This is a genomic window from Priestia sp. YIM B13486, assembly GCF_042787865.1.
Taxonomy (GTDB): Bacteria; Bacillota; Bacilli; order Bacillales; family Bacillaceae_H; genus Priestia; species Priestia megaterium.
Window position 1 is genome coordinate 403,701 of record NZ_JBHZOZ010000001.1, and the last position, 56,378, is coordinate 460,078.

Here is a 56,378-nt window from a genome sequence, read left to right on the forward strand (position 1 = left end):
TTTTACACAAAACCCTAGCAGCTTCCCCGTTTTGTGAAGGTGAATATATTCAAGCTCATCTAGCATGAGCTGCTTTTTTTCGCCTTCCATATCCGCAACCTGTCCGCTGATCATACCTTCTGTTCCGCTTGCTTTTACCAGTTCTGTAATGAGCTGAAGCTTCATATGTGATGTAATCTCAGGATGTGCCGCTTCAGAAATGAGCTGAAAGCTATTTGTTAAAAGAGCATCTCCAGCTAATATAGCGGTTGCTTCGCCGTACACCTTGTGATTCGTTGGTTTACCTCTTCTTAAGTCGTCATCATCCATGCTAGGTAAATCATCGTGAATGAGAGAATATGTATGAATCATTTCCACTGCACATGCTGTTTCTAATCCCATGCTCTCGTCTTTTCCAAACGCATGTAGCGTGGCAAACAACAGCACTGGGCGAAGTCGCTTTCCTCCTGCCGTAAGCGAGTAAAGCATGGATTCCTTTAAGTTAACCGGAGCATGTAATGCTTTTACCACTTCAGGCAAGCGTGTTTCTACTCGATCTTTTGTAAAAGAAATATACTCTTTTAAATTCATTTCATTCACCATTACTCTTCCTCCTGCACCGAGAATGGCTCAAGCGTTCCGTCTTCACGTAAAATAGTTTCCATTTGCTTTTCAATATGCTGAAGACGATCGTGACAGAATTTTGAAAGAGTCATTCCTTCTTGGAATTGTTGAATTGCTTCTTCTAAAGGCACGTCGCCTTCTTCTAGCTTGTTTACGATGGTTTCTAACTGCTCCATCGCCTCTTCAAACGTATACTCTTTATTTGTCGCCATTTTTCATCGCTCCTCTATTTTCGAAACTTCACACTGCAACTGTCCATCGGTCAAACGAACGTTTACCATATCGCCTTTGGATACTTGTTTGGTTGATTTAATTAACTCTTTTTCTTTATCGTATACTAAGCTGTAGCCTCTTTCCATTGTTTTTAATGGACTAAGCGTATGTAATTTTGACGTTGCCGTTGCAAATAAAAGCTGTTTTTGCTTTAGCAGCTGCTGCATCTCTTTTGTCAGCATTTTCGTCAGCTGCTGTTGACGCTCCGCTGCTTTCATTAACTGATGCTCGGGGTGATTGCGCAACAAAGCGGCTGTTAGCTGCTCGTAGTTCGTCCGTTTATCTTCAATGTACCTTCTGCCTTCACGATAAAAACGCTCCATCAACTGATCTAACTGCTGCTCTTTTTGCTCGACCAACTTTTGAGGATAACGAAAAGCATATGATTTCTGGGATCGTTCAAGCCTGCGGCTACTAGACTGAAGCATTTCTTTCATCGAACGAAGAAGACGGATATTTCGCTGAGTCAATCTTTCTGTAATTTCACTGATATGAGGCACAGCCAATTCCGCAGCACCCGTTGGAGTAGGAGCGCGAAGATCTGCTACAAAATCTGCAATTGTAAAATCGGTTTCATGTCCAACCGCTGAAATAACAGGAATAGTAGAAGTGAAAATTGCACGAGCAACGCTTTCTTCGTTAAAAGCCCAAAGCTCTTCAATTGACCCACCACCGCGGCCAACAATCAATACGTCTGCTTCTTTACGACGGTTTGCTTCTTCAATTGCCTTAATGATAGACGGTGCCGCATTCACTCCTTGAACAAGAGCGGGCATAACAATAATGTTCGCGTTATATCTGCGCTTTAATGTCGTAATAATATCACGTACGGCTGCTCCAGTTGGAGATGTAATAACACCTATTGTTGTTGGATACTTCGGCAGTTTTCGTTTCCTAGCAGGATCAAATAAGCCTTCTTTTTCCAGCTTTTTTTTCAGCTGTTCGTAGGCCAAGTATAAGTTTCCAACGCCATCAGGCTGCATTTCTTTTACGTACATTTGATAATTTCCGCTTGGTTCATAAACCGAAATTTCAGCTCGAATGAGTACATTCATTCCTTCTTCAGGCTGAAAATTAAGCTGCCGGTTATGCCCAGCAAACATAACGGCTGCGATACGAGCATTTTGATCTTTCAAGGTGAAATACATATGTCCCCGACTATGACGTTTAAAGTTAGAAATTTCTCCTTTAATCCATACATCTTGCATGTGAGGGTCTACATCAAACTTGCGCTTAATGTATCGTGTAAGAGCCGTAACGGTTAGATAACGCACTTCACTCATCGTTTTGCCTCCTTTGCAGTCACCCTCTCCCCCTTTGTATAAAGGAGAGAAGCATTTTGGTCACTTGATTTGGCAAGATGAACCTTTATTTAGATAAAGTTGTTAACACTTTAGACAATACGCCATTGATAAACTTGCTTGATTGATCATCGCCAAACGTTTTCGCTAATTCAATCGCTTCATTTAACGTAACGCTCGTAGGAATTTCTTCTTCATACTTCATTTCGTATACGGCAATACGTAGGATAACGCGGTCTACAGTAGCTACACGATCTAACGTCCATTTTTCTAAATGATTGCGTAAAAGTTCATCAATTTCTTGCTGATGTTCAACCACACCTAGCACGAGACTTTCTAAAAATTGATCAGACTTTTCATTTTGTACAACATTTCCGATTGCCTCCATTGGCTCGGTCTGCCCTAAATCATGCTGAAATAGTGCTTGTAATGCTTTTTGGCGTGCTGTATGTCTTTTCATTATTTTTGCTCCTTTATTTATCTTCTTCAACTAGTATACCTAGATAATAGCATAGTTTATGATACGATACTTCATTGTTCTTAGACGAAGTTTGTAGAACACGAAAAAGACCGTCTTTATGACGAGACAGTCTTTTTCACTTTACCATAGCTTGTGTTGAAAAGGAACAAGTAATCATACGTTATTCCATTTTAGCAACAGCCGTTAGGTCAACGTTTGTTTTATTCAACTTCTTCAATATCAGTTTTTTGCGTATCAAACTGAATCCCTACGATATGAATGTTTACTTCATCGAGATCAATAGCTGTCATATTTTTAAGGGCTTGACGAATGTTATCTTGTACTTGTTGCGCTACGTTTGGAATAGACACTCCAAACTTCATCATACAAAATACGTCTACTTTTATCCCGTTTTCTGTTAAGTCCACTTTTACACCTTTACCGTGGTTTTTCTTTCCTAGTTTCTCCACAACGCCAGCTGCAAAATTTCCTCTCATTGCAGAAACGCCTTCTACTTCAGAAGCAGCAATACCCGCAATGACTTCAATAACCTCAGGAGCAATTTCTACTTTGCCAAGAGAATTTGGGTGTTCTTCCATTTCTAATACATGATTTTCATTCATGTACAGCACCTCCTATAGTTTATATTATACTAAGAATTCATTACGTCATATAGCTCAAGAAACTTCGTGTTGAATTCACCGCTAACAAATTTTTCATGATTTAATAGTTTTTGGTGAAAAGGAATAGTGGTTGCAACGCCGTCGATAACAAATTCATCTAACGCCCGCTTCATTCGTTCAATAGCTTCCTCACGAGTTGGCGCATGAACAATCAATTTAGCCACCATTGAATCATAGTAAGGCGGGATTGCATAGCCCGGGTATGCAGCAGAGTCTACGCGCACTCCGTAGCCACCTGGCGGCAAGTACATTTGAATCGTACCTGGTGATGGCATAAAGTTTTTCTCTGGGTTTTCCGCGTTGATTCGGCACTCAATTGCCCATCCGTTAAATGTCACTTCTTCTTGCGTAAACGGTAAAGTTTCACCATTTGCCACTTTGATTTGTTCTTTAATTAAGTCAACTCCTGTCACCATCTCTGTAACAGGGTGTTCTACTTGGATACGCGTATTCATTTCCATGAAGTAAAATTTGTTTTCACGGTAATCATAAATGAATTCCACTGTTCCGGCTCCTGTGTAATTAACGGCTTGAGCAGCTTTAACAGCAGCGTCGCCCATTAATTCACGCGTTTTTTCGTCTAACGCTGGAGAAGGCGTTTCTTCAATTAATTTTTGAAGACGGCGTTGAATCGAGCAATCACGCTCTCCTAAATGTACAGTATTCCCATGAGAATCAGCCAACACTTGGATCTCAACGTGACGGAAATCCTCAATGAACTTTTCAATGTACACACCAGGGTTACCGAAAGCTGTAGCAGCTTCTTGCTGTGTAATTGTAATACCTTTAATAAGCTCTTGTTCATTTTTCGCAACGCGGATTCCTTTTCCTCCGCCTCCTGCCGTTGCTTTAATAATAACAGGATAGCCAATATCATTAGCGATTGACATACCGTCTTCCACTGACTCTACAATTCCAGTTGAACCAGGAACAATTGGAACACCCGCTTCACGCATCGTTTCTCTCGCTACGTCTTTTGTTCCCATTTTGTTAATGGCTTCAGGACTTGGTCCTACAAACGTAACGTTACACTCTCTGCATAGCTCTGCAAAATCAGCGTTTTCAGCTAAAAAGCCGTATCCAGGGTGAATAGCGTCACAGCCCGTTAGCATCGCAACACTCATAATGTTTGTAAAGTTTAAATAGCTGTCTTTAGATGACGTTGGTCCAATACAATACGCTTCGTCTGCTAATTGTACATGCAAAGAATCGCGATCAGCTTGAGAATGAACAGCTACTGATTCTACACCTAACTCTTTACACGCTCGAATAATTCGAACCGCAATTTCTCCTCGATTCGCAATTAATAGCTTTTTAATCATATTTACCGCTCCTTATTCAGGCTTTACTAAGAAAAGAGGTTGACCGTATTCTACAAGTTGTCCACTTTCAACTAATACGTCAACGATTTCACCTTTAACTTCTGCTTCGATTTCATTAAATAATTTCATTGCTTCTACGATACATACAACCGAATCTTTTTGTACTTTATCTCCAGGAGTCACGTATACATCTGATTCTGGCGATGATGACGCATAGAAAGTCCCTACCATCGGAGATGTAATTTTATGTAAGCTTTCATCAACCGCTGGGGCCGCTTGTTCTTCTTTTGGTTGAGCAGACTGTGCTGCTGGGGCTGGCGCTGGAGCCGCTGCTGCCTGCGGTGCAGGTACTGCCGCTTGTTCAGGTGCCGAAACCACTACTTGCTGTGCTTGTTTGGAAACAATTGCGTCTTTTTTCTTCATCTTGATTTTGGAGCCTTCGTGCTCATAGGTGAACTCCTCGATTGATGATTGATCAACTAGTTTAATGATCTCACGGATCTCTTGAATTTTTAACATATTGAACACTCCTACCTCATGAAAATAGAATTCTCTACAATGTTAATAATACGACAGATGGCTACAGCCATTCAATTCGTTTGGCAAACATTAAAAAGAAGTTCCACTTACTCTATAATAACTTTTTAGCGTTATCGTTTTATAAATGGAAACATAGCTTTACAGATGACAACACTTATGAAAACGTTTGTCACCTAGTACTAATATAAGATTATGAAACCTATTATAACCGAAGTAAAAAAAGAAAGCCATGTTAAAATTTTTACCGTCTCGCTTAGATTTTAGTCATTTCATAAAAAAAGAAGTGTAAACAACCCCAATTTACGGCTGTTTCACACTTCTTTTATTCCCTTTATTTAGTTGGTTGAAACTCTACCGCTACTTCTTTTGGACCCATTTCTTTTTTGACAAGCTGAATGATTTGATTTGCTTTTGTTTTTGAGTGTTTTTCTGTCTTAACCGTAATTTGTACTTGCTTTCCGTCTGCTCTTACTAGCGCGTCACTGTATCCTTTTGCTTTAATTAATGTTTCCAGCGTGGCTTCTTTTTCCCCAAGCTTTGATAATTCATCAATTTTATCCATCGCCTTGCTTACTTCCGCAGGCGTCACATTTTTTGATGCAGCTACTTCTTGATACTCTTCTTTTAATTGACTTCTTTCATCATTTAATTCCAAACGAAGAGCCGTAAATAGCTCGTCGCTATCTGTGCTTGATACAACCGCTGATTCTTTTGCATTTTTAGCCGTTTCCTTCTTTACATTTCCTGCTGAACCTTCAGTTTTTGAATCTTCTTTTGTTCCTGATTTCTCATCTGTCTGTTGTTTTGTATCTTCTGCAGGAGCCTTGTCATCAGCCTGCTTTTCGCTCTGTTTTTCATTGTCTACTAGCGCAACATTACTCTGAGGATTTTCTGGCGTTGTCATATAATACACCGATAACACAACAACTAAACTTAACATTGTTAATAACCAAACCGTTTGCTTTTTTAATAACATATTCATTTCCCCCTCATCCTTTTTTCGCTAATACTGCTACTCTATGACTTGGTATATCGAGCGCTCTTGTCACGGCTTCAATAATAGATTTCTTTACCTCGATATTATCAGCTCCTTTAGCGACAACTAACACGCCTCTTACTTTTGGCTTTTCGGTTTTAACTACAACAGGCTTTTCTTGTTCTCCACTTCTTACAATGACCAGCTGTTCGTCTGTTGAGGAATCTTCAACTTTACGAGTCCCTCCTTCACGGTCTGTTTCGTTGGTCGTTTGCGATTTTGTGACGCTGTTTTTTTCATATATTTTGGATTCTGTTGCATCTAGGTTCACAATTACTTTTACCTTACTTACGCCTCTAACTTGATCCAAAATATCTTTCAATTCTTCCTCATACCGCTCTTCATAGCCTGTCATTGTTGTTGTCTTTTTAGAGCTAAAAGCGGGAACATCCTGTGATACCGGTGGTGCGCTGGTTTCTTTGCTTGCACTCTTTAGTAATCCGCCTGAATTCATAGATGTTGTGAGTAAGTTGCTAAATACCATAAAGATAACGCCTGCAGCTAGTAAAATGCCTATATACATTAACTTTGAAGGTTTCTTCGTAGTTGATGACTGTTTAAGTGAAAAGAACCGCTGAAAAAATGATGGGTCACCTTTTTCTGGCTTTTGACTCATTTCGTGTCTCCCTCCTCCATATTCACAACAACTTGGCCTTGTTTTACATCCCATTTTGCTGCTAAATAGTTGGATAATTTCTTGGATTCTGTTGGTTTGTTTGTTTCGATCGGTGTGGAGGTATCAATAGAAATAACTTTCACAGCTGAAACAACCTCGGAATCATCCGATGCTTTTTTACTTACGGCAACTGAAATGGATTTAATATTATCAGCGGTAGGTTCGTCGTTCGGCTTTTTTGTTTCAATGTGAATTCGATCAATTGCTACACCATACTGATCCATCAACTCCTCTTTTACATCTGCCTCCATTTGGACAGCCATTTGTTCTAAAATATATGCACGTTGTGAAGCTTGTATTTCTTTTTTCTGATTTTCTATTGAATTTTCTACCTGCTGATCGGATCGAATAGATGATAAGCTAAGTGATTTCAGCATTTGATTAACATCCACTTTGAAAATTTGAAAAACGGGTGTAATAATAATCAGCATTAAAAGAAGTCCAACCACCAGCTTTGTATATTTTTGAAAACTAGAATTGGGCAATAGTAAATTAATAATGGTAGCTAATAAGATAAAAAGAACGATATTAGTAATCCACGTCGTTAAGGCCTGCAATTTCTTCACCTCACCATCATTGTGACGTTGCTCGCTGTAATGATGACCGTTATACATAAGAAAAACATAAGCGAGACAACCGCAAGCGCCGCAAAAATATAGATGACGCTTTTACTGATAATGCTCAAGCAGGAAATAACCGGTCCTCCTCCAATGGGTTGAAGAAGAGCTGCTGCTAGCTTATAGATAAAAGCAAGCGTTAACACTTTAATAGCCGGAAACGCGACGATTAACAGTAAGACTGCTACTCCAGCAATCCCTACTGAATTCTTTAATAGAAGCGAGGCACTGATGACTGTATCAGCCGCATCTGTGAACACACGCCCTACAACAGGTATAAAGTTCCCTGTGACAAACTTTGCCGTTCGAATTGTAATACCGTCGGCAACAGCTGAGGTAGCCCCTTGAACGGACAGCACTCCTAAAAAAACAGTTAGGAATATTCCGAGCACGCCAATGCTTATATTTCTCAACAGCTGAGCAAGCTGTGTAACCTTATGTTCATCTGAAATCGTACTCACAATGCTAAGCAGTGCTGAAAGAAAAAGCAGCGGCATCACTACGTATTGAATAAGCAAACCGCTTGTGTTCATTAAAAACAAAATCATCGGATGAAAAAAGGCTGCCGATACAACTCCTCCTGATGATGCCATTAAGGCAAGCAGCAGCGGCACCAGAGCTAAAATGAATTTGGTCATGGTCTCAATCGCTCCCGTTGCATAAGAGATAGCAATTTGAAAACTATTAAGAGCAATGATAATCAAAACCATATATACAAGCGCATACGCTACTTTACTTACGGTTTGCTGATTAAACGCACTTTGGAGTGTTTGTAAAAACACGCTAAAAACCGTTAGCATAATGAGTGTACCGAGGAGTTTTCCATTCGCTAATACTTCATGAAATAAAAACTTTACAAGACCTCCTAGCCATTCTTTAAGAGAGAACTCTTTTTCTCCTTTTAAAAAATCGACTAAACTTCCCTTCTGACTCTCCGGTAAAAAGCCGCCGTATTGGGTAATAATATCGTCCCAAAACTGTTTGACTTCATCGATACCGAGCTTATCAATTTGTTCATTGACAAGTTCTTGCTGCTTCGGGGGTTCGGAAGCTTGTACATTTTCTGGAAAGAAAAAAAAGAGGAACAAAAGAAGAGCGAGTATATTCACTTTAAACGTCCACCGCTTCATTTCGTCACCTCATATTAAGTAAAATTAATTGGGCAGCATTGAAATAATCGTTTCAATAATGACCGTTAAAATAGGAATTGCCATGGAGAGAATCAGCACTTTTCCACCTAATTCAATTTTAGAAGCAATGGCACCTTGCCCTGCATCTTTCGTAATTTGAGCACCAAATTCGGCGATATAGGCGATACCAATAATTTTCAAAATGGTTTCCACATAAATCATGTTAACGTGGGCATTAATCGACAGCCGCTCGACCATCTTAATAATTTCGTAGATTTGATCAATTAAAAAAAGAAAGATCACGGATCCCACGAATACAACAAGTAAAAAAGCAATAGGTGATTTATGTTCTTTTAAAATAAGAGCCAAAAACGTAGCTACTAACCCTAAGCCCACAATTTGAAGCATTTCAATGGCAACTCACCCCTCTACCCTTGAAATAAAAAAACCGATTTGATTTTTTGAAATAAGTCCTCTACAATCGAAGCAACCATAAATAAAATATAAATAAAACCGATGAGGGTAACCCAGTTCGCGTAATCTTTTTTTCCCATCTGTTCGAGTACGGTGACTAAAAAAGCTACGACGATACCAATCCCAGCAATCTGAAAAATGGTGTTCATATCAATTCCCAAATTCAATCCTCCTCTATCGCTACATCAATAGAATGACCAGTAGCAATCCAGATAGAAAGCCTAAACTTTTAACCATTTTTTCATAGCGATTCTGCTTATCAACTGCATCTTGTTCTTCGCGTTCAAGATGATTCAGCGTCAGTAAGATATGCTTTTGCTGCGAATAACGATCATGTTGACCAAGCGTTTCACCAAATTGTTTTAAGATTTCTAGTTCTCCCGTTTTAAGTGCGGTTTGTTTCCAAAATTGGTCCAACGTCTTTTCCCAAGCTTCCTTGACACTTTCAGTACCTTCTTTTAATTTCATTGAAAACTCATTAAATAAAGAAGCCAAAGGATTAGGAAGCTGTAGAGATAACAAATGAGCAACTTCTTGAAGAGGCCGATTGCTGTACATAATTTCTGCTTCTAACGACCTCAGAGCCGTTTTTAATTGCCTGAGCTGCCTAGGTCTTGCACTAAGCTGCTTTGCAAACTCAAATCCTGTGTAAGTGGAAGCAAATAAGATAAAGATGGCACCAAACAGTTTCATACACCATCACCCTTTACTATTTTCAATAAGCGACTTTTCAGCGGACGTTTTCATGAAATTATAGTGCTCATCGTAGATAGCCTGAAGTGTTCCAGGACCTCGGCTGTTCGATAGCACAACATACCTTTTGAATACATGAAGTTTCATTAAAGCTTGCAAAGTGGGACGCTTCATTAAATCGTCAATGTCATAGCCATGAACAGTCATAATGACACGAACGCCAGCATTAACCGCTTCAAGTACGGCCTTACAATCTTCTTCACTTCCCACTTCATCCACGATCAGCACATCGGGGCTCATGGAGCGAATCATCATCATCATGCCTTCAGCTTTCGGACAGCTATCTAATAAATCCATTCTAAATCCGAATGTATGCTGAGGAACCCCTTTAACAGCCCCAGCAATTTCTGATCGTTCATCTACAATTCCCACTTTAAACGGAGGAATCTTAGAGCGCTCTATGCCAGTACTTATTACTCTGGCTAAATCGCGAATCATGGTTGTTTTTCCTGTTTGAGGAGGTCCTATAATGACCGTACTTTGCCAATAGCGATTGTATAAAAAAGGAATAAGCTGATTCGAAATACCAATCTTTTGTTTAGCAATCCGGATATTAAAGGATGATACATCTCGAATCACACGAACCTGTCCATTTTCTGTTACAACTTTTCCCGCTAGCCCAACCCGGTGCCCGCCTTCAATGGTGACATATCCTTTTTTCAATTCTTCTTCAATCATATAAATCGAAAACTGGCTTAATTTATTTAAGATAAATAAAGCATCTTCTGCACTTGGAAGATACGATTCGAAATATGGCTGATTGTTGATTGTAAATTCGACAGGTCTTCCTATGCGCACTCGAATTTCTTCTAGTACATGAGAATGGTTTGTGACATAAAATTCCACAGTCTTTTTTAAATTAGGCGGAAAGATTGCAAGTATTTCGTTTAACATATTCATCCCCTCATATTTGAACTCACTTCAATGTATTATAAGCTTGACCATTTTATGCCTACCTTTTATTTAAAAACACCGATTAAAATGAAGAGCACTCCTACTACAATCATGATTAATTTCCCAAAAGATAATTGATCGGCTACGGACACTAAACCTATGGTAAAAGAACTCACCATTACAATCGGACCAACAAGCGCTAACATTCCATTAATCATTAACGCCTTTTTCACATCATTGTTTGTGACAATTAAAATAGCGGCAATAAACTCAATAAATGAAGAAATAAATCGAAGGCACGCCATCGTTAATACCGTACCGTTTAAATGATCCAACCACTGCTTCATAAGCCCCTCCTATACCTCTGCGTTGTTTAGTACAACCTATGCAAAATAAGGAAGAGTTAGCACAAAAAAAACATACAAAAAAGGCAGAGAATGATTCTCTGCCTTTTTTGTATGTTTGCAGCTTGCTTACACGATCCAATTACGCGCGTGATACGTAGCTGCTGTCTGTTGTGTTGATAATTAATACGTCGCCTTCGTTTACGAAGAACGGAACGTTTACTGTTAAGCCAGTTTCTACAGTTGCCGGTTTTGTACCGCCAGAAGCTGTGTCACCTTTAATACCAGGTTCAGTTTCTGTTACTTTAAGCTCAACTGTGTTTGGAAGTTCAACACCTAATGTCTCACCTTGGTACATCATAATTGCTACTTCCATATTCTCTTTTAAGAATTTTAGCTCATATTCAATTGCACTTGCCGGAAGCTCTAATTGCTCATAAGACTGGTTGTCCATGAATACGTGCTGATCGCCGCTTGCATATAGATATTGCATTTTACGGTTATCAATTTGGGCTTTCCCTACTTTTTCACCTGCACGGAACGTTTTTTCTTGCACAGCTCCTGTACGAAGGTTACGTAGTTTTGAGCGAACGAATGCAGCGCCTTTACCAGGCTTTACGTGTTGGAAATCCATTACACGCCAAATACCTCCGTCTACTTCTACTGTCAAACCTGTACGAAAATCATTTACTGAAATCATGAAGAAATCCTCCTACATTTTATAAAATAATGAACTCTTTTGATGAGTGCGATAATGCCTCATTACCTTCTGCTGTGACGATCGTATCATCTTCAATACGAACGCCCCCTAAGTCTGGTATGTAAATACCTGGTTCAACGGTTACAATCATACCTGGCTGCAGTACATCTGTAGATTTCACAGAAAGTGATGGGCCTTCATGTACTTCTAACCCTACGCCGTGACCGGTCGAATGTCCAAAATACTGGCCGTATCCGTGTTCTGTAATATAATCACGCGTTAGCGCATCTGCTTCTTTACCCGTCATACCTGCTTTGATGCCGCTCATTCCGTTAAGCTGCGCTTGCAGTACGACATTATAAATTTCTTTTAGCTTATCACTTACTTCACCGACGGCAAATGTTCGTGTGATATCTGAACAGTAACCATTATAGTATGCGCCAAAATCAAGCGTTACAAGTTCGCCTTTTTCAATGACTTTGTCAGAAGCAACACCATGGGGTAAAGCCCCGCGATGCCCTGAAGCAACAATTGTATCAAAAGATGAAGATGTTGCGCCTTGTTTTCTCATAAAGAACTCCAGTTCATTAGATACTTGAAGCTCTGTTAAACCAGGACGAACAAAGGTTAAAATATGTTCATATGCTGCATCTGCTATTTTTGCAGCTTCCTTTAATATCTTAATCTCTGAGTCACTCTTTATCAAGCGTAAGTTTTCGATTGCGTGCGAGATTGGAACAAGTTCCGCGCCGATATGCTTATCAAATAATTGATGCTGTCCATATGTAACATAATTCTGTTCAAAACCAAGCTTTTTAATTCCAAATTGTTTCACTACATTCGCTACTTCTTCTACAATAGGACCCTTGTGCTGAACGATATCAAAACCTTCTGTTTGACTAGTTGCTTGTTCAACATAACGAAAATCTGTTACAAATGCCGCTTTGTCTTCAGAAATAATAACGACACCAGCAGATCCTGTGAAATTGGTCATATAGCGCCTGTTATATTCACTTGTAATTACAACACCGTCCACATTCAACTTTGAAAACTGTTCGCGTAGTTTTTCGATTTTCATTTTATTTCCCCCTTAATTGTAAAAGTGCCTGCAGGGCAAGCTCATATCCATATAAACCTAACCCGACAATTTGACCATGTGTAACAGGTGCCGTCACCGAATGGTGGCGAAACTCTTCACGCTTATGTACGTTCGAAATATGCACTTCAATAACAGGAACAGATATACTAGCAATCGCATCTCGAATGGCATAACTGTAGTGAGTAAAAGCACCAGGATTAATCATAATCCCATCAAATTTCTCATCCGCTTCATGAATCCAGTCGATAATTACACCTTCGTGATTAGACTGTACGCACTCAACTTCTATCCCATGGTCTCTGCCTGCTCGCTGAAGTTTCTCTTCAAGATTTTGAAGATTATCTGTCCCATATACCGCTGGTTCGCGTACGCCTAAACGATTTAAATTAGGACCGTTTATTACTAAAATCTTATTCATCTTAATTCAACACTCTCCCCTACTACGAACCCTTTATGCAGCTCACTCATGTGAATTTGCACTTTATTTTTCTTTTTAAATCATTATATAGAATATATTAGCATACGTTGGAACATTCACACTACTTATTCGCCGTTTGAAAATCTGTAGATTCATCTTTTGTTTGAAGCTCTGCAGCTTCAAAAGAAATGGAATATCCGATGAATACACCATATAAAATATAAATACAGAGGGATGAAATAATCGTGTTAGCTGGAAGCTCTCCAATTGTTTTTAAGTTGGGAAAGAGCGGATTCAAAACAACGAATACAATTGCCCACCATAATAAGCCGTAAGCAAAACCTATCCAAATTGTTTTAAACTTCTTTAATAGGACGTAGTATAACAACCCGACAACAATAGATAATACCCCTATAAGAAAAATACTGACGATAACACCTATTCCTTTATCCTTCCAATCACCTAATGCCCATGGATCTAAAAGCATATTTGGATTGATAACACTAAAGCTGAACAGATAATTTAAATAGCCAATAAAGCTCCAGAAAATTCCTCCAAAAAAGGAAATAAAGATGGCTTTAAATAAAAAAGACATTTCCTGTTTATGCGTAGGGTGGTTATCCTGTTTTTTTTCATGCTGTTCTTTAGGTTCTGACATATTAATCACCTCTTGATGTAGTATGAACTTTTTTCTCATTTCCTACTGACTCATTTCTAAGTTTTTACGTTTATTACTCTTCCTATACGCAAGAAGGGAGCCTGATATCAAAGAGACATTTTTAAACTACTTCGCACAGAGTTTCATAAACAAATTTTATAAGTGAAAGGAAAAAAATTCATAACAAGGGTGTGGAGATGAAAAATATTGGCTAAACTAGATAACATGCATCCGCCTAGAGGTTTATTTGATTTTGCTGTAGAATATAAAATACTAAGAAGTCTAGTCTAGTTAAGTTAGGTTGGTGCCTGAAATGTCTAAATTGCAAAAACCTGCGTATGGTGGTCAAGCCGTTATAGAAGGCGTCATGTTCGGTGGCAAACGTATGATGGTGACGGCTATTCGTCGCAAAGATCAATCTATTGATTATTTTCATTCAAAAAGAAAATCAAATTCCGTACTCACTGCTTTAAAAAAAATTCCTTTTTTACGAGGAATTGCTGCTATTGTTGAAGCCAGTGCAAACGGTACGCAGCACTTGAACTTTTCCTCTGAACGCTATGACGTGAACCCAGAAGATGATGCTCAAGTAGCAGAAGAACAACAAAAAGAGAAAAAAGAATCAAAACTATCTTTAATATTTGGCGTTGCAACTATTGGTGTAATATCCTTTCTTTTCGGGAAAGTACTATTTACATTGATTCCTGTGTTTTTAGCACAATTGACACGTCCTGTTTTCACTTCAAGTGTAGCTCAGGTTTTTATTGAAGGAGTATTTAAACTATTATTGCTCCTTGGCTATATTTATGTGATTTCACAAACGCCACTTATTAAACGGGTGTTTCAATATCATGGAGCAGAACACAAGGTCATTAATGCATATGAAAACAATGCTGAACTTACGGTAGAAGCCGTGCAAGCACAATCTCGACTTCATTATCGCTGCGGAAGTAGCTTTATCCTCTTTACCGTAGTTGTAGGAATGTTTGTCTACCTACTCGTTCCAACGGATCCTCTTTGGTTACGAATTGTGGATCGCCTTGCATTAATCCCAGTTGTCCTTGGTTTATCATTTGAAGTGTTACAGTTAACCAATAAAGTTCGTCATGTCCCTCTTCTTCGCTTTTTAGGTTATCCCGGTTTATGGCTTCAGCTTTTAACAACCAAAGAACCAAAAGATGATCAAGTTGAAGTTGCGATTGCTTCATTTAAAGAACTTTTACGCGTTGAAAATGAACTTTCTTCTACCACTGACGAACAAGTTGTCTAATCCACACCGTTTTGCTTTCTTTTTTTACTATTTTAGGAGGTGAACAAAATGAGACGTCCATTCGTGAAACCACTTGTATATGGTCTAATCGGGTTAGGAGTCATTGGCTTTGCATTTACGTTGATTACAGATCCAGCTGTTTTATTACGTCAAGCAGGTTATATTTTTCTGTTTATCATTTTGTTTTACTTAGTTTATCGGTTTATTCTCCGCCCTTCTCAGACAAAAGGTCAAGATAGAGGCTATGTGCGCGCAGTAAAACAATCAAAACTGCGTCAAAAAGAAAAAGAGCGAGGAAGCAACAAAGTTGATATGCATACGTACCGAAGCTCAAATAAGCGCCCGGTATCCAAATCAACGAAACCGCTAAAGAAAAAGAAAAACAACTCACACTTGACCGTCATCGAAGGTAAAAAAGGAAAAAAGAAAAATAGAGCATTCTTTTAAAAAAACAAGGAGAAAAACCTCCTTGTTTTTTTAATAGCACCATTTTTTCAAAAATGCCCTTGTACGCTTTTTGCCAAACGCAATCAGCTCTTCCTTCCGTTCTTCTGTGAGGGTAAATTCTGTCGCAAAAACTTGATTAACAGGTAAAAAGATAATATTTTTTTCGTGACGTTTTGAAATATGTCTTGCATCGTGCGCATCTTTCATCGTCTCAAAAAGCGCACTGAATAAACCAACGGCATTCTTAATTTTATTCCGTTCCCTTTCTTCGTCCTTCGGGCTCAGCTTCACCCCAATTACCGGTCGTTTCTTAAGACTTTTATCATCATCAAACAGAAAAATTGGAAAGTTGCTTAACACGCCCCCGTCGACTATTAAACTGCTTGGGGTAGATTTTAATTTAACCGGCTCAAAAAAATATGGAATGCTGCAGCTCATTCGAACGGCTCTTGCTACAGAAAAGCGATTCGGGTCGATTTGATATTTAGGCAAATCATCTGGAAGAACAAGCATCGTACTGTTGGTCAAATCTGAAGCAATAATACGCAGCGACTGATCAGGCAAATCAGCAAATGTACGAATTCCTCTGCTCCGCAATTTTTCAGCAATCCACTTTTCAAGCCTTTCTCCTTTATATAATCCCATTTTCCAATATAAAAACAGCCACTTTGTCAAGCTTGATGGTAAAAAAGACATTCTTTGATCTAAAAAAGACGATAACTCAATTTCATTCATCATTTCAACAATTTCTTCACTTGTATAACCGGCTGCTACAAATGCACAAATAATGGAACCCGCACTCGTTCCGGCTAACCGCCGAAAGATCAAGCCTTTTTCTTCTAGAGCTTGTAACGCGCCAATCAGTGCAAGCCCTTTAATACCGCCACCTGAAAACACTCCGTCGACGTACACAGCCTCTCCTCCAAACTACCTACTCTACATTTGTAGTCGACTCAGCAACAAGTTATGATAAAAAGAAAAAAAGCAGTGACGCTATTGGCCGCTGCTTTTTTCTTATAATTTTTGTTCTTCTTCATTTCGTTTTTGTACATTGCGAAGATCTTGAATACGGTTATGATTTTCTTCAAAGTATTGAACCAAATCTCCAATTCGATCAATGGAATTCCAGCTTAAATGATGTTCAATTCCTTCTACGTCATCATAAATATTTTTCTCATCTACGCCAATGATGCGCAGCAGCTGCTCTAAAAGCTCGTGGCGATAAACAAGACGTTTTCCAATCTTCTGCCCCTTAGCTGTTAAAACAAGGCCTCGATATTTTTCATAAATTAAGTACTCATCTTTGTCTAGCTTTTGAACCATCTTCGTTACAGATGAGGGGTGAACCGCCAATGCATCAGCAATATCAGACACTCGAGCGTATCCTTTATCTTCAATTAGCATATATATTTGTTCAATATAATCTTCCATACTCGGTGTAGGCATGAAATCTCCCCCAATTAATATTATGTATTGCTAATAATAAGTCATAAATGTCTGTTTCTTATAGTGATATCGTGTTCATGTTTGATAATCTATGTGAAAAAAACGTGTAAATAAAGCGATGTCATAAGATAAAACTGGATAAAAGACATTCAATTAAAATCATACTACAATGCTTATTCAAATACAAGAACTGTTCGATCTCGCTTCTTATTTATGCCCCATTTTTATACATAATAAAAGCTGACTCGTTTGAGTCAGCTTTTACTAGTCAATCATATTCAAAATTAAAGGCCGCATTTCAGCTGTGCACCACAGTTTGTACATGTGTTGCATCCGCCCATTTCTTCTACCGTTCCTTGACGGCAAACCGGACACGTATTACCTACTTCAGAACCGATTGTTACATCAGTTGAACGAATTTCATTAATTGTATCAACTAACACAACGTGCGGTTTCGTTTCTTCTTTTGGCGCTTCAATTTCTTCATCAAACGTATTTTCTTCTGCTTTTAGCGTTAAGACTTGTGCATCACGGCTGCCGTCTACGTACACCGTACCGCCTTTTGCTCCGCCTTTATACAGACGCTCGTACACTTTTTGAACTTGCTCTACCGTGTAACCGCGAGGAGCGTTTACTGTTTTACTAATTGAACTGTCAATCCAGCGCTGAATCACACATTGCACATCCGCGTGAGCTTGTGGTGCAAGTTCCATAGCTGAAATGAACCATTCAGGAAGGTTGTTTGGATCTGCTTCTGGATGCTGATCTAAATACTCTTGAACGATATCAGCTTTTACTTCAATAAATTTACCTAAACGGCCGCTTCGGAAGTATGAGAATGAGAAATAAGGTTCAAGACCCGTTGATACTCCAACCATTGTTCCAGTACTGCCTGTTGGCGCTACTGTTAATAAATGAGAGTTTCGGATACCGTTCTCTTTAATGTTTTCACGAATATCTTCAGGCATTTTTTTCATGAAGCCTGTATTTGTGAATGCTTCACGTAAAGAAGCCGTTTCAGCATCTGTTTCGCCTACTAAGAACGGGAAGCTTCCTTTTTCTTTTCCAAGCTCTACAGACGCGCGGTAAGCCGTCGTTGCAATTGTTTCAAACACTTTATCTACTAACTCATTGCCTTTGTCAGAGCCGTACTCTGTTTCACAATAAATAAGAAGATCGTGAAGACCCATTACACCAAGGCCAACGCGGCGTTCGCCAAGCGCTTGCTTTTGGTTTTCTTCTAAGAAATAAGGAGTTGCATCAATAACGTTATCTTGCATTCTAACGCCTGTTTCAACCGTTTGACGTAACTTTTGAAAGTTAACAGTTCTCGTTTCTTTATCTGCCATTTGCGCTAGGTTAACAGCAGCTAAGTTGCAGACAGAGAATGGTGCAAGTGGTTGTTCACCACATGGATTTGTTGCAACAACGTGCTGACCATATGCTTGAGCATTTGTCATATCATTAGCATTGTCAAAGAAGAAAATGCCTGGTTCAGCTGAGTACGTTGCACAAATATTAATTAAGTTCCATAGCTCTTTTGCACGGATAGTACGATACGTACGAACTTTGTTTCCTTGTTTTGCCCATTCGCGCACGTCGCCTACTTCGTGCCAGTTTTCATTGTAGTTAGCCATTTCTTCTTTTGAATAGCTTTCTACGTCTGGGAAGCGAAGTTCGTATTCTCCGTCGTTTTCAACAGCATCCATAAAATCTTTTGTTAAGCATACAGAAATGTTTGCTCCTGTTAAAAACTCTGAGTTATGAACGCTGTACGTTCCGCCTGTTTGCAGCTTTTCTTCTGCATCTTTGATGATTTTTTCACTGAACCCACCAAGACCAGGAATTTGTTTATAGTTAATGATTCCTTGGTACATCGCTTCTTCAGACTCTGTTAGCGGCGTGAACTTCAATTTATCTTGCGCATGTTTTTTAATCATTTCGTCATTTGTGTTTTCAATTAAGAAACGTAAAATGCGAGGGTTTTGCATTTTAGAAATAATAAATTCTACAATGTCAGGATGCCAGTCGGCAAGCATGATCATTTGGGCCCCACGACGTGACCCACCTTGCTCAACAAGATGCGTCAGTTTAGCAATATCATCTAACCATGAAACCGAACCAGATGATTTACCGTTTACACCGCGAGCCAGCGTGTTGCGCGGGCGAAGAGTTGAACCATTCGTTCCAACACCGCCTCCACGGCTCATGATTTCCATTACTTGTTTGCGGTGTTCTGAAATACCTTCACGTGAATCTTTTACATAAGGCATTACATAACAGTTGAAGTACGTTACGTCCGTATCAGCACCTGCACCGTAAAGAACGCGGCCAGCTGGTACAAAGTTTAGCTGAACAAGCTCTTGATAGAACTTTTCAAACCACTCTTTACGCTTTTCTTCTGTTTTTTCCACAGAAGCTAAGCCTGTTGCATTACGTTTTGCAATTTGCTCATAGAAGACTTCTAGAGGTTTTTCAATGACATCTAAAGAACGAGTAATTAATCCGTTTTCTGCTTCTTCAGGCGATAAAGCTCCTCTAAACTCATCTTCTACCTTGACAACAGCGGTTTTTTGCTCAAAATTAATGCTTTCCACATAGCCAAGTCCTCGTGCTGGAAATTTTGGATCTTCCTTTACGGTTAGAACAACAAAATCTCCTTCTGATAACGTTAATTTTTCCGTATCTTTAAACGCATAGCGGTCTAACATTACCAATCTTGAAACACCTTTATGAGTCAACTTCATATCCGGTGTAATCGGATGTACTTGCGGAAAGCGTTCAATATCTGAATTGAGCTTTTCAACATTCATATTCACTTTTTGATTTAACAAAACAGTCATTCTCACAACTCCTTACCTATCGAACATCTATAAATTTATTAACTTTATTTCCTTTTAAAGGAAATAAAGTTTTTCAATCAACTATCAATAACTTACCACACGGCTTGGACGAATTCAATATATAGTATTTGACACTTCTCCAAACATCTACATATAGAAGGGTGTCAAGTGAAATATTTTTTTTTTCGTAAAAAAAGTGTTTGACTTTTCTTCCCTATGTATTCTATTAGCCAAGCATTGTTTCTAAAAATCCCACTAAAAAGTGCAACTTATAAGAAGTTGCACTTTTATCTATTTCCCATGGGCATCCGTTTAGCGCTTAAAGTTCCATTCATCCGATCCGTACTTTGTGCGCGCTAGTTCTTCTACATATGCTTCCTCTTCTTCAGACAGTGTATACGGTTCTAAATCGATATCAAGAGCAGAAGCAAATCCTTTATAAAACGCTTCTTTTGCTTCTTCAATAGAGATTTTGCGGCCCGCAATTGCATTAATGGCTACCGCTTTAGAACGAAATGCGCGCTGCATTCTTTCTTTCACGCGATCATTTGGATAATTAAACACGCTGAATAATTTATCTTCATCAATCTCTAACAGAATAGAGCCGTGCTGTAGAATAACTCCTTTTTGTCTAGTTTGGGCACTTCCAGCAATCTTGCGGCCCTCTACAACTAGTTCATACCAAGAAGGAGCATCAAAGCACACGGACGAACGAGGGTTTTTTAAGCTATTTTTTTCTTCTTCTGAACGAGGAATAGCAAAATAAGCCTCGAGCCCTAACGAACGAAACCCTTCCAGTAAACCTTCAGAGATTACGCGATATGCCTCTGTAACTGTCTTGGGCATGTTAGGATACTCTTCAGATACAATTACGCTGTAAGTAAGCTCTTCATCGTGAAGCACGCCCCTGCCGCCCGTTGGACGTCTTACAAAGCCTAGCCCTAATTCTTTTACTTTATCAAAGTTAATTTCTTTTTCAGCTTTTTGAAAATAACCGATTGACAGCGTTGGAGGGTTCCATCCGTAAAAACGAATCGTAGGTGGAATTTCTCCTTTACTATGCCATTCTAATAACGCTTCATCTAACGCCATATTGTAATAAGGCGAACGGTTGTTGGAATCAATAAATCTCCACTTTGCTTTCATCTACCTCATCCTCAGCTATATGTAATATAAAAAATAAATCCGTTTTTTAGTCTACCAAAAGATTGAGCTAAGGAAAAGCAAAGAGCAACATAAAACTGTGAATTCAAATGTGGTAGTTTTTTCATTTTCGGGAAGAAATCCGCTAGATTCAAGGCAAAATCGCTTTACTTCTAATTTCATTCACTTATATAATAAGAGTATGGATTTTGTCGAAGAAAGGAAGAATCAGCATGTCAGCAATTACAGCAGTACTCATTTTACTTGGAGTAATCATCATATACTCTGTCGTTATGTTCTTTGTCCAACGTCGCATTATGAAAACGTTAACTGAAGAAGAATTCCGCAGCGGCTACCGCAAGGCACAGCTAGTTGATATTCGTGAACCGAATGAATTCGAAAACGGACATATTTTAGGCGCACGAAATATTCCTCTTTCACAGTTCCGTATGCGCATTAAAGAATTTCGTCCAGATCAACCTGTCTACATCTATTGTCAAAGCGGAATGCGCACAGGACGCGCAGCACAAATGCTTCGTCGCCACGGTGTTCAAGAAATCTATGATTTAAAAGGCGGCTTCAAAATGTGGAACGGTAAAGTGAAAAAGAAAAAATAATGGTATGTATATAGAAAAACCTCGCCTTTGGGCGAGGTTTTTTGTTAGACGTTTTGAACAGCCTGTTCTTTCTGATAGCGAAGAACTGGCTTTCTCGCTGCCAGCGTTTCATCAAGGCGTTTCACAACCGTTGTATGCGGAGCTTCCTGTACGACTTCAGGCGTTTCTTCTGCTTCTTTTGCAATTTGAATCATCGCATCGATAAACGCATCTAGCGTTTCTTTCGACTCCGTTTCCGTTGGTTCGATCATCATGCACTCTTCTACGATAAGCGGGAAGTAGATAGTCGGCGGATGATAGCCAAAATCAAGCAGTCGTTTCGCAATATCCAATGTGCGCACGCCAAGCTTTTTCTGACGTTTTCCAGATAAAACAAATTCGTGCTTACAGTGACGGTCAAACGGCAGCTCATAGTGTTCTGCTAAACGACGCATCATATAGTTGGCATTTAGCACAGCGTTTTCCGTCACCGCTTTTAAGCCGTCTGGACCCATTGAACGAATATACGTATAAGCGCGAACGTTGATACCGAAGTTGCCGTAAAACGGCTTTACACGTCCAATTGACTGAGGACGGTTATAGTCAAAGTGATAGCCTTCTTCTGTTTTCACAAGCACTGGTTTAGGCAAATACGGAATTAAATCTGCTTTTACCCCTACCGGACCAGAGCCAGGACCGCCTCCTCCATGAGGGCCTGTAAACGTTTTATGAAGGTTTAAATGAACAACGTCAAACCCCATATCTCCAGGACGGGCTTTACTTAATACTGCGTTTAAATTTGCACCATCATAATAAAGCTTTCCACCTGCTGCGTGAACAATTTCAGCCATTTCTAAAATATCTTCTTCAAATAATCCCAGCGTATTTGGGTTTGTTAACATTAAAGCGGCTGTATCTTCTCCTACTACGCGGCGTAAATCCTCTAAGTCCACTAAACCATGTTCGTTTGATTTTACCGTTACCGTTTCAAATCCCGCAACTGTTGCCGAAGCCGGGTTCGTTCCGTGAGCTGAGTCTGGAACAATGACTTTTGTTCGCTGCGTCTCACCATTTGCTTCATGATAGGCACGAATCATCATAAGCCCGGTCCACTCGCCGTGAGCACCTGCTGCTGGCTGAAGTGTTACTTCATCCATTCCTGTAATTTCTGTTAAATGCTCTTGTAAATCATATAAAAGTTCGAGAGCACCTTGAACCGTTTGCTCATCTTGAAGCGGATGAATATGCGCAAACCCAGCAATGCGTGCTGCTTGTTCATTCACTTTTGGATTATATTTCATCGTACATGAACCAAGTGGATAAAACCCTGAGTCTACCCCGTGATTTCGTTTTGAAAGCGCGGTGTAATGACGCATAATATCGAGTTCTGATACTTCAGGAAGCTCAGGAGCTTTGGCACGCACATACGCTTTCCCAAGCAGTTCTTCAGCATTTACTTGCGGCACATCTAACTCTGGCAATGAATAGCCGATTCGCCCTTCTTTACTGCTTTCAAAAATAAGTGATTGATTTTGATTAAGCATGAAGATCCCCCAATTCATTTACAAGTTGGTCAATTTCCTCTTTTGTACGGAGCTCTGTAAAAGCAAGCAGCATGTGATTTTCAAGCGCTTGGTTATCACGGCTAAGATCATAACCGCCAATTATTTTTGATGCTAATAAATGATTGTTTGCTTCTGTTACCGAAACCGGAAGCTTCACGACTAATTCGTTAAAAAACGGTCCTTCAAATGCTACATTTACCCCTTTTGCCTTTAACGCTTCATATGCATAATGCGTTTTTGATAAGTTTTGCAGCGCCATTTCTTTTACACCTTGCTTGCCTAAAGCTGTCATTGCAACTGATGCTGCTAAAGCATTTAACGCTTGATTTGAACAAATGTTAGACGTCGCTTTATCGCGGCGTATATGCTGTTCACGCGCTTGAAGGGTTAAAACAAACCCTCGCTTACCGTTTTCATCGACCGTTTGCCCTACTAATCGTCCTGGGATTTTTCGCATAAGCTTAGACGTAGTTGCAAAGTATCCGCAGTGCGGGCCTCCAAATTGACTTGGAATACCAAATGGCTGTGCATCTCCAATGACAATATCAGCTCCGAATTCTCCAGGAGGCGTAAGTAAACCTAATGATAAAGGATTGCTTGAAACCACAAACATGCATTTTTCTTGATGGGTAATTTCTTCAATTTCTTTTAACGGCTCGATTTGTCCGTAGAAATTTGGATACTGGACAATAACAGCTGCCACGTCACTCCCCATCTCTTTTTCTAATGCAATCATATCTGTTACGCCGTCTGCTGAAGGGATTTCTACCACTTCAATGTATTGACCCTTCGCATACGTTTTTAACACATCTTTTGACTCAGGGTGAACAGCCGCAGAGACAAGTACTTTTTTCTTTTTTGTTTGACCCGCACTGAGCATAGCGGCTTCTGCTAAAGCAGTTCCTCCGTCATACATAGAAGAATTAGCCACGTCCATCCCCGTTAACTCACAAATCATTGTTTGAAATTCAAAGATGGCCTGAAGTTCTCCTTGAGAAATTTCCGGTTGATACGGAGTATAGGCCGTATAAAATTCCGAACGAGAAATAACATGATCAACAATAACCGGCATGTAATGATCGTAAACTCCTGCTCCTAAAAAAGAAGCATAGTCTTTTAAATGAGCATTTTTAGCAGCCATACTATTTAATTCTTTTAACAGCTGAGGCTCTGAAGCCGCTTTTTTAATATTGTATTCTCCTTGAAAACGAACGCGCTGCGGAATATCTGAAAATAAATCATCAACAGATGAAACACCAATTGCTGCTAACATTTGCTGCTGATCTTGTTCTGTCATTGGTAAATAGCGATGTAACATGTTAAATTCCTCCCCAAAGCTTACTTTGAACGTTTATAAAAAGGTGTTGAAACCACTTTTGCTTTTAAGCGCTTTTTCCGAACCTGCACTTCCACTTCTTGACCAAGCTCTGTATACTCTGCTGACAATAGTGCTAGACCGATGTTTTTCTTTAATGTCGGTGACTGTGTACCTGTTGTCACAAATCCAATTTGTTCTTCATCTGCAAGTACTTCGTAACCGTGTCTTGGTATACCTTTATCAATCATTTCAATTCCTACCAGCTTACGAGGTGCCCCGCTTTCACGCTGTTCTTTTAACACTTCTTTTCCAATAAAGCTGTCTTTGTTCGTCTTTACTGCAAATCCAATTCGAGCTTCAATGGGCGTAATATCTTTTGAAAGCTCTTGGCCATATAAAGCCAAAGTAGCTTCAAAACGAAGCGTATCGCGAGCTCCTAATCCGCAAGGCAGCACACCTTCATCACTGCCTGCTTCTAAAATAGCCGTCCACAAGTGAGCTGCGTCAGCTGAAGAACAATAAATTTCAAAGCCATCTTCCCCGGTGTACCCAGTACGTGAAACGAGAGCTTTTACATTCGCTACTTCTACATCATCAGCAAATGTAAATGGCTTTAACAAAGCTAAATTTTCGTTCGTTAACGTTTGTAAAACTTTTTCTGCTACAGGACCTTGCAAAGCTAGCTGCGCAGTTTCATCAGACTGATTAACGAGCGTTACATCTCCTTGTTTGTGAGACACCAGCCACTCATAGTCTTTTTGAATATTAGCAGCGTTTACGACTAGCAAATACTCTTGATCTGCTTTTTTATAAATCAGCAAATCATCTACCGTGCCTCCGTCTTCATAACACATAGCCGTATACTGCGCTTTTCCATCTACGAGGGTAGAAACGTCATTTGTCATCGTGTGCTGAAGAAAAGCTAAGCTATCAGCTCCTGTTACAAGAATTTCTCCCATATGAGAGACATCAAAAAGGCCTGCCTTTGTACGTACAGCTTCATGCTCTTCTTTAATAGAAGAAAATTGAACGGGAAGAGCCCATCCTCCAAAATCAATTGTTTTGGCACCATATTTTTGATAGGTATCATAAAGCGGCGTTTTGTGTAATTCTGTTGTCATATTTATGTCCTCCTCTTTTTCACGTGAAACTTTTCATAACGGGGAGTTTTCAAATAGTGTGGGGATCACTATTTATCCAAACAAAAAAGGACAGAAAACCCCCTACTGTATTTAGTAGGAAGTCTCTGTCCTTTTCACCTGAAAGTTTACCTATAAATGAATAGGTTTGCCTCGTGGGTGGTCTATAAACGCATAGACGCTCTCCAGAGCTGCGTCAAACAAGAGTCTTTTTGCCTGAGAGATTCACAATTTTATTGCTTGCTCCTTCGGCGCTACATTCAAGTAGTCTCTCCCCGTGTCGTCATTCGCTTCTATAAAGTTGGTAAAGTTGGGCATACTACTGAAAGATGTATCTATCTTTATTCACACAATCATTTGTAAAGTGCTAATCTATTTTCTTTTTCAAATTTTCTAAATATATTTTTATCCTACCTGATTCTTATCATTTGTTCAATAAAAATTTTTCACAAAGGAGCATTTTTATCATGAAAGTGAAATTAAACATCGATGAAACATGGGAAGCAGCCTTCTCAACTAAATTGGAGCAAGACGGCCCTTGGTCTGCATGGGATTTGTATAAACTTGCCTATGAAATAGAAGACCAAACGCTTATCTCAGAATTTGAAGGACTACAAAGCCCAAAACATCTAGCCGATTTAACGCCGCTTCCTCATCAGCTCGAAGTAGCCAAACAAGTAGTTGAAACAATGAATGGGAAAGCCATTTTAGCAGATGAAGTAGGACTGGGCAAAACGATTGAAGCAGGGTTAATTTTGAAGGAATATATGATTCGCGGACTTGTTAAAAAAGTTCTCATTTTAGTTCCAGCTTCGCTTGTTTCACAGTGGGCTATGGAATTGAACCAAAAATTTTATATTCCCGCAGTCCCTCAAAGAAAATCATATGTGTGGGATCAGTGTGACATCGTTGTGTCTTCAATTGATACAGCAAAACGTTCTCCTCATCGAGAAATTGTGCTAGAACAAGACTACGACCTCATCATCATTGATGAAGCTCATAAACTTAAAAACAACAAAACAAAAAACTATGAATTTGTGCAAAGTCTAAAAAAGAAATTTTGTCTGTTGCTAACCGCAACACCGATTCAAAATCGAATTGAAGAAATTTTTAACTTAGTCTCTCTTTTAAAGCCTGGTCATCTCGGCAATAAAGACTATTTCGAAGAATTATTTTCCGCTAAAAAACGCTCTTTGCAAAACGATGAACACTTAAAAGAGCTTGTTAACAAAGTTATGATTCGAAATCGCCGCCACGATACGGGTATCGAATGGACGAAGCGAATTGTTCAAACCATTCCTGTTGAATTCTCGCCGAAAGAACGGGAGCTATACGATGCGATTACATCTTTTAAAGGAAACGGACTCCACCCTTCAAGCGCTTTTTCAATTTTAACCCTGCAGCGAGAGGCCTGCAGCAGCCGTGAAGCGGTGTATATGACATTAAAAAACATGATGGAACGTCAGGAAGATCCAAACAGCGCATTAACGGAACATATGATTACTCCGTTAATGGAACTACTTCAGCAAGTTCCGCAAAATGCAAAAGCAGAAAAAGTGCTAGAACTCGTTCAGAAAATTGATGATAAAGTCATTATTTTTACTGAGTACAGAGCAACTCAACTGTATTTACAGTGGTATTTAAAACAGCATGGAATTACCTCTGTACCTTTTAGAGGCGGATTTAAGCGAGGTAAAAAAGACTGGATGAAGCAGCTTTTTGAAAGCCACGCGCAAGTATTTATTGCCACTGAAGCAGGCGGAGAAGGAATCAATCTTCAGTTTTGTCATCATATCATTAACTATGATCTGCCGTGGAATCCAATGCGTCTAGAACAGCGAATTGGAAGGGTCCATCGTTTAGGTCAAAAACATGATGTTCACATTTACAATTTAGCCATTCAACATACGGTCGAAGAACATATTTTAAAATTGTTATACGAAAAAATAAACCTTTTTGAACGAGTTGTTGGAGAGCTAGATGATATTTTAACAAAGCTTGATTTAAAAAATATCGAAGAGCATATTCAGGATATTTTATTTCATTCACGGAGTGAAGGAGAAATAAAAATCAAAATGGAGAACTTGACGTCTATTATTCAATACGAAGACAGCGAGGAGGATCAGCATGCAGCAAACTGATATTCACCAATTTTTAAAGCGTTATTTTCTAGCTAATAATTGTTCTATTGTCACAGAAACATCTTCTTACCTGACGGTTCAATTAACGATTGAACTCGATAAAGAATTGATGAATCGTCCATTTTATTGGCACTATATTGAAAAGACGGGAGGAGAAGCAACTCCTGCTTCGCTCACTTTCATTACAGACCCAGCATTTGAAGACGATTCCGTTCAAGGAGAACGAATTCATTTCGGTTCACCTAGGCTGCACCAAATTTTCGCTTCTACTCAAAAACTAGGCGGGTTTATTCACTTGTATGAACAAGTTGCCTCAGCTCAGCCAACAAATCAGCCTTTACACCCTTGGCTTGCATTAAATATTAAAGTCTCATACAAATGCGATCGTAAAAAAGATGAGCTCTTGTCGCTTGGCATTAATTTAATCAATGGACAGATTATTGAATCATTTCATGAATTAATCATTAATCAAAATTTGTCATCTAAAATCTCAGACTATTGCTTTACTCTCTCACCTTTTATTAAACCTAAAAGTGCCATCGCACGACTCACATCATATGTGACTGACTATGTTAAAGCTCAGCCAACTGAATGGGCTGAAAAAGCTCAGGAGAGATGGTATGAAGACTTAGCGCTTCTAGATCATTTTTACGAAACAGCAGAAGAGCTGCCAGAAATATATATGACCGAAAAAACAGCGCTTCAAGAACTGTACGAGCCGACTATCTTGTTTAAGTTTATAAACGGTGGCTTATTTTACATATCGCCTGAAACGATGTCTCGTCAATTTAACAAAACACAAGCCGGTTAAAAAAAAGATGAGCATATAATATGCTCATCTTTCTTTTTTCTTTCGATACCACAGCATAAACGACAGCGGAATCATTCCAAACCATCTGTTTGCAAAAGGTGCTCGCTCTTCTTTTTTTTGAATTTTTTTCGTTTTCCTCTCTTCTTTTGGCTGATCCATATATTGTACAAATTGCTGAGTCATATATTTTACATAATCATTCGTTTTCATATAATCAACTCCTCAGCACTATTATATCCGGAGAGAAAGAGACTTAATCCGTCCACTTCACAATGTGCTGATCCTTTTTTTGAATATATGCCGTTTCCGTCAATGCTCTTCCTTGCAATGTTTGACATTTTATTTTTAGGATAATCATCTGTTCATCTTCACTTACTACTTCGTATGAAACCGTACCAGTTTCTAATACTAAAGATGCAAATGGAGATTTATTATGTTCTTTTATTTCTTTTTTTAGATGTACAACCGCGTTTTCTAAAAGATGCTGCAGGCGATTTTTCTGCTCTACTTCTTGATAAAATGAACTTTTCGTCACAAAATAAGTGGTTTGCTGAGCTACTAACAGAAGAAAAAGCGCACAAAATGCCAAAACAACGGGGAGAATAAATCCTTGCTCATTATGTTTCATGAGCAAGCATCAAAAACGTCGTAATGGTTTCTTCTCTAACTTTGTTAACACCGTCTGTTGAACGAATTAACAGCCTTTCTTTTTGCTGTTCATACATAATATTCTTAATGTGCTGCAGCACAACTTCATGACCGCTTTCATCCACTCGTCTTCTTATCTTGTCTTCATAGCGTTCATAAGTGATGATCTGATTATTTTCCATTTTCAACGTAAGCGTAGTCGCATGAATTCCTACTTCTTTTGCTTCTCGATATTCCATAGCAAGTTGATTTACAAAGATTTCCCACTCCATTTCATTCATACTAAAGTCCGGATTATATGTTTGCTTCGCTAGCGGAATGATAATGGGGAAAAATGAAACAATGATCAAAAAAAGAGTAAAACTGACTAACATCTCTACAAGCGTAAAACCTTTTTCCCTTTTCACTTCAACACCACATCACACTTCTTTTTCATTTTCTCAGCGGAATCTGTCCATTCTACACAAAGCTTTTGAGCACTTTCTCCGTCCCACTTCAGATAAAACGCAACGTTTTCTTTTACGATTTTTTCTCGCCGTTTATATCCTGCTTCATATTTATATTTCAATAGCTCTTCGTGCAAGATAGCATCGGCTTGATACGAAACATATTGCTTCTTTTCTGCTTCCTTCATCTGAACATACAAAGGAATAATTGTACCGGTTAGGAGTAAAAGCATACTAAATGAAACAAGCATTTCTAACAAAGTGTAGCCCTGCTGACCCTTAGATCTTGTCCACATAAAAACGCCCTCTGCCTATTTGAAAAATAACTTTATATTTAAATTTTTGATTGCTGATAAAAATGGTCTTCGCTTGAGAAATATTGCCGTTTTTGTTGTATTGTATCGTGGAATTTCCGCTTCCAAACGTGATATGAATGGTGGAGTCATAGGCGCGCTTATAAAGAACGGCACGAGAATCAGAAACAATATATTCTGTTCCCTTCGGTGCGAAGTTAATTTTAATTGGAGATTCTCGGTTCATGGCTGTCTGCTGCACATAAAACGTGTCGCTTTGCAGCTGTCGCAAAAATAATGTGATGTTGTAATATTCCACAAGCGGACGAATGGCTACAATAATGGAAAACATCATCACTTGCACAATAAATAAAACCATCAGCATCTCAATGAGGGTAAATCCTTTTTGCTTAAGAAGAACCACTAGCTGTAACCTTTCCGGTACCGTCAATTTGAATGGCTTGACCATTTGGACACACGGTGCCTTCTTTTAAGTAGCCTCCTGCTTCAAGCTCTTCTAGACTTGGTTTTTCGCCATTTTCAAGTTCGTATACTTGTACCTCAGCCTCTACGGTTTTGACAAGAGCTGAGCAGCCTTTGTTGTTAATAACCGTATTATGCTTTAATACATTTGGAATCATAATGAGCAAAAGCACGGTAATAACGAGCATAACAATGAGCATTTCAATAAGGGTAAATCCTTTATCACCTTTTAGAATCATATTCTTTCCCCTTTCTACAAGCTCGACATCACTTCTAACATCGGAAGCATAACGGACATATACATAAGCAGAATGACAATTCCGATGAATAAGAATGTAAGTGGCTGTACATATTTTAAAATACGAAAAATAAACTGTTCCATTCTTTCCATCATAAATAGACTGTAATCATACAGTTCTTGAGAAAGCTCACCGTTCTGCTGGCCATGCACAATAACGTGTGCCAAGTCTTTTTCATAATGAGATTTACCTGAAACGATATGATCTAATCGCATTCCTGAGGAAAGTTGATCTGTAAAAGCAAAAGCTTCCACTTGAAAAAACGGATGATGCTCTTGCTTTTGAAAAAGAGCAAAGCATTCATAAATAGATAAACCACCATTTAGTAAATTGCTCATATGAACAGAAAAAAAGTACGAGTTAAATAGCCGTGTGAACGTTCGGATAACGGGAACTTTCATAAAGAGCTGCATTTGAACTACTGGAGGCAATTTTTTAATGTACATCACATAAAACAAATACAGGATGATTGGCATACTGATGACTGCAGGCAATACAAAAGGAAAGAACGACATCGCCTGCATAAATAAGAGGATAAACGAAGACTGCTTGTTTCCAAAGGATAAGTACAGAGCTTCAAACTGTGGAAGTAAAACCGTACTTAAAACAAATAAAATGGAAAGAATAAACAGCAGTAGCAATACGGGATATTGAACAAGCTTTTGAAATTTTTTACGATGCCTTACTTTTTCTTCAATCATTGAGCTGCTTTCTTTTAAAGCAAATTGAAGGTTTCCATGCTGTTCCGCAAAATATAAATAGCTTAAAATATCACGGTGAAACTGAAGTTTAACAAAAGCATCGTGCAAAGATTCTCCTCGTTTTAACTGCTCAAGACATTTTTCAATATCCGTTTTTTCTTTGTTAGATACTTGAAACGTCAAAAACGAAAGAGCTTGAGAAAGAGTATAGCCTTTTTCCAAGAGCTTAGAGACCTGCTTAAGAATTGTCGCTTGCTGAGCAAGAGACCACCTTTTTTGTCTATTTGTCTTTATCCCCATCCGTCTAGCGAATGCGGATATAAATAGCCTAGCGCGATTCCTTTTAGAATCACATCTCGGAGCGTCTTATAATCATAATCCGCATTTTCTCCTTTCACTTCTCTCATCACTGCGCTAAGCTCCTTTCCATAAAGCAATTCGTATATGCTGGACTGACGATGCTTCCTCATTTTTTTACAAGCGGGGTGGCATTTTCCGGAACACAGCGGACAGCGAATTTCTACAAGGCGCTGTGCAGCTACTGCTACAAGAGTCTGTTCCATTTCTTGAAAGCTAACGCCAAACTCAAGCAGCCTGTACAAAGATCCTTTTGTATCTTTAGTATGCATCGTTGTCAAAACCAAGTGTCCGGTAAGCGCTGCTCTCACAGCAATTTTGGCAGTCTCACTATCTCTTATTTCTCCCACCATGATAATGTCTGGGTCATGGCGCAATATAGCTTTTAAACCAGTCGTGTACGTAATTCCCGCCCGTTCATTTACCTGTACTTGAAGCACAGTTTCACTCGGTTTTTCAATAGGATCTTCTAGTGTAATAACATTTCGATTAAAAAGGTGCTTTACTTCGTGTAAAAGAGTATATAGAGTAGTGGTTTTACCTGATCCTGTAGGACCGGTAAAAATAATTAATCCATGAGAGAATTTCAAGAGAGAAATAAGCTTTTTAGTATGTTCAGGAAAAAGAGATAAATGTTTGAGAGATGTAGATTGTTGATGAGGCAAAAGCCGAATAACAAGACTTTCATCATGAGAAGTAGGAAGAGTTGATAAACGCAAATTTACTTGATAGTGATCAATGGAAGTGGTCAATGCACCATTTTGAGGTTTTCTGCGCTCACCAATATCCATTCCCCCTAAAAATTTAAAATGCGAAATGAGCCGTTCAGACATTTCCTTTGAAATAACCCTCTTTAAAATAAGCTCCTGGTCAATTCGCAGCTGAATCACAGCATCTTTCTTTCGGGGCACAATATGCACATCAGAACTTCGGCACTCATATGCATCTCGTATAACGTAAGTAGCAAACTGTTCAATTTCGGTCAAACGATCATCACTCCTTTATTTGTAATCAAGATGATTGGTAAAACATCTAGAAAAAGTAATTTCGACCTTTTTCGAGATTTTCCTCCTTCTTTTTTCATTTTTTATAATTTTTTAGTATACGCTTCTTTTCTTCCCTTCAGTCCTTGTACACGATGTACAACTTCTGTACACCTCTAAACGACTACATAAAAAAAGACAACGTGATGTAAAACTCTACGCTGTCGTTTTATTCATTATTTACTGAATTGAGCTTCTTCATCATGTACGCTTACACAACTAGAGAAGCAAGACTTGTTTTTTTCTTGACTAAATTTTTAAGAGCAGATTCATTATAGCCTACTACAAGTTTTTTACCATCTGTTAAAATTGGTCGGCGAAGCAAACGAGGATGTTCAATTAATAAATTGACCACTTCTGATAGTGTCATGCTATCCACATCAACATTTAACTTTTTATATTCTTGACTTCTTTTAGCAAGAAGTTCATCCATCCCTTCTGTTGTCATAGAAAGAAGTTCAAGCATTTCTTTATGAGTAGGTGTTTCTCTAAATAAATGACGCTCTTTAAAATTTACATCTTCCTTCACTAGCCACTTTTTCGTTTTACGACAAGATGTACAGCTCGGGTACGTATAAAATTTAATTTCTTCCATATGAAACCCTCCCGTTTTTTTAGTTATAGATTGTTTATATACATTGTACACGTTTTGTATAACCTTTGTATAGTATTTTGCACATGTTTTGTATAACTTTTTTTCTTCTGTCGTATTTCAAGGAAAAGATAGCGTTTTCAGGAAAGAAAGGATGTATTATAATGGAAAAGTATCGATATAGTTTCATAAGTGCTTTCTAGTGCTTACACAGCGATGACATTCATCATGACACTAACTAAGTTTGATAAAGGAGGAAATGGACGTGGAACGAATGTACCGTGTAATGGGGTTCTGGACAGCAATTTTCACTGTAATGTTTTACCTCGGTCACATGCATAAGACTTCTTTACTCTTTTTAGCTCAAACAGGCTTTTTTGTAATTCTTAGTTATTTAAAGCTGTCTGAAAGAATGTACATTTACGTTTTCGGAGCATATTTGACCGTCTTTTTTGTGGGGTTCACGTACTGGTCAACTTTTATGATGACAGCAGGACAGTAAAGAGAAAAGCGATGGGCTTCCATCGCTTTTTGTATTCTTAAAAACCATTTAGGAAAGGATTTTGATCCATTTCGTGCCCCACAGTTGTTTCAGGTCCGTGACCGCTTAGTACAAGCGTATCTTCTGGAAGGGACAGCAATTTCGATTCGATGCTTTCTAACAGCTGAGCTTGATTGCCTCCAGGTAAATCTGTGCGTCCAATGCCGCCTGCAAAAAGCGCGTCACCAGATACTACAAAGTTACCCGGTTTAAAATAATATGAAACGCTGCCAGGAGAATGGCCAGGCGTTTCGTACACCTCAAATTGGAATGAGCCAATTGTTAAAGTGCCTTCGATTGAAATAATATCAGTTGCATCTGGAGCCGTAATTTCTCCTAAATCAAAAAATTTCGAACCGTTTAAATCACTATTATGAAGCCATTCTTTTTCATTTTTATGTACATAAAGCGGGATAGAGTAGTGATTCATCACTTCATCTACTCCTCCAATGTGATCAAAATGAGCGTGTGTCAGCAAAATAGCCAACGGTTTATACGTTTGTTTTTCTAGAAATTCAACGAGCTGTTTCCCCTGAGCTCCCGGGTCAAAAACTAAACACTCTTTTTTTTCGTTAGCAACGACATAACAATTCGTTTGAATAGGTCCTAGCGGTATACGATGATAGTTCATAATGTATCCTCCTTGTAAAATTTATTTCCGTTATATGCATTATCATACACACATCATCTTATAAATGAAAGTAAGGACCTTTCTAAGCTAATAAGGCGAAAGAAAGATTGGTTTTCATCTCGACAAACGGTTAGAAAAGTTTTACAATTAAAGGGATAAGCTAATGATAGCGCTTTAATTTTAAGTTGCCTAAAGGAGGTTTCTTCGAGTGGGTCTTATGATTATTTTTGCACTAACAACATTGCTAGGCGTATTTGCAGCTATTTCATCTTTTAGAAATAAAAACATATTAGGCATTGGTTTTTCGGTACTAACATTCGGTGTGTTCGGATGGTTTACCGTGATGACCATTATACATCACGGTTATCCGGCGGTACATCATTAAAAAAGCCACGCAAAGCATATGCTTTGCGTGGCTTTTCAAATAGATAGATATTCCATTGCCGCAACTAAAATAGCTTTAGTCGGATTATATACGCGCGACATTTGAGATAGAGGCAGCGGATTAATTCCTTTCCCCAGTTCTAAAGTGAACCCTAGCTTTTTCTTTTCTAAAATAAACCAATCCTTAAATCCAGCGTGACTATCAATCGTTTTGACTGCTTTATAACCGCTTACCCTTTCAAAATAACTGGCTATTTCCTCCGCTTCCTTCGGCTCTTCATTCATATACCCCCAGTAAAATTCTTCTCCTTGGGTATGTAAAGCGATCACACAATCAAAATCATGACGCTCAACGAGTTTTACCATTGCCTGCGCTTCAGGTTCAGACAGAGATTGATAACCTGGAAAGTCCCGATAATGCGGAGCTTTAGGTTCTTTGCGCTTTTTTTCAATTTCCCAATAAGCCGGAAACTGATTGTTTAGGTCTACCCCTCGGATATTTGCTTTCCAGCTTTGAAAATCAGGAAAATCTCTGCCTATTTTAGAAAGAAAAGACGCATAAGGTTCACTTACAGCAGGACCTTTTAAGACCAAATCTACTCCGTCTGGATTAACAATCGGAACCGCAGAAAGCGTAATTTGATTAAAAAGAGCTCTTGCTTCCTGCCCGTTCAACGCCTTGTCGTAATGAAGAGCAGCTAAATAATCTTCAACAAACTGTAGAAGAACATTTGTCGTAATCCATTCATTGGCATGAAAAGACGCATTAATATGAACCTTTCTTTCTCCGTTTCCAATTAAAATATGAGGAATCGGCTTTCCAAGCACGCTGCACCCTATCCATTCAAGAGAACCATAGGGATAGTACGTCAAAAGTGTTTGGATATCTTGTATTGTTCGCATGTAATCGTAGGGCTTTTGGATATCTACAATTTGCATAATCTTCACTCCTTTACACTATGTATATGTAAAGATTGAAAAGATGCATGATAAAAAAGCGCTTTGACTAAATGTCAAAGCGCTTTTTTATCTCAGTTAGATTCTTGCTTATTATTCAAAATAAGATTTAACTAACCAAGCTCCTCCAATAATTCCCGCATCGTTTCCTAAAGTAGCGATTGCTAGTTCAGCACCTTGCGCTACACGAGGAAATGCAAAACGTTTGAAATAATCTCTTACCGGTGCAAGTAATACCTCGCCTGCACGAGACACACCGCCGCCTAGAACGATCTTCTCAGGGTTTAATGCATTAGCAGAGTTTGCTAGTGCCAGACCTAAATGAAAAGCAACTTTATCTACAACATGCATAGCTAACTCGTCTTTTGAACGAGCTGCATCAAATACATCTTTAGATGTAACTTGTCCATTTTGTTCTAACAACGTGCGAAGCTCACTTGGTTTGTCCGTTTCCGTTAATTCTTCCATTGTTAAACGTACAATTCCAGTTGCTGAAGCAATGGTTTCTAAACAGCCGGTTTTGCCGCAGTTACACGGTGCCCCGCCTTCAGGAATAGAAGTAATGTGCCCGATCTCACCAGCGGCTCCATTTACGCCTTGTACAATTTCACCGTTTGCAATGACGCCACCGCCAACGCCTGTGCCAAGCGTAACGCAAAGTAAATCTTTTGCTCCGTCTCCAGCACCCTTCCACATTTCTCCAATCGCTGCAATGTTTGCATCATTGTCTACTACAACAGGAAGAGAAGTTTCTACTTCCAAGATATCTTTGATAGGGAATTTTTCCCAACCTAAATTGACAGCTACTTCAATCGAACCGTTTGCAAAGTTAACAGGCCCCGGTGCACCAATACCAATTCCTACTAACCTTGATTTTACTTCTCCAAGATCGTTTAACTTTTTATCAATTGCTTTTGCAATATCCGTTGGAATTTTACGGCCTTGCTCGCTCACATCCGTATTAATTTCCCACTTGTGAATGATTTCTCCATAATGATTAATAAAGGCCATTTTTATTGTTGTACCGCCTAAATCAACTCCAACTAACCATTTGTCATCCATGTTCATTCATCCTTTTTCTCTTTTTGTTGTTTTAACTCTCGACGAAGCAAAAGAATTGCCATTTGGTAATCACGTACATCAATCAAGTTAGACTGATATAACTCTTTTACTTCCGCTTCCATCAGCTCTAAATCAGCAATACGATCGCCCACGTATATAAAAATGCCGAAGGACTTTAATAATTGTTGTACATCATATAACGTATTCATTCTGTCACCTTTATCCTATTTTCTAGGTGATATGATTCATTTATTTTGAGATAACTCAACAGTCATTCAGTCATAAACAGCGGCCGTATTTAACGCCCACTGCTAGGTCTACATATTAATATTCTAGTAAACGTTCTCACAATAGTAAAGTATAAAATATTAAATTCGTCATTCAACAGTTTTAATTTCCTATCTCTTGCTTCAGCTTTTCGTATTTTTCATTTTGCGGTTCAAGAGCAATTGCTTTATCGATATTTTGTGTGGCCGCTGTAATATCATTCAATTTCATATTCACCAGAGCTAAATTGTAATACGCCTCATGAAAAGTTGAATCATACTTTACAGCCTGATTCAATTGCTGTTTAGCTTCTTTATAATTTTCAAGATAAAATTCTGCGCTAGCACTGACGAAATACACGTTACTATTTCCTGTTCCTTTTTCAACAAAAAGCTTAATGGCCTCTTTTGCTTCTTCATACTGCTTCTGCTGAAGATACGTAGCCGCTACGCTGAGTGCATAGGGCTCATCTTGATAAACAGAACGCTCATGATATCCATAAAAAAGCAGACTTCCTACTAATAAAAGCGTGCAAATGAAAGCCGGAATCTGAATATACAGCTTTTTTTGTTTCGGTAAACTGACGATGCTCGCAGCTAAAAATCCGCCAACCAAACCGCCAATATGTCCTGCATTATCGACGTTCGGCGCAACAAATCCAAAAATCAAGTTAATCACAATGATGACAATGAAACTCGATCCCATTGTTCGAAAAAAGAAGCGTGGATTTGTTCTTGCTAAAAACAGTAAAGCTCCAAAGCAACCGAAAATGGCCCCTGAGGCTCCTGCGGAAATGGACGTATTCCATATAAAACTTCCTAGAGATCCTGCAAACCCGGCAAATATATAAATAAAGACAAAACGCCCGCTGCCATATATCCTCTCTACAAGCGTTCCTAAATAATACAGGGCTACACTATTCATAAGCAAATGCAGAAGTCCTATATGCAAAATTATAGGTGTAAAAAAACGCCACCATTCGCCTTCCATAATTAAGGGGTTGTATTTAGCTCCGTATTGAATCAGAGTGAGCGTATTTTGTGTACTGCTCTTCCACTCCAGAAATAGAAACATTAAGATTTGCAGCGCTAAAAATATATATGTAAAAATAGGCTTCCCGTATCCCGCTATTTGCTGTTCTTCGCTTTGTTTTTTCTGTACAAAAAGCACAATTTTATGTTTCCACTGCTCTATTCGCTGTGCTTCTTCTTCGGAAGAGAAATTGTCTGCGCTTTCTAATGTAAGACCCAGCCGTTCGAATAGAGGTTCATAAGCGCTTGCTTTCTCTGCCGTTAATTGTTCAACGTAACTATTCAATTTAGAGGGACTTGGCGCACTTTCTAAGGACTGCTCTGTATAAAAAGGATCAAAATCAGCAAAGTAAATCGTGTTAAGAGTAAGCGTTGATTTACCTCTTTGCTTTCGCACATTCTCAGCTCTTTGTAATGCGTACAATACATCTTTTTGCTGCTCAACGGCTGATTTAAAATTCCGGCGGACTATGCGGACAATTGACTTATCTTTGCGATGCGAAGATTGAAACCATAGCTCTGAAGCATCAGCTTTCATCGAAATCAACTCATATGAAGAATGGCCAAGCAATTGCTGTGCCAGCTGCCAATAATAAAAATCTTGCCTAGACAAATAGTCACCTCCTCATACTCTCTATATGTAAAGATGGCAGAAAGCCAGGAAAAAAGCAACGATTTTCCCTTTTTCTTTTTCTACAAAAAAACACCTTACAGGTCTGTAAGGTGTTTTTTTATGTATCTTTCGCTCTTAGCGGAAGACCTGCTTCATTAAACGATCCCGAACAAACGGCAAATTAAAAAATGAACGAACAGCTAGACTACGGATAAATGAATTTCCAAACAGCGAATTTAAAACACGGTATCTCATTTGATAGCCCAGCGTTCCAACAACTAAAAGCGTAAGTACTAATACAATATGTCTCATTTTCAAGCCTCCTTACGTTTACTTTGCTCCTATGACGAACATTTTATGCTCTTATATAGGTAAAAGCAGGATAAGGATTCCGCCTGTAAAAGCAGCAAGCAAAATAGCGGCAAGATTTACAACATCATTGTTAAAGAAAGTTATTCCTTTCTCTTTTATCGTTGGCTTACGGCAATGATCTTTCCGTTCCGTTTCAATACCGCAGCTTTGACAGCGAAAGCGAACTTGCACACTTGCTCCAAGAAGAGTGTCTATAGCGTTTCCAATAAAACCAAAGCACCCGACTAGCAATATACTACTTAGCGATACGGATGGAAAAGCAAAATAACAAGCGGCAGCAATAAGAAAAGCTCCGGCTGCTCCGGCTGCTGTGCCTAAAAGTGAAACGGCTCCTGAGGTACCCGCTTCTACTCTCTTTAACGTCCAAAGGTAAAACGGCGGCTTCTTACTAAGAGACCCTATTTCAGATGCCCACGTATCCGCATTAGCAGCTGAGATACTGATCATAAACATCCACATGTAAACAGGAAAAGCTGTTACAGCATATAACAAACCGCAAGCAGCAGCTACACCTCCATTAGCAAGGACTTGAATATAATCTCGCCTGTCGTGCTTCTCTAGCTTTTCTTCTAATGCACGTTTTTTTTCTTTTTTGTACTTACTACACAACGTAGAAGTGCTAAAAAATAAGAGTAAGAGTAAAAAACCTTGAAGCGAAAAACCGATATAAACGCTCGCTCCTACGATAAAAGACATGCAGGCTCCCGATACTGTCAGTGCTTTTGCTATGTAGCCTGCTCCTGCCATGAGTAATATTACAATTATCATGACAGCATCAAACAGATTCACAGCAAATAAGCTCCTTCTCTGTCAAAATATATTCCACGGGAATATCATGAGATTCATATGGAACCTCTGAAACGACTTGACAATCAAACGCAAGGCTTAGCTTCTGTCCGCTATAATCTGTTAGATAACGATCGTAATAGCCGCCTCCATAGCCGATACGATATCCATTTTTACTATATACCACGCCAGGCACAAGGAGTAAATCAATTGAAGATTTTGAAACGGGAACAGTTTCTTCAACAATTGGCTCCGCTAACCCGTAGTATACTGTTTCAAGCTGTGAAAAATTCGTAATCTCGTAGAAAACCATTTGAGATGTTGTGGGGTTGCATTTTGGAACAGCTACTTTCTTCCCATCTTTCCAAGCACGTTCAATGATGGCTTTCGTATTAACTTCTTTATTTCTTGAAACCGTAGCTGCAATGACTCTAGCTTCTTTCCATAAACAAGTTTCATACAGTGCATTTGCTATGCTTGTTGAATGTGCCTCGTGCTGCTCTTCAGAAATTAAATTAAGAACCCGCTTCATCTCTTTGCGCAGATGAGATTTCATTCTAATTCCCCCTATAAAAAAAACAGCAGGATTGTACTCCTACTGCTTACTTTGTTTCACGATGAAGTGTAACTTTTTTAAGTCTTGGGCTGTATTTTTTTAACTCAAGACGATCTGGGTTATTACGCTTGTTTTTAGTTGTAATGTAATTACGGTCACCAGTTTCAGTGCAAGCTAATGTAACGTTTACGCGCATCTATTTTCCCTCCAAACATTATAAACATAAATCAGACTTTAATATAATATCATTTTTCGAAAGGAAATGCCAGTCTGTTTTTTTGAAGAAAGTCATTTAATTTCATTTCTTCACTTTTTCTTTCCTCTTAGATCCCTGAGCTCCTTCTCTGCTACGCCTTACATATAGATGAAGTTTCTTGAAATAAGCGGAACTCTTTTTATGAGAGGCGTACTTCCTTTCTTTTAAATAAAAGCCATTATTTACACTCTTTGATACTCTTGTATTTTTTCTACAAAATATGCCGACAGCTTCTTGGCAGTCTGAGTGTTTAACGCCTCTGAATAAATATTTAATACAGGCAAGTGACCATCGGGCAAAATAAGCGTCCATTCATGGGGATCATGGTAAATCTTTAAGCCATCAATGACATACACTTGTTTACCGATTGCTTCTTCTAATAGTTTCTTCATCACTTGTTCTTGAATTTCTAGCGGACATGAAATATACCGCCAGTTCATATAAGCGTGGGGGACATATTGAATCATTTCAGAAATTTTCCGCTGTTGCACCATAATTAATTCGATCAGCTGACATAAAGCGTACATGGCATCTAACTGAAATTGAACGGGCCCCAAAAGACTAAGTAAATCACGTTTTTTTGCTTTTGTCCTCATAAATGATTGATTGAGAGATTGAGCAAATGTTTCTAGTGTGGATGAATAGTGTATAGGAATAGGAACGAATGCTACTTTTTTTGTCATGTATACGCTATAAATATAAAGCGACATAATTTCTGAGTCATTTACGCTGCAGCCTTTTTCATCATATAGAGCAAATGTTTCTCCATCTTCTTTAATCTGAATACAAAAAGACAGCTTATTTCGTTTAATTATTCGTTTGATTTCTTCTGTTTTCTCCCATTTGTTTAAAAATAAAACACGGACACGAAGACGCTTACATAATAGTTCGATAACTTCCTGTATAAACGGCGAACAAATCACGCCAATCCGCGTACTGTCTTCCAATAAAACATGCTGATTAATTGATTTTACTAAAGCATCACAATATTCTTCCCTGATATTTCCTATGCTTGTTTCTCTAAGTGAAACAGAAGTTGTTATGTTTGCTTGTTTAGCTTGAAGGTACATCCGCTCAATCTTTTTTTCAATAAGCTGATTAACTAATTGCCCTTTCTTGTCATATATTTCTAAAAAGAGGCCGCTGTTTTTGCTATCCACACCAATATAAATACCAATGCTCGCTTGTGAAGTCATCATGCAATATCGAAATACCGGAAGAGCTTCTTTTTTAATATCATACACAGCTGAATGATTACTCCGTAAAAAAGAAAAGCATTCTTTGCGAAGTTGAATGGCTTCTCCTTCATCATCGCTTGCTAGACAGAACGACCCTTGGTGTTTGCATACAAGCAATAACGCATTGTACAGTCTTGCTCGATCAACAGATGAATGTACATACAGGCGACCGTTTTTGAAGATAGAAACATCTGGTTTTACAGAAAGTTGAGGTAGTACTTGATTTTCAGCTACTGTATCTTGGACATACGTAGTCATTGCTTGAACATTTACATAGGGACCTATCGTAGCGTTGTATAAAAACGATTCTGCCCCCACCGTTACGTTTTGGAGCAAAATTGTTTTATCGATTGCAGCATGTGCTTCTATGATACTATTGGTTCCGATAATCGTGTAAGGACCAATTGAAGCACCTTTTCTAATCACCACATTTTCTCCTACGTAAACCGGATCGTAAATAGTCACCCCTTCTTCTATAAGCGCGTCATCTGAGACAATACTTTCCTGTCTATTGCCAAACCACTTCCTCCACAAATCATAGTGTGCTTGACGATAATGGTGGATTTGCCCAATATCAATCCAATAATCTTCCGTTACAAAACTGCACACAGTATGATTATATTCCAAAAGAAGCGGGATAATGTCAAAGCTAAAATCTGTAGGACCATAAGAATTCACGTAATCAAGAACGGATTTTTTGATCACATACACTCCCGTATTAATCAATCGGCTATTGGCCTGTTCGTAGGTCGGTTTCTCTACAAATCCCGTGACTCGATGCCCTTCATCTATCGTCACCACTCCATAACCCCGCACGTCGTTTACTTCTTTTGTAACAATGGTCATTTCGCTTTTTTGTTCATAATGAAAATGAATAACGTCTTGAAGATTAATTTCTGTTAAGGCATCTCCACTAATAATAATACAGTCTTCCTCAATAAAGGCCTCTGCTCGCTTAATTCCGCCCGCTGTTCCAAGAGGCTCTTTTTCGATAAAATAAGTAAGCGTCACTCCCCACTGAGAGCCATCCCCGAAGTATTCAATAGTTTGTTCATGCCTATACTGCAGCGTAATCCCAATCTCTGTAATTCCATGTTTCTTAAGCAGTTCAATGCTATATTCCATCACAGGTTTATCGTAAAGCGGCAGCATAGGCTTTGGAATCGTATAGGTCAAGGGCTGCAGTCTTGTTCCTTTACCGCCAGCAAGTATAATGGCTTTCAATTTTTTGCCTCCCTTCTTTTTTTATCCTGGCAAATCTGATGTTGAAACAGCTTACTTGTATCAATAGCGATTTTTTCCCAGCTAAACATAGTTGTTGCTTTTCTATACCCATTTTCGCTGATTTTTGCAGCCGTTTTTTCATTTTTTAACAAAAATTCAATACAGTTGATTAATTCGAGCGTATCTCCTCGGGCAAACGTCAGGCCCGTGTCGAAATGTGAAACAATATCGCTTAGACCTCCTGTATCGGCAACGATAGTTGGCTTCTTGGCTACCATCCCCTCTAAAGCCACAATTCCAAAAGGTTCATATAAACTTGGAAAAACAACCATTTTGCAAGCTTGAAGAAGCTGATTTCGTTCGTTATCGGTAATGTATCCAATAAAATACACGTATTTTTCTAGTTGCTTTTCACTTACTTGTGTTCGAAACTCATGAAGTAAAGGCCCTTTTCCTGCTACAACGAATTGAACATCTATTTGTTTTTTCTTAAATAGTTCCGCTGCTTCAATAAATAGCTGAAAGCCTTTTTCATATACAATTCGTCCAATTGAAAAAATAATAGGGGCCTTTCTAAAATTATATTTCTTTTGTAAACTTTCTTTTAACCGCTCATTTACTGCGTCGACTACCAGCTGCTTGTCAATTCCATTTGGAAATATAGCAATTTTATCTTGCTCTACTTGAAATAAAGTGATTAATTCCTTCTTCATATAGTCGCTGCAGACAATGATTGAGCTTGATTGTCGAATCAGCTCCTCTTCTTGCAAGTGAATTTTTTGCTGCATGTCATTATGAATACCATTATTGCGCCCATGTTCTGTCGCATGAATGGTCGTAATTAGCGGTCTATCCGTTTTATCTGCTAAACATTTTGCAGCGGAGGCAACAAGCCAGTCATGAGCATGAATAACGTCAAAAGACAGCTTGTAGCCTAACTGCAGTCCTCTAAGAGCCATAGCCACGTTCAAACTGTTTACCCATGTCAAAAAATCCGGGTGATGAGGCTGCAGGCTTTTAACTCGGTAAACGTGAACACCGTATAAACGCTCATATTCCGGCAGCCCCTCTACATAAGTTGTTAATACACTAACGTGATGGCCCTCCTTTGCTAACGCTCTGGATAAATCAAATACATGTCGTGCAAGTCCTCCGATAACTAGAGGAGGGAATTCCCATGCAAGCATTAAAATGGAGAGACCGCCTTTATATTGATTTACTGATAAAGCCGCCGGCTCTATCTCTTTTGCAGGGGATAAAAAAGAACTTCCTGAAAGAAAACTGTTTTCGCTATCCATCCTTGGGTTCTCTTCGTGACAAAGAAAATCAAATAGTTTTACTTGCCTTTCGTATTCACCTTTGACTTTTTCAAAATTATAAAGCCAATCGCTGCTACTTAAAAGGAGCCACTGTCGGTAGATAGCATTCACCACGCTAGGATGTTTAGAATCGATAACATCTAGCATCGCCTCTGACTTCTGTACGGTTGAAATAAACAATTGATTGTTCTCACTGACAAATTCAGCGCTTTTTGTTGCACCGTAGAGTGCAAGAGTTTCGTTTTGATGAAATTCTATATCCCTCGCGTAATCTAAAGGATATTGAAATATACCGCTTGCTGCTTGCATTCGCTGAAAGCCAAGCGTGTCCTTAGCCTTCAAATCCAAAAAAACGCTCGCTTTATTGATTGTTCCTTCCTCAACTTGTTTTCCTTGCTTAGGATATGGAAACAAGATAATGCCAGCAGGCGACTTTTTTAGTTCATCTGTTGATGACTTCACAAAGGTATAGCATATTTCATGAGATTTTAGGAGCATATCTACTTGATGAGTATACTCTCCTTGCTGTATAAAAAAACCGACGGGCTTTTTTTCAAAAAACTGTTGAAAAACACGTATTGCTTCTGTAATTTGGAGATTTAATGTTTGTTCGGTTTTAAGGGTGGAAACGAACGCGTTCGTTACGGTAGTAGGAATACACTCCATCATGTCATGCTGAAAAAAATATTTGCAGGCTGAGAACAAGCTCCCGTTCCACTTTTTTAAAAAGGTGAGTGCTCTCTGATGCTGCCGGCTTGAAAACTGGTGTAAATATTGAGCGTAACGAGTATTAAACTCCTCGTTGTTTAATGCGTTCAAAAACACACAAGACATCACAGCTGTTGCACCTATCAATTTCTTAGACTCAATTTGATCTAAAAAAGGGATGCACTCGTTCGTTACTTGTTCAAACAGCAGATACTCACTCTCTGTTTGAAGTACATGTAGCAACGGACAATGCATATAAGTTAAAAGAATACAGTCATCACTATTCATATTGCTTCTTCACCTGCTCCAAGTCATTTGAATATAAGGAATATGTGCTAAATTCATTTTGAACACCCTGGTGAACTTTTACAGGTTCGTACATCCAGCCTAACGAAGTTACATTCACTTGTTCATATTTTTCTTTCATCAAATAAACTGGATTCGAACGAAGAAGGGAAAAAAAACTTCCTTCTTTATCTTGAATACCAATATCTATTACATACGTGCGCTCACTTTCCAAGCTGTTCATAAACATGAAGTCTTGCTTAGGAGTAAGACCCTTCATATAATAGCGGTTTGATTCATGGCCGTTAAAATGAAGACCTGTTATATCATACGTACACATAGCTAGATTCAATTCTTCCCACCGTGTCGAAAACATACTTTCTACCATCTCTCGAATATGCTCAGAAAACGACCAGTGAACATAAATACGAGATGAGTCAAGCTGAGTAGCTATACACACATTTAAGTTTTGAATAAGATTAGCAGCCACTGTTTTATCACTTCGTTTCTTAGAATGTTTTTTCTACATATAAATGCCGTATAAACTTATTAACATCTTACCATTCAGAAAAAGTTGCCACAATAAACGCAATTTGTCGATTTGTGTTAAAAATTCAGATTAACATAGTAATTATAATTTACTAACAAAAAAACCTCTTCGCTTATTAGAAGAGGTTTTTCTACTATTCGTTTAAGTCGTAGCGTTTGCCTTTTACAAGGTAAAATACGCTTTCTGCTACGTTAGTGGTATGATCAGCCATACGCTCTAAATAGCGGGCTACAAATAAAAGCTGCGTAATTTGGTTCATAGCCTCCTGCTTTTCTTTAGCAAGACTTAAAAGTTCTTTGATTGTTATTCCGTAGAGCTCATCCACTTGATCGTCCATTTCCGCTACTTTTTTAGCCAGCACAAGATCTTCCTCGTGATAAGCTTTTAACGAAAGGCTCAACATTTCAATCGAAATATCGTGCATTTTCTTTACGTGTTCTAACGGCTTAATTAATTCTTCGTTTCCAATTCGTATAGCTGATTTTGCTACGTTAACCGCAAAATCTGCCATACGCTCAACATCCGAAGCAATTTTAATTGCCACAATGATACGTCTTAAATCGATAGCCACCGGCTGCTGCTTTGCGATCAGTAAGATAGCTAGGTCATTAATTTCTTCTTCTAAGTCATCCACGTATGAATCGCCGTCGATAATTTCTAGGGCCAGCTCAACGTTGCTTGTTTGCAGCGCTTCAATTGATTTTGATAGCGCCTCATGCGTTAAGCGCCCTATTTCTAATAATTTTTCACGTAATATCTTTAAATCACCATGAAACTTTTCGCGTACAACCACTCATCCCATCTCCTTGTATGTCTTAACCAAAACGACCTGTAATATAATCTTCTGTGCGTTTATCAGATGGCATTGAGAAGATTTTATCTGTTTCTGCGTACTCTACCACTTCTCCATTTAAGAAAAATGCTGTTTTATCTGAAATACGTGCCGCTTGCTGCATATTATGGGTAACAATAATAATGCTGAAGTCTTTCTTTAATTCTTGTACTAACTCTTCTACTTTTAATGTTGAAATTGGATCAAGCGCAGAAGTAGGCTCATCCATTAAAATAACGTCAGGTTCAATTGCCAAGCATCGCGCAATACAGATACGCTGCTGTTGTCCACCTGACAACCCATTTGCATTTTGATTCAAACGATCTTTAACTTCGTCCCAAATAGCTGCTCCTCGTAAACTTTTTTCAACAATTTCATCTAGTTTTTTCTTGTTGCGAACACCATGAATTCTTGGACCGTACGCAATATTATCATAAATAGATTTCGGGAACGGATTTGGCTTTTGGAAAACCATTCCTACTTGCGTGCGCAGCTCTTCCACGTGGTACGATTTATCAAAAATATTTTTCCCTCTATACTCAATCTCACCTGATGTACGGACAATTGGAGTCATTTCTACCATACGATTTAACGTTTTAATATATGTTGATTTTCCACAGCCTGATGGACCGATAATCGCGGTAACTTCGTTAGCATGAATGTCTAAATCAATATTTTTTAAGGCATGTGTGTTGCCATACCATAAATTCAAACCTTTTGTTTTATATACAATTTCTTTTGTTTGCGGAGTATCTACTTTTTCTTTGTTAGTCAATTCCATTGTTATTGCCATTGGATAATCCTCCTTCATCGTCTTTAACCGTTTTGAGCACAATAAAAGTCTCTCTATGTCTATTTAATATCTATTGTTTACTATCAGTGTAAATAAATACGAGAAGCCGAAACGCTTCCCCTTATTTTGATCATTTCTATTAACCCTTACACTTACAGAATAATAGCCGACTATTAATTGTGTTTTAACTCAATGTAAAGCTTTTGTAAACGAAGGTCTATCTGCGTGTTTTTTAGGTAAAAAACTAGTTCTTACGACCCTTAAATTCAATAAAAAACCATATATGTAAAGATTTCTAACAAAAAAGAAGAGGTAGAGACATAACTAAATTAATTCAATCTAAAGATGGGTGGATTGGATTAATAAGCCAGTATGAATTACTTCCGATACCGCTGTTGATTTTCGTTTCACGGGCGGCCGGTGAGTCTCCTCATCGCTTCGCTTTTCCTGCAGAAGTCTTCACCTTGCCCTCCAATCAACCGCTAAAAGCACCTACATACACGAAATCTACTTTCATCCTATAAATAAAAAATCCGAACAAAGTTGATTCTTAATCAACTTTGTTCGGATCTTACTTCAACTAATATGCTTTTGTCCCAGCCTCTTTAATTGGCGTCGTTTGCAATGACAGCCTGTTGGTTCTCTTCTTGATCTTTTACTTCTTGTTCACCTTTTTTCTTTAAATCAAAATACGTATCGAGCGCAGAACGAGCAAGCTCTTTTGTAATGGTATTTGGTGCACTTGGCACAAATGCCGATGGTACCACCACAGCTACTGCAATTTCAGGATTATTTGCCGGAGCAAAGGCCACAAAGTTTGAATTATTAACTTTAATAGGGTCCCCTCCGCTAGGTTTTTTCTCATAGGCTTGTGCCGTTCCTGATTTACCAGCAGGATTATAGTTCGCTGTATGGAAAGCTGCATACCCTGTACCGCCTTGTTCTTGCGTAACGCGCTTAAAGCCACTTTGAACATCTTTAATGTATTCTTCTTTCATCGTGATACGATTTAACACATCAGGCTCAAATGAATGCTGCGTACCGCCAATTTCATCGGTTTTAATCGTTGGTTTTCGGATTTCTTTTACTAGCTGCGGCTTAATGCGATACCCTCCATTAGCTATTGCAGAAGTATATTGAACAAGCTGCAGCGGCGTGTACGTATCATACTGACCAATGCCTAAATCAAGCGCCGTTCCTGGAACATCGCTTCCACCTTGGACACCTGTTGATTCGTTATCAAGGTCTATACCTGTTGATACGCCTAAGCCGAACTGACTGTAGTAAGAACGCAGTTCGCTGAATGTATCAGGTTTAATCGGTAAAGTCATGTTTTTATGATACTGTAACCCAGCCATAGCCATTACCGTTTTAAACATAAATACGTTGGATGAATATTTTAACGCAGATGAATACGTTAAGGGTCCTAACCCTTCAGCCTCAGCTGATTTTTTAACCGGTGTTCCTTTAATTTTTAACGGTTCATCAACGAACACTGTGTTTGGCTTAATAGCTCCTGAATCTAAGCCGGCTAAAACCGTTGCTCCTTTTACAACAGAGCCCATTGTATAAGATGTTGAAATATTCCCCAATGCAAAATCTTCTATTTTAGGCGCTCCAGTCTTCTTATCAATGGTGTATTTTTTACCTGCCATTGTTAAAATTTCTCCTGTGTGAGGATCCATCATAATAACAAAAGCACGGTCTAAAAATTGCGTTCCTTTCATTTGCTTTTTGGCTAAAAGCTGGTCCGTAATTTGTTTTTCTACCGCTTTTTGAAGCTCCATATCAATAGTTAAAACCAAATCACTGCCGCGTTCACCTTTAGACACTTGAATTGTATCAAGGAGATTTCCTTTTTTATCTGTTACATATTGGACTTTTTCTTTTTGACCGCTGAGCTGGGCTTCGTATTGCTTCTCTAAATAGCTCGTCCCAACTTGGTCATTTCGGCTATAGCCTCTTGACAAGTAATACTGTACTTTATCTTTAGGCAGTCCTTCGTTGGCAGATGATACATTTCCAAGCAAGGTACGAAGAGTACTGTTTTCTGGGTATGAGCGATCCCAATACGTTGTTGTATCAACACCTGGAAGTTCATCTAAGTGCTCACTTACAACGGCATACTCTTCATTTGTCACACCGCTCTTAACAATTTGCGGGGTGTTAGAGTAACCTGCCTCCATTTGGCGCTTAATAGCGAGAACTTCTAAATCACTCTTTAGACTTTCTAAATCTTTTTTAGAGATGCGGTCTAACTGACGTTGATACAGTTCGTCATCAGTCATTTCACCATCTTGAACTTTTTTGCGATCAGCTTGCGTAATTTTCTGTTCCGCTTCTTTAGGGTGAAGCATAATCCAATAATCCTTCATATCGCGTTCTGTAATTTTTACCACATTTTTAGCGTCTTTATTCTTTTTATTTTCCGGAATATCAATCACATTTGTGGTGTAAGGAACATCGATCATAGTGGCTAACTTTTTAGCGATACGCAGCCTTTCTTCAGCTGTATTTCCTTGAAAACGAGTATATGTAATCGTATTTAAAGAGGTATTATCTACAATTACGCGGTTATAACGATCATACATTTTCCCTCGAGGAACAGGCGTACTGACCGTAACGTCCTGTGTTTTTTCCACTTCTCGTTCGTAATTCTCACCGTATACAATTTGAACAAGTCCCAACCGCAAAATTAATACGGAAAATAGGGCAAATACGGTCAAGAAAAGTAAGTTCACACGAAAAGGCACGTGACTTTTTCTTCTTTTTTTCTTTTTCATACCAACACCTACACTTTATAAAACATATATACCATAACACCATAAAATCAGCCATTTAGCAAATAAATAGACACCTGGCAGGTGCCTATTTACACAACGTATTTATTTTAAAAGAAAAGCGAAGCATTTTCCATAGTGCAAATGAAGGAGCTGACAACACTCTAAGCTGGAGACTCTCCGTCTCCTTCATTTAATACCGGAGGAGTAACAGTCGTTTCTTTTTTGTGCAGAGGCTGTGAGATATGTCTCACACAAAAATAAATGATCGTATGCCCTGCTCCAACAATAGCTAATAAAATGGGAATACTTTTTGCTTCATCAAAAAACAGTACAGCTATTAAAAATAAAGATATGGAAACGACGCGCCCGATATTCAGAAATACTTCTCTGACAACAATGTATTCAATTCTTTTTGAAACAACGTCTTTTGCTCGTCCAATCACATCGTACGTTAGAGAAATGAATGGAACCAATAAAATAGGATAGGCAACGGCAATACAAACAGCATATATAATTAACTTTGGATACGATAAGTTAAAGATAAGCAAAAAGACTGCTCCATAGAGAAGGAGGCCCCCTGTGAAGATAAACCGAAGGCGATTTTTTTGCTTAATAAACCTTGAGGCAACATAGTATCCTACAAATGCAACCGCTGAATTCACCAGTCCATATGTTCCTAAAGCTAATTCACTTCCCGTCGTAATAAATACCATGACGGATACAACAAAAATGAACGTACCTTCACGCAACCCTTGAAAGAAATGAGCCTGCAATATTCGATTCCAGTCTTTATTGACTTTTCGTTCAGCCCATACTTCTTTAAATTTGTATACTCCTTCCGCTGCGCGTCTTGTAATAAAAAAACTAAGTACAACGGCACCGATAAACAATAGCAGCGATACACCAAACACAATTTTATACCCAAGTGATTCATACAAAGCGGAAATAACAAAGCCCGCTCCTAAAGGACCAATCATCCCTGCAAAAGAGTTTAAGATCCCTAAAAATCCGTTAAAAAAGTCTCTTGTATCAGGTTCTGTAATTTCAAAAGTTAGCACATTAAAAGCTAGCCAATAAAAGCCGTATCCTATACCCAGCAGTCCACCAAGCAATACTAAATACTCGGCTGCGTTAGCTCCACTGACTAATACAGCGATATAAAAAACAGCTAAAAAAGATACACCTAACCTTAAAACCACAACCCGGTCAATTCGTTTGGCCCATTTACCTGCTAAAATAAACGTAAGCGGCTGAAGCACCACTACCGCTAAATTATAAATAGCGAGATCCGAAAATTCGCCTGATTGTTTCCACAGATAAATGTTAACAAACGAATTGGAAATTGAAATAGCCAAGGCATAAAGACCGCCTATAATTAAAAGCAAAAGTAAATCTTTACTAACTTCTACATCTCCAACTACTTTTTTTAATAAAGGCATATCAAAAAACTCCTTTTCTCTTCTACACCTAGTGTGTGAAAAAGAAAAGGAGATATGTAAAAGAATTGGAAAACAAAAAAGCCAGTAAAGGTAATAATTACTTTACTGGCTCTTAAATACGTCTTTAGCTTATTTTGCAGCGTCGTAACGCTTAGCAACTTCGTCCCATTTTACAACATTAAAGAATGCTGAAATGTAATCTGGACGGCGGTTTTGGTAATTTAAGTAGTAAGCGTGCTCCCAAACGTCTAGACCAAGAATTGGCGTTTTGCCTTCCATTAATGGGCTATCTTGGTTTGGTGTGCTTGTTACTTCTAATTCGCCGTTGTTTACAACTAACCAAGCCCAGCCAGAACCGAAGCGAGTTTTAGCTGCATTTGCAAATTCTTCTTTGAATTGATCAAAGCTGCCGAATTTGCTAGCGATAGCGTCTGCTAATTCACCAGTTGGAGCACCGCCACCGTTAGGGCAAAGGATTGTCCAAAATAATGAGTGGTTCGCATGACCGCCACCGTTATTGCGTACTGCTGTACGGATATCTTCAGGAACAGCATCTAAGTTTGAAATTAACTCTTCAATACTTTTGCTTTCTAAATCCGCTTTGCCTTCAACAGCAGCGTTTAGATTTGTAACATATGTGTTGTGATGTTTTGTGTGGTGAATATTCATTGTTTCTTTGTCGATATGTGGTTCCAGTGCATCGTATGCATAAGGTAGTTCTGGTAATTTGTAAGCCATGAATAATTCCTCCTTCAAAATATGTAAGCATTTTGGCGCAAAAGCACCATATACGTTTAGATTAGCAAATTTACCCTACTGTTTCAAATAAAAAGTTCCTAATCCATGATTTATATTTACCTAATTCCCATTCGCTATTCTTTTAAACATAAAAAAAGCTTCTTTTTCTCAAAAGAAGCTTTGAATAGACAATAGTATGGCGGAGGAAGAGGGATTCGAACCCCCGCGGGCTTTAACACCCCTGTCGGTTTTCAAGACCGATCCCTTCAGCCGGACTTGGGTATTCCTCCAACCCTATAAATGGTGGACCCTGCAGGACTCGAACCTGCGACCGGACGGTTATGAGCCGTCTGCTCTAACCAGCTGAGCTAAGGGTCCACATGGCTCCACAGGTAGGACTCGAACCTACGACCGATCGGTTAACAGCCGATAGCTCTACCACTGAGCTACTGTGGAACAATATGAATTATGTATGCCACAAACGTAAATTGGAAAATAGCGGCGGAGGGGATCGAACCCCCGACCTCACGGGTATGAACCGTACGCTCTAGCCAGCTGAGCTACACCGCCATGGCTCCACAGGTAGGACTCGAACCTACGACCGATCGGTTAACAGCCGATAGCTCTACCACTGAGCTACTGTGGAACAATATAACATTTACTAGCGACATTAAAAATTTAACATGTTTCTAGCCTAAAGTCAATATATTATTTTAAAACAGCGTATAAAAAATAGGCAATCATCAGCAGTTGAATAAATCCTTTTGAAATAGCGCCACTAAAAAAGCCAATAACCGAACCTACTCCAATTTTTACTGCGTTGCTAATTGTGGTCCGATGAACAAGCAGTTCTCCTACAATCGCTCCGATAAACGGCCCTAAAATAATTCCAAATCCCGGAATGACAAACGGACCTACAAGCAGCCCAACTGTACTTCCCCAAACACCTGCTCTAGTGCCTCCGAATTTTTTCACACCAATAATATTAGCTATATAGTCTGCTAAAAAAAGTGCCACAACTAACAATCCTTGTATCACCCAAAATAACCAGCTATAGGAGCTGAAATCATAAAATAAACCGTATATAACAAATCCTAGAGCTACAAATAGCACGCTTGGGATGATGGGATAAACTAACCCAACAAACGATACAACAAAGCTAACGATAATTAATGCCCAACATAAAATAGCCACGTTCGCACCTATCCTTTTTAGTATTACTATTTATCATACAATAACTACACCTATAAAGAAAGACCTTGCTTAAGCAAGGTCTTTCTTTATTTTACCTGTGAATAGGTCTTTGCATAACGATCGCCCAGTACCGCTTCCGCAATATTAACCGCATGATCCCCGACCCGTTCTAAGTTGCTAATAATATCCACAAAAACAATAGCAGCAGATCCTGTACAAATGTTTTCATTCAGGCGTAAAATGTGCTTCTTACGAAGTAGACGCTCCATCGCATCAATCTGTTCTTCTTTTTGAATGACTTGTACTGCTTTTTCTCTATCCACTTTTTCTAAAGAAGAGACAGCTTCTTTAACTGTTAGAATAGTCAATTCGAACATATCAGCTAAATCGTTATTAGCTTCTTTGGTCATCTTTACTTTGTTCGTAATTTGATAATCAACAAGCTCAATAATGTTCTCAAAATGATCGCCAATACGCTCAATATCTCGTGCTGTATCTAGAAGAACCGAATGTTCCTCACTTTCTGCTTCTGACATTGAAGAGCGGGATAACAGCACTAAATAATCAGTAATTTTTTTATCCAGATTATTAATCGCATTTTCAATTTGCATAGTAGCATCAGCATGTTGAGGCTGACGTGTTTTTAAATAGCCGTTTGCCTCTTCCAACCCAAGCGTCGCAAACTCTCCCATACGAATCAGCTCTGCCTTTGCCTGACCAAGAGCAATTGAAGAGGACTGCTCAATAAAAATCGGATCAAGATGCTTAGGCTTAAAGTCTATAACAGCATCTTCTCCAGGAATTAGTTTTGTCACAATTAAAGCAAGCAGACCGATCAACGGGAACTGGATAATTGTATTGGTTGTGTTAAAAATACCATGAGCAAACGCAATCGTCATTTCAGGATTCAAATCCATTGCTACTTTCAAATATTCCACAAAACGAGTAAATAGAGGCAAGATAATCAAAAAGATTGTTGTACCAATTAAGTTAAACATGACATGCGTTAAAGCAGCCCTTCTTGCAGCTACACTTGCCCCGATTGAAGCTAAAATGGCAGTAATAGTTGTGCCAATATTATCTCCAAACAGTACAGGCAGCGCTGCCTGTATATCAATAGCGCCCTGTCCAAAAAGTTCTTGTAGAATGCCAATAGTAGCGCTAGAACTTTGAACAATTACCGTAAATAAAGTGCCAATTACGACTCCTAAAATAGGATTATCGCTCATGCTTACAGTTAAATCTTGAAATTGTTGAAGGGACCTAAGCGGCTTCATTCCACTTCCCATAAGCTCTAAACCAAAGAAGAGCATGCCAAAACCAAAAGCGATCTGGCCAAAGTTTTGAACTGCCTTACTTTTAAAGAAAAAGAGTAAAATAGCTCCCACTGCGAGAATAGGAAGAGCGTAGCTCGAAATGTCAATTCCGATTATAAAAGCTGTAACTGTCGTACCGATATTTGCTCCCATAATAACGCCTATAGCTTGGCGCAAAGTCATAAAACCAGCACTTACTAAGCCTACCGTAATAACAGTAGTTCCTGAGCTGCTCTGAATAAGAACAGTAACTAGGATACCTGCTAGAACTCCCATAAACGGATTAGTAGTAAATCTGTCTAAAATATCACGTAATTTATCTCCTGCTGACTTTTGCAATCCATCTCCCATGAACTTAATTCCAAATAAAAAGATTCCCAGTCCGCCGATAAATTCAAAAATCATTTTTTGAACATCTAGTTCCAAATATCTCAGCTCCTTGATTTTTTTCTAACGACATAAATAAGTCCCTACTATTATTAATGAAGTTTGAAAGTACTGTAAACGGCTTTCCCTTAATGTTTACAATAACTTAACAGTATATTTACATTGTAATTGGAAACGATTTCTAGAACCTATTGTAAACCTTGAATTCTCGCTATAAAATAAGAGATAGTTAGAATTTTTAATATAAGGAGGCTTTACAATGAGCATGCTGAAAAAGATGGCATGGAGTTTTACTTCCTTCAAAAAAATAAGGTCGCTTCGCTTTGAGCATACGAATAAAACAATTGGCTTTGTGCTGTTTTTAACATTTATTTCTTTGCTGCCTACATTTTTCTTTATGACTTTGACGATTGTAAACGGCTATCATATCGCTACTACAGATCTTCCGAAATCTGTTTCTTCTTTTTCTATTTCAAACTCACAGCTTACGTCAAGTCAACCTTTCACAAAAAAAGTAAACGGTACCGCTTTTATCTTAAACCCCTCACAGTCTA

General features: G+C 38.7%; 63 protein-coding genes, 5 tRNA genes and 1 riboswitch (2 of these 69 cut by a window edge). Of the genes, 8 read left to right on the plus strand and 60 right to left on the minus strand.

Going from position 1 to position 56,378, the window contains the following annotated elements; genetic code table 11:
- The 20 genes from ACFX4G_RS01995 to ACFX4G_RS02090 form a co-directional block, all read right to left on the minus strand.
- Window positions 1–582: the 5' portion of a polyprenyl synthetase family protein gene (locus ACFX4G_RS01995; RefSeq protein WP_377572724.1), read on the minus strand. The gene continues 315 nt to the left of window position 1, outside the view; the window shows 582 of its 897 coding nt (coding positions 1–582); it begins with the start codon at window positions 580–582; its stop codon lies beyond the left edge, outside the window.
- Window positions 582–815 carry an exodeoxyribonuclease VII small subunit gene (locus ACFX4G_RS02000; RefSeq protein ID WP_013059140.1) on the minus strand — a complete coding sequence of 78 codons (234 nt, stop codon included), beginning with the start codon at window positions 813–815 and terminating at the stop codon, window positions 582–584. The genes ACFX4G_RS01995 and ACFX4G_RS02000 overlap by 1 nt, the downstream gene beginning before the upstream one ends.
- Window positions 816–818: 3 nt before the next feature.
- Window positions 819–2,159, minus strand: coding sequence for an exodeoxyribonuclease VII large subunit (xseA, locus tag ACFX4G_RS02005; protein ID WP_162214963.1), 1,341 nt, complete (start codon window positions 2,157–2,159; stop codon window positions 819–821).
- A gap of 85 nt (window positions 2,160–2,244) precedes the next feature.
- On the minus strand, window positions 2,245–2,637 hold the full coding sequence (nusB, locus tag ACFX4G_RS02010; protein WP_013059142.1) for a transcription antitermination factor NusB: 393 nt from the start codon (window positions 2,635–2,637) through the stop codon (window positions 2,245–2,247).
- Window positions 2,638–2,858: 221 nt separating this feature from the next.
- Window positions 2,859–3,260: an Asp23/Gls24 family envelope stress response protein gene (locus ACFX4G_RS02015; RefSeq protein ID WP_013059143.1), complete on the minus strand. Its 402-nt coding sequence runs from the start codon at window positions 3,258–3,260 to the stop codon at window positions 2,859–2,861.
- A gap of 29 nt (window positions 3,261–3,289) precedes the next feature.
- Window positions 3,290–4,642, minus strand: a complete 1,353-nt coding sequence (gene accC / locus ACFX4G_RS02020) for an acetyl-CoA carboxylase biotin carboxylase subunit (protein ID WP_013084993.1) — start codon at window positions 4,640–4,642, stop codon at window positions 3,290–3,292.
- A gap of 12 nt (window positions 4,643–4,654) precedes the next feature.
- The gene (gene accB / locus ACFX4G_RS02025; protein WP_043976256.1) at window positions 4,655–5,161 is read right to left on the minus strand and encodes an acetyl-CoA carboxylase biotin carboxyl carrier protein; all 507 of its coding nucleotides are present in this window, start codon (window positions 5,159–5,161) and stop codon (window positions 4,655–4,657) included.
- Window positions 5,162–5,513: 352 nt separating this feature from the next.
- Entirely contained in the window at window positions 5,514–6,164 is a 651-nt protein-coding gene (locus ACFX4G_RS02030) for a SpoIIIAH-like family protein (RefSeq protein WP_272801048.1), read from the minus strand.
- 7 nt (window positions 6,165–6,171) lie between these two features.
- Window positions 6,172–6,834 (minus strand): stage III sporulation protein AG, encoded by a 663-nt coding sequence (spoIIIAG, locus tag ACFX4G_RS02035; protein ID WP_377572726.1) that lies wholly within the window; start codon window positions 6,832–6,834, stop codon window positions 6,172–6,174.
- Complete coding sequence (gene spoIIIAF, locus ACFX4G_RS02040) at window positions 6,831–7,451, minus strand: stage III sporulation protein AF (protein WP_013059148.1); 621 nt, start codon at window positions 7,449–7,451, stop codon at window positions 6,831–6,833. Before spoIIIAF ends, spoIIIAG begins: the two co-directional genes overlap by 4 nt.
- Before the next feature lie 5 nt (window positions 7,452–7,456).
- Window positions 7,457–8,641: a stage III sporulation protein AE gene (gene spoIIIAE, locus ACFX4G_RS02045; RefSeq protein WP_377572728.1), complete on the minus strand. Its 1,185-nt coding sequence runs from the start codon at window positions 8,639–8,641 to the stop codon at window positions 7,457–7,459.
- 24 nt (window positions 8,642–8,665) lie between these two features.
- Entirely contained in the window at window positions 8,666–9,049 is a 384-nt protein-coding gene (spoIIIAD, locus tag ACFX4G_RS02050; RefSeq protein ID WP_013059150.1) for a stage III sporulation protein AD, read from the minus strand.
- Between the two features lie 20 nt (window positions 9,050–9,069).
- On the minus strand, window positions 9,070–9,276 hold the full coding sequence (gene spoIIIAC / locus ACFX4G_RS02055) for a stage III sporulation protein AC (RefSeq protein ID WP_013059151.1): 207 nt from the start codon (window positions 9,274–9,276) through the stop codon (window positions 9,070–9,072).
- 19 nt (window positions 9,277–9,295) lie between these two features.
- Window positions 9,296–9,808, minus strand: a complete 513-nt coding sequence (spoIIIAB, locus tag ACFX4G_RS02060; protein ID WP_013059152.1) for a stage III sporulation protein SpoIIIAB — start codon at window positions 9,806–9,808, stop codon at window positions 9,296–9,298.
- Between the two features lie 6 nt (window positions 9,809–9,814).
- Window positions 9,815–10,762 carry a stage III sporulation protein AA gene (gene spoIIIAA, locus ACFX4G_RS02065; protein ID WP_377572730.1) on the minus strand — a complete coding sequence of 316 codons (948 nt, stop codon included), beginning with the start codon at window positions 10,760–10,762 and terminating at the stop codon, window positions 9,815–9,817.
- Between the two features lie 65 nt (window positions 10,763–10,827).
- A complete protein-coding gene (locus ACFX4G_RS02070) occupies window positions 10,828–11,109 on the minus strand; it encodes a YqhV family protein (RefSeq protein WP_013059154.1) in 282 nt (93 codons plus the stop codon).
- A gap of 139 nt (window positions 11,110–11,248) precedes the next feature.
- Entirely contained in the window at window positions 11,249–11,806 is a 558-nt protein-coding gene (efp, locus tag ACFX4G_RS02075) for an elongation factor P (protein ID WP_013059155.1), read from the minus strand.
- A 19-nt stretch (window positions 11,807–11,825) separates the two neighbouring features.
- Window positions 11,826–12,884, minus strand: coding sequence for a M24 family metallopeptidase (locus ACFX4G_RS02080; protein WP_016765546.1), 1,059 nt, complete (start codon window positions 12,882–12,884; stop codon window positions 11,826–11,828).
- Between the two features lies 1 nt (window position 12,885).
- The gene (gene aroQ, locus ACFX4G_RS02085) at window positions 12,886–13,323 is read right to left on the minus strand and encodes a type II 3-dehydroquinate dehydratase (RefSeq protein ID WP_034648945.1); all 438 of its coding nucleotides are present in this window, start codon (window positions 13,321–13,323) and stop codon (window positions 12,886–12,888) included.
- A 121-nt stretch (window positions 13,324–13,444) separates the two neighbouring features.
- Window positions 13,445–13,981 (minus strand): YqhR family membrane protein, encoded by a 537-nt coding sequence (locus tag ACFX4G_RS02090; RefSeq protein ID WP_016765547.1) that lies wholly within the window; start codon window positions 13,979–13,981, stop codon window positions 13,445–13,447.
- A gap of 313 nt (window positions 13,982–14,294) precedes the next feature.
- Here ACFX4G_RS02090 and ACFX4G_RS02095 point away from each other — a divergent pair, with 313 nt between their 5' ends.
- Both ACFX4G_RS02095 and ACFX4G_RS02100 read left to right on the plus strand, forming a co-directional pair.
- The gene (locus tag ACFX4G_RS02095) at window positions 14,295–15,251 is read left to right on the plus strand and encodes a DUF1385 domain-containing protein (RefSeq protein WP_013085002.1); all 957 of its coding nucleotides are present in this window, start codon (window positions 14,295–14,297) and stop codon (window positions 15,249–15,251) included.
- 48 nt (window positions 15,252–15,299) lie between these two features.
- Complete coding sequence (locus ACFX4G_RS02100; protein ID WP_013059160.1) at window positions 15,300–15,698, plus strand: SA1362 family protein; 399 nt, start codon at window positions 15,300–15,302, stop codon at window positions 15,696–15,698.
- A 30-nt stretch (window positions 15,699–15,728) separates the two neighbouring features.
- On the opposite strand, the gene ACFX4G_RS02105 is transcribed toward ACFX4G_RS02100, so the two are convergent.
- The 4 genes from ACFX4G_RS02105 to ACFX4G_RS02120 all read right to left on the minus strand — a co-directional run bounded on the left by ACFX4G_RS02105 (window position 15,729) and on the right by ACFX4G_RS02120 (window position 21,133).
- Window positions 15,729–16,610: a patatin-like phospholipase family protein gene (locus ACFX4G_RS02105; RefSeq protein ID WP_016765549.1), complete on the minus strand. Its 882-nt coding sequence runs from the start codon at window positions 16,608–16,610 to the stop codon at window positions 15,729–15,731.
- Between the two features lie 102 nt (window positions 16,611–16,712).
- Complete coding sequence (gene mntR, locus ACFX4G_RS02110) at window positions 16,713–17,144, minus strand: transcriptional regulator MntR (RefSeq protein WP_013085004.1); 432 nt, start codon at window positions 17,142–17,144, stop codon at window positions 16,713–16,715.
- 284 nt (window positions 17,145–17,428) lie between these two features.
- Entirely contained in the window at window positions 17,429–19,987 is a 2,559-nt protein-coding gene (locus ACFX4G_RS02115) for a vitamin B12-dependent ribonucleotide reductase (protein WP_377572732.1), read from the minus strand.
- A 312-nt stretch (window positions 19,988–20,299) separates the two neighbouring features.
- Window positions 20,300–21,133, minus strand: a complete 834-nt coding sequence (locus tag ACFX4G_RS02120; protein WP_013085005.1) for a lipoate--protein ligase family protein — start codon at window positions 21,131–21,133, stop codon at window positions 20,300–20,302.
- A 230-nt stretch (window positions 21,134–21,363) separates the two neighbouring features.
- On the opposite strand from ACFX4G_RS02120, the gene ACFX4G_RS02125 reads away from it, so the two are divergent.
- Window positions 21,364–21,747, plus strand: coding sequence for a rhodanese-like domain-containing protein (locus ACFX4G_RS02125; RefSeq protein WP_013085006.1), 384 nt, complete (start codon window positions 21,364–21,366; stop codon window positions 21,745–21,747).
- Between the two features lie 44 nt (window positions 21,748–21,791).
- On the opposite strand, the gene gcvPB is transcribed toward ACFX4G_RS02125, so the two are convergent.
- The 3 genes from gcvPB to gcvT are packed head-to-tail and all read right to left on the minus strand — an operon-like array spanning window position 21,792 to window position 25,730.
- A complete protein-coding gene (gene gcvPB, locus ACFX4G_RS02130) occupies window positions 21,792–23,270 on the minus strand; it encodes an aminomethyl-transferring glycine dehydrogenase subunit GcvPB (RefSeq protein WP_377572734.1) in 1,479 nt (492 codons plus the stop codon).
- Window positions 23,263–24,609, minus strand: coding sequence for an aminomethyl-transferring glycine dehydrogenase subunit GcvPA (gene gcvPA, locus ACFX4G_RS02135; protein WP_043976247.1), 1,347 nt, complete (start codon window positions 24,607–24,609; stop codon window positions 23,263–23,265). Before gcvPA ends, gcvPB begins: the two co-directional genes overlap by 8 nt.
- Window positions 24,610–24,629: 20 nt before the next feature.
- The gene (gene gcvT, locus ACFX4G_RS02140; protein WP_043976245.1) at window positions 24,630–25,730 is read right to left on the minus strand and encodes a glycine cleavage system aminomethyltransferase GcvT; all 1,101 of its coding nucleotides are present in this window, start codon (window positions 25,728–25,730) and stop codon (window positions 24,630–24,632) included.
- Between the two features lie 212 nt (window positions 25,731–25,942).
- A riboswitch (glycine riboswitch) is annotated at window positions 25,943–26,035 on the minus strand.
- A gap of 180 nt (window positions 26,036–26,215) precedes the next feature.
- Here gcvT and ACFX4G_RS02145 point away from each other — a divergent pair.
- Window positions 26,216–27,889 (plus strand): DEAD/DEAH box helicase, encoded by a 1,674-nt coding sequence (locus ACFX4G_RS02145; protein WP_377572736.1) that lies wholly within the window; start codon window positions 26,216–26,218, stop codon window positions 27,887–27,889.
- Window positions 27,876–28,700, plus strand: a complete 825-nt coding sequence (locus ACFX4G_RS02150; RefSeq protein WP_013059169.1) for a YqhG family protein — start codon at window positions 27,876–27,878, stop codon at window positions 28,698–28,700. Before ACFX4G_RS02145 ends, ACFX4G_RS02150 begins: the two co-directional genes overlap by 14 nt.
- Window positions 28,701–28,724: 24 nt before the next feature.
- Here the strand turns inward: ACFX4G_RS02150 and ACFX4G_RS02155 are convergent, their stop codons facing one another.
- The 9 genes from ACFX4G_RS02155 to ACFX4G_RS02195 all read right to left on the minus strand — a co-directional run bounded on the left by ACFX4G_RS02155 (window position 28,725) and on the right by ACFX4G_RS02195 (window position 33,565).
- Window positions 28,725–28,910 carry a YqzE family protein gene (locus tag ACFX4G_RS02155; protein ID WP_013059170.1) on the minus strand — a complete coding sequence of 62 codons (186 nt, stop codon included), beginning with the start codon at window positions 28,908–28,910 and terminating at the stop codon, window positions 28,725–28,727.
- A gap of 43 nt (window positions 28,911–28,953) precedes the next feature.
- On the minus strand, window positions 28,954–29,328 hold the full coding sequence (gene comGG / locus ACFX4G_RS02160) for a competence type IV pilus minor pilin ComGG (RefSeq protein WP_377572738.1): 375 nt from the start codon (window positions 29,326–29,328) through the stop codon (window positions 28,954–28,956).
- Window positions 29,318–29,755 (minus strand): competence type IV pilus minor pilin ComGF, encoded by a 438-nt coding sequence (comGF, locus tag ACFX4G_RS02165; protein WP_013059172.1) that lies wholly within the window; start codon window positions 29,753–29,755, stop codon window positions 29,318–29,320. Before comGF ends, comGG begins: the two co-directional genes overlap by 11 nt.
- Window positions 29,752–30,090: a prepilin-type N-terminal cleavage/methylation domain-containing protein gene (locus ACFX4G_RS02170; protein ID WP_377572740.1), complete on the minus strand. Its 339-nt coding sequence runs from the start codon at window positions 30,088–30,090 to the stop codon at window positions 29,752–29,754. The genes comGF and ACFX4G_RS02170 overlap by 4 nt, the downstream gene beginning before the upstream one ends.
- On the minus strand, window positions 30,074–30,556 hold the full coding sequence (gene comGD / locus ACFX4G_RS02175; RefSeq protein WP_377572742.1) for a competence type IV pilus minor pilin ComGD: 483 nt from the start codon (window positions 30,554–30,556) through the stop codon (window positions 30,074–30,076). Before comGD ends, ACFX4G_RS02170 begins: the two co-directional genes overlap by 17 nt.
- A complete protein-coding gene (comGC, locus tag ACFX4G_RS02180; RefSeq protein ID WP_013059175.1) occupies window positions 30,498–30,809 on the minus strand; it encodes a competence type IV pilus major pilin ComGC in 312 nt (103 codons plus the stop codon). Before comGC ends, comGD begins: the two co-directional genes overlap by 59 nt.
- A 14-nt stretch (window positions 30,810–30,823) precedes the next feature.
- Window positions 30,824–31,870, minus strand: a complete 1,047-nt coding sequence (gene comGB, locus ACFX4G_RS02185) for a competence type IV pilus assembly protein ComGB (protein ID WP_377572744.1) — start codon at window positions 31,868–31,870, stop codon at window positions 30,824–30,826.
- Window positions 31,861–32,913, minus strand: coding sequence for a competence type IV pilus ATPase ComGA (gene comGA, locus ACFX4G_RS02190; RefSeq protein ID WP_013085018.1), 1,053 nt, complete (start codon window positions 32,911–32,913; stop codon window positions 31,861–31,863). The genes comGB and comGA overlap by 10 nt, the downstream gene beginning before the upstream one ends.
- A gap of 268 nt (window positions 32,914–33,181) precedes the next feature.
- Window positions 33,182–33,565, minus strand: a complete 384-nt coding sequence (locus ACFX4G_RS02195) for a Spx/MgsR family RNA polymerase-binding regulatory protein (RefSeq protein WP_013059178.1) — start codon at window positions 33,563–33,565, stop codon at window positions 33,182–33,184.
- A gap of 262 nt (window positions 33,566–33,827) precedes the next feature.
- Between ACFX4G_RS02195 and ACFX4G_RS02200 the strand changes: the two genes are divergently transcribed.
- The gene (locus ACFX4G_RS02200; RefSeq protein ID WP_377572746.1) at window positions 33,828–34,064 is read left to right on the plus strand and encodes a DUF2626 domain-containing protein; all 237 of its coding nucleotides are present in this window, start codon (window positions 33,828–33,830) and stop codon (window positions 34,062–34,064) included.
- Between the two features lie 37 nt (window positions 34,065–34,101).
- On the opposite strand, the gene ACFX4G_RS02205 is transcribed toward ACFX4G_RS02200, so the two are convergent.
- Window positions 34,102–34,734 carry an MBL fold metallo-hydrolase gene (locus ACFX4G_RS02205; RefSeq protein WP_377572748.1) on the minus strand — a complete coding sequence of 211 codons (633 nt, stop codon included), beginning with the start codon at window positions 34,732–34,734 and terminating at the stop codon, window positions 34,102–34,104.
- Between the two features lie 208 nt (window positions 34,735–34,942).
- Between ACFX4G_RS02205 and ACFX4G_RS02210 the strand changes: the two genes are divergently transcribed.
- Window positions 34,943–35,119, plus strand: coding sequence for a DUF2759 domain-containing protein (locus ACFX4G_RS02210; protein ID WP_013059181.1), 177 nt, complete (start codon window positions 34,943–34,945; stop codon window positions 35,117–35,119).
- A 35-nt stretch (window positions 35,120–35,154) separates the two neighbouring features.
- On the opposite strand, the gene ACFX4G_RS02215 is transcribed toward ACFX4G_RS02210, so the two are convergent.
- The 23 genes from ACFX4G_RS02215 to ACFX4G_RS02325 form a co-directional block, all read right to left on the minus strand.
- Entirely contained in the window at window positions 35,155–36,057 is a 903-nt protein-coding gene (locus tag ACFX4G_RS02215; protein ID WP_377572750.1) for a M14 family metallopeptidase, read from the minus strand.
- 111 nt (window positions 36,058–36,168) lie between these two features.
- Window positions 36,169–37,137 (minus strand): ROK family glucokinase, encoded by a 969-nt coding sequence (locus ACFX4G_RS02220; protein WP_377572752.1) that lies wholly within the window; start codon window positions 37,135–37,137, stop codon window positions 36,169–36,171.
- Window positions 37,138–37,139: 2 nt separating this feature from the next.
- Window positions 37,140–37,346: a YqgQ family protein gene (locus ACFX4G_RS02225; RefSeq protein WP_013059184.1), complete on the minus strand. Its 207-nt coding sequence runs from the start codon at window positions 37,344–37,346 to the stop codon at window positions 37,140–37,142.
- 181 nt (window positions 37,347–37,527) lie between these two features.
- Complete coding sequence (locus ACFX4G_RS02230) at window positions 37,528–39,048, minus strand: rhomboid family intramembrane serine protease (protein ID WP_377572754.1); 1,521 nt, start codon at window positions 39,046–39,048, stop codon at window positions 37,528–37,530.
- A 135-nt stretch (window positions 39,049–39,183) separates the two neighbouring features.
- Window positions 39,184–39,360, minus strand: coding sequence for a hypothetical protein (locus ACFX4G_RS02235; RefSeq protein ID WP_013059186.1), 177 nt, complete (start codon window positions 39,358–39,360; stop codon window positions 39,184–39,186).
- Between the two features lie 51 nt (window positions 39,361–39,411).
- A complete protein-coding gene (locus tag ACFX4G_RS02240) occupies window positions 39,412–40,209 on the minus strand; it encodes a DUF92 domain-containing protein (RefSeq protein WP_377572756.1) in 798 nt (265 codons plus the stop codon).
- Window positions 40,196–40,762, minus strand: coding sequence for a 5-formyltetrahydrofolate cyclo-ligase (locus ACFX4G_RS02245; protein WP_025750520.1), 567 nt, complete (start codon window positions 40,760–40,762; stop codon window positions 40,196–40,198). The genes ACFX4G_RS02240 and ACFX4G_RS02245 overlap by 14 nt, the downstream gene beginning before the upstream one ends.
- A 46-nt stretch (window positions 40,763–40,808) precedes the next feature.
- Window positions 40,809–40,958 carry a 50S ribosomal protein L33 gene (gene rpmG / locus ACFX4G_RS02250; protein WP_013059189.1) on the minus strand — a complete coding sequence of 50 codons (150 nt, stop codon included), beginning with the start codon at window positions 40,956–40,958 and terminating at the stop codon, window positions 40,809–40,811.
- Between the two features lie 242 nt (window positions 40,959–41,200).
- Complete coding sequence (locus tag ACFX4G_RS02255) at window positions 41,201–43,480, minus strand: sugar phosphate nucleotidyltransferase (RefSeq protein WP_377572758.1); 2,280 nt, start codon at window positions 43,478–43,480, stop codon at window positions 41,201–41,203.
- Window positions 43,477–45,795, minus strand: a complete 2,319-nt coding sequence (locus ACFX4G_RS02260) for a glycosyltransferase (protein WP_377572760.1) — start codon at window positions 45,793–45,795, stop codon at window positions 43,477–43,479. The genes ACFX4G_RS02255 and ACFX4G_RS02260 overlap by 4 nt, the downstream gene beginning before the upstream one ends.
- Window positions 45,788–46,282 carry a DUF4912 domain-containing protein gene (locus ACFX4G_RS02265; RefSeq protein WP_013085028.1) on the minus strand — a complete coding sequence of 165 codons (495 nt, stop codon included), beginning with the start codon at window positions 46,280–46,282 and terminating at the stop codon, window positions 45,788–45,790. Before ACFX4G_RS02265 ends, ACFX4G_RS02260 begins: the two co-directional genes overlap by 8 nt.
- Window positions 46,283–46,475: 193 nt before the next feature.
- Complete coding sequence (gene phoU, locus ACFX4G_RS02270) at window positions 46,476–47,135, minus strand: phosphate signaling complex protein PhoU (RefSeq protein ID WP_013059193.1); 660 nt, start codon at window positions 47,133–47,135, stop codon at window positions 46,476–46,478.
- 22 nt (window positions 47,136–47,157) lie between these two features.
- Window positions 47,158–47,955: a phosphate ABC transporter ATP-binding protein PstB gene (gene pstB, locus ACFX4G_RS02275; protein WP_371264484.1), complete on the minus strand. Its 798-nt coding sequence runs from the start codon at window positions 47,953–47,955 to the stop codon at window positions 47,158–47,160.
- Window positions 47,956–48,572: 617 nt separating this feature from the next.
- On the minus strand, window positions 48,573–50,750 hold the full coding sequence (locus ACFX4G_RS02280; RefSeq protein WP_377572762.1) for a peptidoglycan D,D-transpeptidase FtsI family protein: 2,178 nt from the start codon (window positions 50,748–50,750) through the stop codon (window positions 48,573–48,575).
- 161 nt (window positions 50,751–50,911) lie between these two features.
- Window positions 50,912–52,189, minus strand: coding sequence for an MFS transporter (locus ACFX4G_RS02285; RefSeq protein ID WP_097824601.1), 1,278 nt, complete (start codon window positions 52,187–52,189; stop codon window positions 50,912–50,914).
- A 129-nt stretch (window positions 52,190–52,318) separates the two neighbouring features.
- The gene (gene sodA / locus ACFX4G_RS02290) at window positions 52,319–52,927 is read right to left on the minus strand and encodes a superoxide dismutase SodA (protein ID WP_013059198.1); all 609 of its coding nucleotides are present in this window, start codon (window positions 52,925–52,927) and stop codon (window positions 52,319–52,321) included.
- A gap of 197 nt (window positions 52,928–53,124) precedes the next feature.
- Window positions 53,125–53,217: transfer RNA gene (locus ACFX4G_RS02295), tRNA-Ser, on the minus strand.
- An 11-nt stretch (window positions 53,218–53,228) separates the two neighbouring features.
- Window positions 53,229–53,305, minus strand: a tRNA-Ile gene (locus ACFX4G_RS02300).
- Window positions 53,306–53,308: 3 nt separating this feature from the next.
- A tRNA-Asn gene (locus ACFX4G_RS02305) sits at window positions 53,309–53,383 on the minus strand.
- A 40-nt stretch (window positions 53,384–53,423) separates the two neighbouring features.
- Window positions 53,424–53,497 (minus strand) — tRNA-Met (locus ACFX4G_RS02310).
- 1 nt (window position 53,498) lies between these two features.
- Window positions 53,499–53,573, minus strand: a tRNA-Asn gene (locus ACFX4G_RS02315).
- Between the two features lie 62 nt (window positions 53,574–53,635).
- Complete coding sequence (locus ACFX4G_RS02320; protein ID WP_097824602.1) at window positions 53,636–54,121, minus strand: DUF456 domain-containing protein; 486 nt, start codon at window positions 54,119–54,121, stop codon at window positions 53,636–53,638.
- An 86-nt stretch (window positions 54,122–54,207) separates the two neighbouring features.
- Entirely contained in the window at window positions 54,208–55,863 is a 1,656-nt protein-coding gene (locus ACFX4G_RS02325; protein ID WP_097824603.1) for a Na/Pi cotransporter family protein, read from the minus strand.
- A 220-nt stretch (window positions 55,864–56,083) separates the two neighbouring features.
- On the opposite strand from ACFX4G_RS02325, the gene ACFX4G_RS02330 reads away from it, so the two are divergent.
- On the plus strand, window positions 56,084–56,378 hold the 5' portion of the coding sequence (locus ACFX4G_RS02330) for a DUF1189 domain-containing protein (RefSeq protein WP_377572765.1). Its footprint extends 497 nt past the window's final position; only the first 295 of its 792 coding nucleotides appear in the window; it begins with the start codon at window positions 56,084–56,086; the stop codon falls past the right edge of the window.

What these genes read in the sequence shown, in the direction of transcription:
- ACFX4G_RS02000 (WP_013059140.1), bottom strand. Translation starts at nt 815, where the DNA reads ATGGCGACAAATAAAGAGTATACGTTTGAAGAGGCGATGGAGCAGTTA.
- xseA (WP_162214963.1), bottom strand. Translation starts at nt 2,159, where the DNA reads ATGAGTGAAGTGCGTTATCTAACCGTTACGGCTCTTACACGATACATT.
- nusB (WP_013059142.1), bottom strand. Translation starts at nt 2,637, where the DNA reads ATGAAAAGACATACAGCACGCCAAAAAGCATTACAAGCACTATTTCAG.
- ACFX4G_RS02015 (WP_013059143.1), bottom strand. Translation starts at nt 3,260, where the DNA reads ATGAATGAAAATCATGTATTAGAAATGGAAGAACACCCAAATTCTCTT.
- accC (WP_013084993.1), bottom strand. Translation starts at nt 4,642, where the DNA reads ATGATTAAAAAGCTATTAATTGCGAATCGAGGAGAAATTGCGGTTCGA.
- accB (WP_043976256.1), bottom strand. Translation starts at nt 5,161, where the DNA reads ATGTTAAAAATTCAAGAGATCCGTGAGATCATTAAACTAGTTGATCAA.
- ACFX4G_RS02030 (WP_272801048.1), bottom strand. Translation starts at nt 6,164, where the DNA reads ATGAATATGTTATTAAAAAAGCAAACGGTTTGGTTATTAACAATGTTA.
- spoIIIAG (WP_377572726.1), bottom strand. Translation starts at nt 6,834, where the DNA reads ATGAGTCAAAAGCCAGAAAAAGGTGACCCATCATTTTTTCAGCGGTTC.
- spoIIIAE (WP_377572728.1), bottom strand. Translation starts at nt 8,641, where the DNA reads ATGAAGCGGTGGACGTTTAAAGTGAATATACTCGCTCTTCTTTTGTTC.
- spoIIIAD (WP_013059150.1), bottom strand. Translation starts at nt 9,049, where the DNA reads ATGCTTCAAATTGTGGGCTTAGGGTTAGTAGCTACGTTTTTGGCTCTT.
- spoIIIAB (WP_013059152.1), bottom strand. Translation starts at nt 9,808, where the DNA reads ATGAAACTGTTTGGTGCCATCTTTATCTTATTTGCTTCCACTTACACA.
- spoIIIAA (WP_377572730.1), bottom strand. Translation starts at nt 10,762, where the DNA reads ATGTTAAACGAAATACTTGCAATCTTTCCGCCTAATTTAAAAAAGACT.
- ACFX4G_RS02070 (WP_013059154.1), bottom strand. Translation starts at nt 11,109, where the DNA reads ATGAAGCAGTGGTTGGATCATTTAAACGGTACGGTATTAACGATGGCG.
- efp (WP_013059155.1), bottom strand. Translation starts at nt 11,806, where the DNA reads ATGATTTCAGTAAATGATTTTCGTACAGGTTTGACAGTAGAAGTAGAC.
- ACFX4G_RS02080 (WP_016765546.1), bottom strand. Translation starts at nt 12,884, where the DNA reads ATGAAAATCGAAAAACTACGCGAACAGTTTTCAAAGTTGAATGTGGAC.
- aroQ (WP_034648945.1), bottom strand. Translation starts at nt 13,323, where the DNA reads ATGAATAAGATTTTAGTAATAAACGGTCCTAATTTAAATCGTTTAGGC.
- ACFX4G_RS02090 (WP_016765547.1), bottom strand. Translation starts at nt 13,981, where the DNA reads ATGTCAGAACCTAAAGAACAGCATGAAAAAAAACAGGATAACCACCCT.
- ACFX4G_RS02095 (WP_013085002.1), top strand. Translation starts at nt 14,295, where the DNA reads ATGTCTAAATTGCAAAAACCTGCGTATGGTGGTCAAGCCGTTATAGAA.
- ACFX4G_RS02100 (WP_013059160.1), top strand. Translation starts at nt 15,300, where the DNA reads ATGAGACGTCCATTCGTGAAACCACTTGTATATGGTCTAATCGGGTTA.
- mntR (WP_013085004.1), bottom strand. Translation starts at nt 17,144, where the DNA reads ATGCCTACACCGAGTATGGAAGATTATATTGAACAAATATATATGCTA.
- ACFX4G_RS02115 (WP_377572732.1), bottom strand. Translation starts at nt 19,987, where the DNA reads ATGACTGTTTTGTTAAATCAAAAAGTGAATATGAATGTTGAAAAGCTC.
- ACFX4G_RS02120 (WP_013085005.1), bottom strand. Translation starts at nt 21,133, where the DNA reads ATGAAAGCAAAGTGGAGATTTATTGATTCCAACAACCGTTCGCCTTAT.
- ACFX4G_RS02125 (WP_013085006.1), top strand. Translation starts at nt 21,364, where the DNA reads ATGTCAGCAATTACAGCAGTACTCATTTTACTTGGAGTAATCATCATA.
- gcvPB (WP_377572734.1), bottom strand. Translation starts at nt 23,270, where the DNA reads ATGCTTAATCAAAATCAATCACTTATTTTTGAAAGCAGTAAAGAAGGG.
- gcvPA (WP_043976247.1), bottom strand. Translation starts at nt 24,609, where the DNA reads ATGTTACATCGCTATTTACCAATGACAGAACAAGATCAGCAGCAAATG.
- gcvT (WP_043976245.1), bottom strand. Translation starts at nt 25,730, where the DNA reads ATGACAACAGAATTACACAAAACGCCGCTTTATGATACCTATCAAAAA.
- ACFX4G_RS02145 (WP_377572736.1), top strand. Translation starts at nt 26,216, where the DNA reads ATGAAAGTGAAATTAAACATCGATGAAACATGGGAAGCAGCCTTCTCA.
- ACFX4G_RS02150 (WP_013059169.1), top strand. Translation starts at nt 27,876, where the DNA reads ATGCAGCAAACTGATATTCACCAATTTTTAAAGCGTTATTTTCTAGCT.
- ACFX4G_RS02155 (WP_013059170.1), bottom strand. Translation starts at nt 28,910, where the DNA reads ATGAAAACGAATGATTATGTAAAATATATGACTCAGCAATTTGTACAA.
- comGG (WP_377572738.1), bottom strand. Translation starts at nt 29,328, where the DNA reads ATGAAACATAATGAGCAAGGATTTATTCTCCCCGTTGTTTTGGCATTT.
- ACFX4G_RS02170 (WP_377572740.1), bottom strand. Translation starts at nt 30,090, where the DNA reads ATGTGGACAAGATCTAAGGGTCAGCAGGGCTACACTTTGTTAGAAATG.
- comGD (WP_377572742.1), bottom strand. Translation starts at nt 30,556, where the DNA reads ATGGTCAAGCCATTCAAATTGACGGTACCGGAAAGGTTACAGCTAGTG.
- comGC (WP_013059175.1), bottom strand. Translation starts at nt 30,809, where the DNA reads ATGATTCTAAAAGGTGATAAAGGATTTACCCTTATTGAAATGCTCATT.
- comGB (WP_377572744.1), bottom strand. Translation starts at nt 31,870, where the DNA reads ATGGGGATAAAGACAAATAGACAAAAAAGGTGGTCTCTTGCTCAGCAA.
- ACFX4G_RS02195 (WP_013059178.1), bottom strand. Translation starts at nt 33,565, where the DNA reads ATGGAAGAAATTAAATTTTATACGTACCCGAGCTGTACATCTTGTCGT.
- ACFX4G_RS02205 (WP_377572748.1), bottom strand. Translation starts at nt 34,734, where the DNA reads ATGAACTATCATCGTATACCGCTAGGACCTATTCAAACGAATTGTTAT.
- ACFX4G_RS02215 (WP_377572750.1), bottom strand. Translation starts at nt 36,057, where the DNA reads ATGCAAATTGTAGATATCCAAAAGCCCTACGATTACATGCGAACAATA.
- ACFX4G_RS02220 (WP_377572752.1), bottom strand. Translation starts at nt 37,137, where the DNA reads ATGGATGACAAATGGTTAGTTGGAGTTGATTTAGGCGGTACAACAATA.
- ACFX4G_RS02225 (WP_013059184.1), bottom strand. Translation starts at nt 37,346, where the DNA reads ATGAATACGTTATATGATGTACAACAATTATTAAAGTCCTTCGGCATT.
- ACFX4G_RS02235 (WP_013059186.1), bottom strand. Translation starts at nt 39,360, where the DNA reads ATGAGACATATTGTATTAGTACTTACGCTTTTAGTTGTTGGAACGCTG.
- ACFX4G_RS02245 (WP_025750520.1), bottom strand. Translation starts at nt 40,762, where the DNA reads ATGAAATCTCATCTGCGCAAAGAGATGAAGCGGGTTCTTAATTTAATT.
- rpmG (WP_013059189.1), bottom strand. Translation starts at nt 40,958, where the DNA reads ATGCGCGTAAACGTTACATTAGCTTGCACTGAAACTGGTGACCGTAAT.
- ACFX4G_RS02260 (WP_377572760.1), bottom strand. Translation starts at nt 45,795, where the DNA reads ATGAATAGTGATGACTGTATTCTTTTAACTTATATGCATTGTCCGTTG.
- pstB (WP_371264484.1), bottom strand. Translation starts at nt 47,955, where the DNA reads ATGGAATTGACTAACAAAGAAAAAGTAGATACTCCGCAAACAAAAGAA.
- ACFX4G_RS02280 (WP_377572762.1), bottom strand. Translation starts at nt 50,750, where the DNA reads ATGAAAAAGAAAAAAAGAAGAAAAAGTCACGTGCCTTTTCGTGTGAAC.
- ACFX4G_RS02285 (WP_097824601.1), bottom strand. Translation starts at nt 52,189, where the DNA reads ATGCCTTTATTAAAAAAAGTAGTTGGAGATGTAGAAGTTAGTAAAGAT.
- sodA (WP_013059198.1), bottom strand. Translation starts at nt 52,927, where the DNA reads ATGGCTTACAAATTACCAGAACTACCTTATGCATACGATGCACTGGAA.